Annotated in this window: 53 protein-coding genes, 5 pseudogenes and 1 riboswitch (1 of these 59 running past the window's edge); of the genes and pseudogenes, 39 read left to right on the top strand and 19 right to left on the bottom strand. The window is 35.2% G+C overall.

The window, feature by feature from the left end; translation table 11 throughout:
- Positions 1 to 1,682 carry the 5' portion of a TetM/TetW/TetO/TetS family tetracycline resistance ribosomal protection protein gene (locus tag AN161_RS02320; protein WP_053592771.1) on the bottom strand. Its footprint begins 259 nt before the window's first position, so only the first 1,682 of its 1,941 coding nucleotides appear in the window; the start codon lies at positions 1,680 to 1,682; its stop codon lies off the left edge, out of view.
- Between the two features lie 181 nt (positions 1,683 to 1,863).
- Positions 1,864 to 2,051, top strand: a riboswitch (cobalamin riboswitch).
- 176 nt (positions 2,052 to 2,227) lie between these two features.
- Between AN161_RS02320 and AN161_RS02315 the strand changes: the two genes are divergently transcribed.
- The 3 genes from AN161_RS02315 to AN161_RS02305 all read left to right on the top strand — a co-directional run bounded on the left by AN161_RS02315 (position 2,228) and on the right by AN161_RS02305 (position 6,474).
- Complete coding sequence (locus AN161_RS02315; RefSeq protein WP_053592770.1) at positions 2,228 to 3,229, top strand: ABC transporter substrate-binding protein; 1,002 nt, start codon at positions 2,228 to 2,230, stop codon at positions 3,227 to 3,229.
- A 52-nt stretch (positions 3,230 to 3,281) separates the two neighbouring features.
- The gene (locus AN161_RS02310) at positions 3,282 to 3,947 is read left to right on the top strand and encodes a precorrin-3B methylase (protein ID WP_053592769.1); all 666 of its coding nucleotides are present in this window, start codon (positions 3,282 to 3,284) and stop codon (positions 3,945 to 3,947) included.
- Between the two features lie 538 nt (positions 3,948 to 4,485).
- Positions 4,486 to 6,474 (top strand): S9 family peptidase, encoded by a 1,989-nt coding sequence (locus AN161_RS02305; RefSeq protein WP_053592768.1) that lies wholly within the window; start codon positions 4,486 to 4,488, stop codon positions 6,472 to 6,474.
- Positions 6,475 to 6,648: 174 nt separating this feature from the next.
- Here the strand turns inward: AN161_RS02305 and AN161_RS02300 are convergent, their stop codons facing one another.
- From AN161_RS02300 to AN161_RS02290, 3 genes are all read right to left on the bottom strand, one after another.
- On the bottom strand, positions 6,649 to 7,191 hold the full coding sequence (locus tag AN161_RS02300; RefSeq protein ID WP_053592767.1) for a GNAT family N-acetyltransferase: 543 nt from the start codon (positions 7,189 to 7,191) through the stop codon (positions 6,649 to 6,651).
- Positions 7,192 to 7,512: 321 nt separating this feature from the next.
- The gene (locus tag AN161_RS02295; protein WP_053592766.1) at positions 7,513 to 8,709 is read right to left on the bottom strand and encodes a class I SAM-dependent rRNA methyltransferase; all 1,197 of its coding nucleotides are present in this window, start codon (positions 8,707 to 8,709) and stop codon (positions 7,513 to 7,515) included.
- 63 nt (positions 8,710 to 8,772) lie between these two features.
- Positions 8,773 to 9,690, bottom strand: a complete 918-nt coding sequence (locus tag AN161_RS02290; RefSeq protein WP_053592765.1) for an alpha/beta hydrolase — start codon at positions 9,688 to 9,690, stop codon at positions 8,773 to 8,775.
- Between the two features lie 172 nt (positions 9,691 to 9,862).
- On the opposite strand from AN161_RS02290, the gene AN161_RS02285 reads away from it, so the two are divergent.
- Positions 9,863 to 10,342, top strand: a complete 480-nt coding sequence (locus AN161_RS02285; RefSeq protein WP_053592764.1) for a dihydrofolate reductase — start codon at positions 9,863 to 9,865, stop codon at positions 10,340 to 10,342.
- 176 nt (positions 10,343 to 10,518) lie between these two features.
- Positions 10,519 to 10,771, top strand: a pseudogene (locus AN161_RS30435) (hypothetical protein); the annotation flags it as partial.
- 34 nt (positions 10,772 to 10,805) lie between these two features.
- Here AN161_RS30435 and AN161_RS02280 read toward each other — a convergent pair.
- Entirely contained in the window at positions 10,806 to 11,441 is a 636-nt protein-coding gene (locus AN161_RS02280) for a hemolysin III family protein (RefSeq protein ID WP_053592763.1), read from the bottom strand.
- Positions 11,442 to 11,714: 273 nt separating this feature from the next.
- Between AN161_RS02280 and AN161_RS02275 the strand changes: the two genes are divergently transcribed.
- The 5 genes from AN161_RS02275 (at position 11,715) to msrB (ending at position 15,233) form a co-directional block, all read left to right on the top strand.
- Positions 11,715 to 12,557 (top strand): DegV family protein, encoded by an 843-nt coding sequence (locus AN161_RS02275; RefSeq protein WP_053592762.1) that lies wholly within the window; start codon positions 11,715 to 11,717, stop codon positions 12,555 to 12,557.
- 190 nt (positions 12,558 to 12,747) lie between these two features.
- Positions 12,748 to 13,680, top strand: coding sequence for a GDSL-type esterase/lipase family protein (locus tag AN161_RS02270; RefSeq protein WP_241774473.1), 933 nt, complete (start codon positions 12,748 to 12,750; stop codon positions 13,678 to 13,680).
- Positions 13,681 to 13,684: 4 nt separating this feature from the next.
- Complete coding sequence (locus tag AN161_RS02265; protein ID WP_053592760.1) at positions 13,685 to 14,266, top strand: YpmS family protein; 582 nt, start codon at positions 13,685 to 13,687, stop codon at positions 14,264 to 14,266.
- Between the two features lie 12 nt (positions 14,267 to 14,278).
- Positions 14,279 to 14,812, top strand: coding sequence for a peptide-methionine (S)-S-oxide reductase MsrA (gene msrA, locus AN161_RS02260; RefSeq protein WP_053592759.1), 534 nt, complete (start codon positions 14,279 to 14,281; stop codon positions 14,810 to 14,812).
- Positions 14,805 to 15,233, top strand: coding sequence for a peptide-methionine (R)-S-oxide reductase MsrB (gene msrB / locus AN161_RS02255; RefSeq protein WP_053592758.1), 429 nt, complete (start codon positions 14,805 to 14,807; stop codon positions 15,231 to 15,233). Before msrA ends, msrB begins: the two co-directional genes overlap by 8 nt.
- Positions 15,234 to 15,954: 721 nt before the next feature.
- On the opposite strand, the gene AN161_RS02250 is transcribed toward msrB, so the two are convergent.
- Positions 15,955 to 17,793, bottom strand: a complete 1,839-nt coding sequence (locus AN161_RS02250; RefSeq protein WP_053592757.1) for a methyl-accepting chemotaxis protein — start codon at positions 17,791 to 17,793, stop codon at positions 15,955 to 15,957.
- A gap of 258 nt (positions 17,794 to 18,051) precedes the next feature.
- On the opposite strand from AN161_RS02250, the gene AN161_RS02245 reads away from it, so the two are divergent.
- On the top strand, positions 18,052 to 18,270 hold the full coding sequence (locus AN161_RS02245) for a YozE family protein (protein ID WP_053592756.1): 219 nt from the start codon (positions 18,052 to 18,054) through the stop codon (positions 18,268 to 18,270).
- Between the two features lie 114 nt (positions 18,271 to 18,384).
- Complete coding sequence (gene deoD / locus AN161_RS02240; RefSeq protein ID WP_053592755.1) at positions 18,385 to 19,092, top strand: purine-nucleoside phosphorylase; 708 nt, start codon at positions 18,385 to 18,387, stop codon at positions 19,090 to 19,092.
- 186 nt (positions 19,093 to 19,278) lie between these two features.
- Here the strand turns inward: deoD and AN161_RS02235 are convergent, their stop codons facing one another.
- The 3 genes from AN161_RS02235 to AN161_RS02225 are packed head-to-tail and all read right to left on the bottom strand — an operon-like array spanning position 19,279 to position 21,232.
- A complete protein-coding gene (locus tag AN161_RS02235; RefSeq protein WP_053592754.1) occupies positions 19,279 to 20,001 on the bottom strand; it encodes a hypothetical protein in 723 nt (240 codons plus the stop codon).
- A 2-nt stretch (positions 20,002 to 20,003) separates the two neighbouring features.
- A complete protein-coding gene (locus AN161_RS02230; protein WP_053592753.1) occupies positions 20,004 to 20,867 on the bottom strand; it encodes an ABC transporter ATP-binding protein in 864 nt (287 codons plus the stop codon).
- Positions 20,864 to 21,232 carry a GntR family transcriptional regulator gene (locus AN161_RS02225; RefSeq protein ID WP_053592752.1) on the bottom strand — a complete coding sequence of 123 codons (369 nt, stop codon included), beginning with the start codon at positions 21,230 to 21,232 and terminating at the stop codon, positions 20,864 to 20,866. The genes AN161_RS02230 and AN161_RS02225 overlap by 4 nt, the downstream gene beginning before the upstream one ends.
- Before the next feature lie 348 nt (positions 21,233 to 21,580).
- Here AN161_RS02225 and AN161_RS02220 point away from each other — a divergent pair.
- Positions 21,581 to 21,811, top strand: a pseudogene (locus AN161_RS02220) (purine-nucleoside phosphorylase); the annotation flags it as partial.
- Positions 21,812 to 22,010: 199 nt separating this feature from the next.
- On the opposite strand, the gene AN161_RS02215 reads toward AN161_RS02220, so the two are convergent.
- The gene (locus tag AN161_RS02215) at positions 22,011 to 22,544 is read right to left on the bottom strand and encodes a hypothetical protein (protein WP_053592751.1); all 534 of its coding nucleotides are present in this window, start codon (positions 22,542 to 22,544) and stop codon (positions 22,011 to 22,013) included.
- A 192-nt stretch (positions 22,545 to 22,736) separates the two neighbouring features.
- Here AN161_RS02215 and AN161_RS30430 point away from each other — a divergent pair.
- From AN161_RS30430 to lpdA, 5 genes and pseudogenes are all read left to right on the top strand, one after another.
- Positions 22,737 to 22,943 (top strand): annotated as a pseudogene (locus tag AN161_RS30430) (EamA family transporter); the annotation flags it as partial.
- A gap of 371 nt (positions 22,944 to 23,314) precedes the next feature.
- Entirely contained in the window at positions 23,315 to 23,620 is a 306-nt protein-coding gene (locus tag AN161_RS02210) for a hypothetical protein (RefSeq protein WP_053592750.1), read from the top strand.
- A gap of 141 nt (positions 23,621 to 23,761) precedes the next feature.
- The gene (locus tag AN161_RS02205) at positions 23,762 to 24,364 is read left to right on the top strand and encodes a TetR/AcrR family transcriptional regulator (protein WP_053592749.1); all 603 of its coding nucleotides are present in this window, start codon (positions 23,762 to 23,764) and stop codon (positions 24,362 to 24,364) included.
- Between the two features lie 59 nt (positions 24,365 to 24,423).
- A complete protein-coding gene (locus AN161_RS02200) occupies positions 24,424 to 25,296 on the top strand; it encodes an alpha/beta fold hydrolase (protein ID WP_053592748.1) in 873 nt (290 codons plus the stop codon).
- Complete coding sequence (gene lpdA / locus AN161_RS02195) at positions 25,283 to 26,677, top strand: dihydrolipoyl dehydrogenase (protein WP_053592747.1); 1,395 nt, start codon at positions 25,283 to 25,285, stop codon at positions 26,675 to 26,677. The genes AN161_RS02200 and lpdA overlap by 14 nt, the downstream gene beginning before the upstream one ends.
- Positions 26,678 to 27,077: 400 nt before the next feature.
- Here lpdA and AN161_RS02190 read toward each other — a convergent pair whose 3' ends face one another.
- A complete protein-coding gene (locus AN161_RS02190; RefSeq protein ID WP_053592746.1) occupies positions 27,078 to 27,488 on the bottom strand; it encodes a GNAT family N-acetyltransferase in 411 nt (136 codons plus the stop codon).
- Between the two features lie 477 nt (positions 27,489 to 27,965).
- Between AN161_RS02190 and AN161_RS02185 the strand changes: the two are divergent.
- A pseudogene (locus AN161_RS02185) lies at positions 27,966 to 28,619 on the top strand (DUF2306 domain-containing protein).
- Positions 28,620 to 29,743: 1,124 nt separating this feature from the next.
- Here AN161_RS02185 and AN161_RS27250 read toward each other — a convergent pair.
- Positions 29,744 to 29,887: a YjcZ family sporulation protein gene (locus AN161_RS27250; protein ID WP_075807153.1), complete on the bottom strand. Its 144-nt coding sequence runs from the start codon at positions 29,885 to 29,887 to the stop codon at positions 29,744 to 29,746.
- A 481-nt stretch (positions 29,888 to 30,368) separates the two neighbouring features.
- Here AN161_RS27250 and AN161_RS02175 point away from each other — a divergent pair, with 481 nt between their 5' ends.
- The 3 genes from AN161_RS02175 to AN161_RS02165 all read left to right on the top strand — a co-directional run bounded on the left by AN161_RS02175 (position 30,369) and on the right by AN161_RS02165 (position 33,261).
- On the top strand, positions 30,369 to 31,226 hold the full coding sequence (locus tag AN161_RS02175; RefSeq protein WP_053592744.1) for a RhaT/GlcU family sugar-proton symporter: 858 nt from the start codon (positions 30,369 to 30,371) through the stop codon (positions 31,224 to 31,226).
- 15 nt (positions 31,227 to 31,241) lie between these two features.
- Positions 31,242 to 32,027, top strand: a complete 786-nt coding sequence (gene gdh, locus AN161_RS02170; protein ID WP_053592743.1) for a glucose 1-dehydrogenase — start codon at positions 31,242 to 31,244, stop codon at positions 32,025 to 32,027.
- A gap of 757 nt (positions 32,028 to 32,784) precedes the next feature.
- Positions 32,785 to 33,261, top strand: coding sequence for a GNAT family N-acetyltransferase (locus tag AN161_RS02165; RefSeq protein ID WP_241774472.1), 477 nt, complete (start codon positions 32,785 to 32,787; stop codon positions 33,259 to 33,261).
- 241 nt (positions 33,262 to 33,502) lie between these two features.
- Here AN161_RS02165 and yjcZ read toward each other — a convergent pair whose 3' ends face one another.
- Positions 33,503 to 33,637, bottom strand: a complete 135-nt coding sequence (gene yjcZ / locus AN161_RS28455; protein WP_143114566.1) for a sporulation protein YjcZ — start codon at positions 33,635 to 33,637, stop codon at positions 33,503 to 33,505.
- Positions 33,638 to 34,446: 809 nt separating this feature from the next.
- Between yjcZ and AN161_RS02160 the strand changes: the two genes are divergently transcribed.
- Positions 34,447 to 34,983, top strand: a complete 537-nt coding sequence (locus AN161_RS02160; protein WP_053592741.1) for a GNAT family protein — start codon at positions 34,447 to 34,449, stop codon at positions 34,981 to 34,983.
- A gap of 345 nt (positions 34,984 to 35,328) precedes the next feature.
- Positions 35,329 to 35,628, top strand: a complete 300-nt coding sequence (locus AN161_RS02155; protein WP_053592740.1) for a hypothetical protein — start codon at positions 35,329 to 35,331, stop codon at positions 35,626 to 35,628.
- A gap of 164 nt (positions 35,629 to 35,792) precedes the next feature.
- Here the strand turns inward: AN161_RS02155 and AN161_RS27245 are convergent, their stop codons facing one another.
- The gene (locus AN161_RS27245; RefSeq protein ID WP_075807152.1) at positions 35,793 to 35,897 is read right to left on the bottom strand and encodes a YjcZ family sporulation protein; all 105 of its coding nucleotides are present in this window, start codon (positions 35,895 to 35,897) and stop codon (positions 35,793 to 35,795) included.
- Positions 35,898 to 36,135: 238 nt separating this feature from the next.
- On the opposite strand from AN161_RS27245, the gene AN161_RS02150 reads away from it, so the two are divergent.
- On the top strand, positions 36,136 to 36,546 hold the full coding sequence (locus AN161_RS02150; RefSeq protein ID WP_053592739.1) for an NUDIX domain-containing protein: 411 nt from the start codon (positions 36,136 to 36,138) through the stop codon (positions 36,544 to 36,546).
- A 36-nt stretch (positions 36,547 to 36,582) separates the two neighbouring features.
- Positions 36,583 to 36,840 (top strand): hypothetical protein, encoded by a 258-nt coding sequence (locus AN161_RS02145; protein ID WP_143114564.1) that lies wholly within the window; start codon positions 36,583 to 36,585, stop codon positions 36,838 to 36,840.
- Between the two features lie 66 nt (positions 36,841 to 36,906).
- On the opposite strand, the gene AN161_RS02140 is transcribed toward AN161_RS02145, so the two are convergent.
- Together AN161_RS02140 and AN161_RS02135 are read right to left on the bottom strand one after the other, a co-directional pair.
- The gene (locus AN161_RS02140) at positions 36,907 to 37,815 is read right to left on the bottom strand and encodes a DMT family transporter (protein ID WP_053592737.1); all 909 of its coding nucleotides are present in this window, start codon (positions 37,813 to 37,815) and stop codon (positions 36,907 to 36,909) included.
- A 3-nt stretch (positions 37,816 to 37,818) separates the two neighbouring features.
- Positions 37,819 to 38,661, bottom strand: a complete 843-nt coding sequence (locus tag AN161_RS02135) for an AraC family transcriptional regulator (RefSeq protein ID WP_053592736.1) — start codon at positions 38,659 to 38,661, stop codon at positions 37,819 to 37,821.
- Positions 38,662 to 38,953: 292 nt separating this feature from the next.
- Between AN161_RS02135 and AN161_RS02130 the strand changes: the two genes are divergently transcribed.
- Positions 38,954 to 42,070 carry an ATP-binding protein gene (locus AN161_RS02130; protein WP_053592735.1) on the top strand — a complete coding sequence of 1,039 codons (3,117 nt, stop codon included), beginning with the start codon at positions 38,954 to 38,956 and terminating at the stop codon, positions 42,068 to 42,070.
- Between the two features lie 533 nt (positions 42,071 to 42,603).
- Here AN161_RS02130 and AN161_RS02125 read toward each other — a convergent pair.
- On the bottom strand, positions 42,604 to 42,783 hold the full coding sequence (locus tag AN161_RS02125) for a hypothetical protein (protein WP_053592734.1): 180 nt from the start codon (positions 42,781 to 42,783) through the stop codon (positions 42,604 to 42,606).
- A gap of 144 nt (positions 42,784 to 42,927) precedes the next feature.
- Here AN161_RS02125 and AN161_RS02120 point away from each other — a divergent pair, with 144 nt between their 5' ends.
- A complete protein-coding gene (locus AN161_RS02120) occupies positions 42,928 to 43,416 on the top strand; it encodes a hypothetical protein (protein ID WP_053592733.1) in 489 nt (162 codons plus the stop codon).
- A gap of 177 nt (positions 43,417 to 43,593) precedes the next feature.
- On the opposite strand, the gene AN161_RS02115 is transcribed toward AN161_RS02120, so the two are convergent.
- On the bottom strand, positions 43,594 to 44,004 hold the full coding sequence (locus AN161_RS02115) for an Lrp/AsnC family transcriptional regulator (protein WP_053592732.1): 411 nt from the start codon (positions 44,002 to 44,004) through the stop codon (positions 43,594 to 43,596).
- A 227-nt stretch (positions 44,005 to 44,231) separates the two neighbouring features.
- Here AN161_RS02115 and AN161_RS02110 point away from each other — a divergent pair, with 227 nt between their 5' ends.
- The 5 genes and pseudogenes from AN161_RS02110 (at position 44,232) to AN161_RS02100 (ending at position 48,635) form a co-directional block, all read left to right on the top strand.
- Entirely contained in the window at positions 44,232 to 44,990 is a 759-nt protein-coding gene (locus AN161_RS02110; RefSeq protein ID WP_053592731.1) for an MBL fold metallo-hydrolase, read from the top strand.
- Between the two features lie 55 nt (positions 44,991 to 45,045).
- Positions 45,046 to 45,921 (top strand): alpha/beta hydrolase, encoded by an 876-nt coding sequence (locus AN161_RS02105; protein ID WP_053592730.1) that lies wholly within the window; start codon positions 45,046 to 45,048, stop codon positions 45,919 to 45,921.
- Between the two features lie 125 nt (positions 45,922 to 46,046).
- A pseudogene (locus tag AN161_RS28450) lies at positions 46,047 to 46,483 on the top strand (IS1595 family transposase); the annotation flags it as partial.
- 458 nt (positions 46,484 to 46,941) lie between these two features.
- On the top strand, positions 46,942 to 47,118 hold the full coding sequence (locus AN161_RS30085; RefSeq protein WP_198926828.1) for a hypothetical protein: 177 nt from the start codon (positions 46,942 to 46,944) through the stop codon (positions 47,116 to 47,118).
- Between the two features lie 638 nt (positions 47,119 to 47,756).
- Positions 47,757 to 48,635: a GNAT family N-acetyltransferase gene (locus AN161_RS02100; protein ID WP_053592729.1), complete on the top strand. Its 879-nt coding sequence runs from the start codon at positions 47,757 to 47,759 to the stop codon at positions 48,633 to 48,635.
- Between the two features lie 252 nt (positions 48,636 to 48,887).
- On the opposite strand, the gene AN161_RS02095 is transcribed toward AN161_RS02100, so the two are convergent.
- Positions 48,888 to 49,508, bottom strand: coding sequence for a LysE family translocator (locus AN161_RS02095; RefSeq protein ID WP_053592728.1), 621 nt, complete (start codon positions 49,506 to 49,508; stop codon positions 48,888 to 48,890).
- 585 nt (positions 49,509 to 50,093) lie between these two features.
- On the opposite strand from AN161_RS02095, the gene fabZ reads away from it, so the two are divergent.
- The 6 genes from fabZ to AN161_RS02065 all read left to right on the top strand — a co-directional run bounded on the left by fabZ (position 50,094) and on the right by AN161_RS02065 (position 56,969).
- Positions 50,094 to 50,519 (top strand): 3-hydroxyacyl-ACP dehydratase FabZ, encoded by a 426-nt coding sequence (gene fabZ / locus AN161_RS02090; RefSeq protein ID WP_053592727.1) that lies wholly within the window; start codon positions 50,094 to 50,096, stop codon positions 50,517 to 50,519.
- Positions 50,520 to 51,652: 1,133 nt separating this feature from the next.
- Entirely contained in the window at positions 51,653 to 52,297 is a 645-nt protein-coding gene (locus AN161_RS02085; protein WP_053592726.1) for a hypothetical protein, read from the top strand.
- Positions 52,298 to 52,625: 328 nt separating this feature from the next.
- On the top strand, positions 52,626 to 53,486 hold the full coding sequence (locus tag AN161_RS02080; RefSeq protein WP_053592725.1) for a hypothetical protein: 861 nt from the start codon (positions 52,626 to 52,628) through the stop codon (positions 53,484 to 53,486).
- A gap of 438 nt (positions 53,487 to 53,924) precedes the next feature.
- Positions 53,925 to 54,767, top strand: a complete 843-nt coding sequence (gene xerA, locus AN161_RS02075; protein ID WP_053592724.1) for a site-specific tyrosine recombinase/integron integrase — start codon at positions 53,925 to 53,927, stop codon at positions 54,765 to 54,767.
- A 599-nt stretch (positions 54,768 to 55,366) separates the two neighbouring features.
- Positions 55,367 to 55,864 (top strand): sigma-70 family RNA polymerase sigma factor, encoded by a 498-nt coding sequence (locus tag AN161_RS02070; RefSeq protein WP_053592723.1) that lies wholly within the window; start codon positions 55,367 to 55,369, stop codon positions 55,862 to 55,864.
- Positions 55,851 to 56,969: a hypothetical protein gene (locus AN161_RS02065; protein WP_053592722.1), complete on the top strand. Its 1,119-nt coding sequence runs from the start codon at positions 55,851 to 55,853 to the stop codon at positions 56,967 to 56,969. Before AN161_RS02070 ends, AN161_RS02065 begins: the two co-directional genes overlap by 14 nt.
- Positions 56,970 to 57,671 lie beyond the last annotated feature (702 nt).

Below are 57,671 nucleotides of genomic sequence, written 5' to 3'. Positions count from 1 at the left end.
ATCGCATTATTTTCAGTTAAGATTGGCGCGTCAAATGTTCCAGAAGCTTGCTGAATATCGGTCATCATGCGGCCGATAAAATCACTAGGGGCTTTAAGCTTAAAGCGGTAATACGGCTCTAGTAATACATTTTCTGCTTGCTCTAGCCCTTGACGTAATGCACGGAATGTTGCCTCTCGGAAATCGCCACCTTCAGTATGTTTAATATGTGCACGCCCCGTTAAGAGAGTGAAGCGTATATCTGTCACGGGAAAACCTGTTAACAGCCCATGATGATCGCGCTCGAATAAATGCTTTTCAATGAGTCGTTGATGCCCAACCGATAAATCATCCGCATGACATGCATTGACAAATGTATTGCCAGTACCACGTGTATTTGGCTCCATTAATAAATGGACTTCTGCATAATGCTTTAATGGCTCAAAATGACCGTAGCCTGTCACAGTTGTTGAGATTGTTTCCATGTATAAAATCTGTGGTTCGCCAAATGAAATGTCTAGAGAGAAGCGTTTGTTGAGCACTTCGATAAGAACCTCGAGTTGGATGACACCCATAATATGTACATGAATTTCTTGAAACTTTTCATGCCAAATAACACGTAATGATGGTTCTTCTGCTTCAAGCATGCGAAAAGTTTTTAAAACTTCCTTTATATGCTGATCGCCTTCATATTGTACTTTTGCCTGCAACGTTGGCACTAATTCATAGGGCTGCGAGTTGCTTGCACGACCAATGATATCGCCGATGTTTGCCTGACTAATCCCTTTGACTACGAAAATCTCTCCGGCTTTAACCTCTTGTACGGTTTCATAACGGCTGCCATTATATAGCCGAATCTCAGTCACTTTTTCTGTCACATCACCAAACGAAAATTCATCCCGCACATGCAATGTACCTTGTAATCCCTTTAAAAAAGTTAAGCGTTGGTGTCCATCATGACGAATTTTAAAGACTTCGCCTTGAAACGCTACATTATTGTTAAAATGTGTCTCTGTAAGTAGGGGAAGCTGTGCTAGGAATTCCTTTATCCCAATATCTTTTAAGGCAGAGCCAGTAAAACACAAAAAGGCATTTTCTTGATTAATCATCGCTTGTAAATGAGTAAGGCAGTTGGAACTATCCAATGTTTCATTTAGAAAAGCATCGAGAAGCTGCTCATCACGTTCAGCAAGCCACTCCATCATGTGAGTTGAAACATAGTCAGAACGGAGCGGTTCATCTACGAATAGTACATCCTCAGAGCAATCCTTTTGAAGCTGTGCCATAACGGCTTCAACATCTGCCCCTTCACGATCAATTTTGTTGATAAAAAAGAAGGTAGGGACGTGATATTGGCGTAAAAGTTGCCACACTGTTTCCGTATGACCTTGTATTCCTTCAACTGCACTAACAATAATAATGGCATAATCCATAACCCGAATGGCACGCTCCATCTCTGGAGAGAAATCGACGTGCCCAGGTGTATCGATTAACGTATATGTATCATCTCCAAGCGACATGCGACCTTGCTCCGCAAAAATTGTAATGCCTCGCTGACGCTCCAGCTCATGATTATCTAGAAATGTATCCTGGTGATCCACTCGTCCGCGGGCTTGAATACTGTTTGTATGAAATAGTAACTGCTCAGAAAATGTTGTTTTTCCTGCATCAACGTGAGCGAGTACACCAATTGTTACATGCATAAAAAATCCTCGTTTCTATTAGTTCGTTTATCAACATTGTAACAGAATGGGTTAAAAAATATTTCGTATAAAAATAGTTAGTGTTTATGTCGCAATAGTGTTAATATATTTATGATTATGATTTATTGGTATTTTTGTGAGATTGTGAATTTGCTAGTTTATCAATATCATTTACAACAATAAAATATAACGACGTATTGGTGCAAATGACCTTTGTCATTTGCTTAAAAGGGAAATCGGTGCAAATCCGATGCTGTCCCGCAACTGTAAATGGGGAGTCTATACGAGATGCCACTGTAGCTAAGCTATGGGAAGGCGTATAGATGATGAACCTAAGCCAGGATACCTGCCAATATGTATTCTTTTACTTAAACCACGAGGATGGGGATAGTGAATAGGTTGAAAAACCCTTCTTTCACTATGCTAACCTCTTGGAAACAAGGGGATTTTTTTATGCCCTTTTTTAACTTCTAGTCAAAGTAACTTGATAGCAAAGAAGTCTAATGATTTCTTTCTATATATTTAACATCAAAGGAGAAGAGGACATGAAGAAATGGAAAAGTTTGTGGCTAGTCTTTGCGATCGCATTGATGGCAATATTGGGTGCATGTAGTGAAAAGGACAAACCAGAATCTGCTACACAAGGTGAGAAGGTAGAGCCTTCACAAGCTGAAAAGACAGAAATAACGATTGAAAATAATGGAACAACACAAGTATATAAGGAAGCACCAAAAAAAGCGATTAGCTTAAATCAGCACGTGACAGAAATTATGTTGGCTTTAGGCTTAGAAGATTCAATGGTAGGGACGGCTTACTTAGATGACGAAATTTATGAGCCATTACAAGCTGCATACGATAAAGTACCTATGTTAGCTGAACAGTATCCTACAAAGGAACAGATTATTGATGCTGAAGCAGACTTTTTATATGGGGGCTGGAAAAGCGCCTTTGGAGAGAAAGGTGTTGGTACACAGGAAGAGCTTGAAACTTTAGGGATTCACTCTTATTTACATACAGCCTCAAGTATGACGAAACCAACTTTAGAAGATATTTTCGCAGATATTCGAAATATCGCAAAAATTTTCCGTGTTGAGGATCGTGGAGAAGCATTAATTGCACAAATGACAAAGGATGTGGAGGCTGTACGTGCAAAATTACCACAAGATGGGGAAAACTTACGCGTTTTAGTGTTTGATAGTGGTGATAAAGATGTCTTTACAGCTGGACAAAACTTTATGAATGAGCTTGTGACAATTGCTGGTGGTAAAAATATTTTTGGTGATGTGGAATCAGGTTGGACTACTGTGTCAAAAGAAGATGCAGTAGAACGTGATCCAGAAGTTGTTGTTGTCGTTGATTACGGAGAAACAACGGCGGAAGAAAAAATAAATTTCTTAAAAAATGATCCAGCCTTGAAAGAAATGGAAGCAGTCAAAAATGAACGCTTTGTGATCTTACCACTTTCTGCTGCGTCTGAAGGGGTTCGTGCTGCAGAAGCCATTCAAGTATTAGCAAAAGGCTTCTATCCTGACAGCTTTAAAAACTAAAAAAATCTGGGCTAGCGTTTTGCTAGCTCCTTTTTCATAAGGAGAAGTATTTATGAACGAATTTCATACGAATATACCAGACAAAACCTTCGAAAAGCTAAACAGTAATGGGGATTTTACCCGTCTTGCCGTAAGCCCAGGCATTATTAATAAACATTATACCCCTGCACAATTCCAAACAATAGCAAAAGTTGTAGGAGAAACAGGTGCAATCAAATACTCTGCCTCTTACAGTATATTATTATCTATACCATCAGTAGTTGTAGCAAATACGATTGAGGAGCTAGAAGAGGCTGGCCTGTATGTGGCAAAGCAAGGACCAATTGTGGCGATGAAAGCCTGTGATTTCTGTGATGGGGATAAAATGGAGGCAGCACCGATTACTGAACAGCTATATCAATCATTAGAAGGAATATCTGTCCCTACAAGATTACGTTTAAACGTAAATGGCTGCGCTTCTGCTTGTTATAATCCGGTATATGATGATATTGGACTTGTCTATCAAAAGGATAGCTTTGATGTCTATTTAGGGGCAGTACCTATGGGTGCAAATGCACAAGCTGGGACACTGTTTGCTAAAAGGGTAGGTGTTGAGCATATTGAAGACTTATTAAAGCAAATCATTAGTCTCTATAAGGAACATGCTCGCCCGAATGAACCCTTTTATAAATTTTATCGTAGAACAAAATGCGCTGATTACTGGAAAGACTTAATCTGACTCATTATCATCACGTGGGCTTGATTTCTGTACCGACTGGGTGCTTTCCTAGGTACGTCCGATAAACCGCTTCATGTGATGATAAAAAGAGAGAAGTGTTTTATCATCAGTATGTCGATTTGGCTTAATAAAGAGGCTGGGACATAAGAAAAGCAAAATTAAAAATTTTACATCATAAAAGCGCAAGAAATCAACATTTCTAAAATTGATTTCTTGCGCGTTTTAAGTTTTTGGCCAGTGTTAAGTTGTTTGGTTTTCATATAGCTAGTGTTAGATGAAAAGCCTTTAGTCTCGTTCTACATAAGGTTGGATAACTTGACTATTTTCAACACTATATACTTAAAGCACTGTTGGTTTGTCATCAAATTTTACTTTATTTCGTATCCTTGTGATGTAGTTGACAATTGTTAAATAATATAATATCTCTCCAAAAAAGTTTCTGAGTAAAAACAATTCCTCCTTAAAAGAAGGAATAATACTTAGAGTATCGAAATATTATACTAGGTAATGAAATTTTCACACAAAGGGGATTTAAAATATGACTTTAAAACAAGGGGTTCAACCAGAAGATCTATACCAATTAAAATCAGTGGCGGATCCACAAGTATCACCTGACGGAACAGAAGTTGTGTATGTAGAGACTCATATTGATGAGAAGAAAAAGGACTATGTGTCTAATTTGTTTTACATAAACTTGAATGAAAAAAATCCTCAACAATGGACATTTGGCGAAGATAAAACGAATTCACCTGTTTGGTCTCCAGATGGCAGTAGAATCGCGTTTGTGTCAACGAGAAATGGCAAGCCACAAATTTTTGTTCTTTCTAAAGCAGGCGGAGAAGCGAAACAAGTTACAAATTGTAAAAACGGTGCGACATCACCAACTTGGTCTCCGTGTGGAGAGAAAATTGCCTTCTCAGTAAAGCTTGGTAAAGATGAAAGCATTTATGATAAAGCTGAAAAGGATCAGAAAGAAGACAAAGAACTTAAACCACTTGAAATAGAAAAGATGAAATATAAATCAGATGCAGCTGGGTTTATTGATATGGAGCAATTTTCTCAAATTGCAATCGTCCATCTTGAATCTGGAGAATTAGAGCTAGTTACGGAAGGGAAACATAATTTACAGCTCGGTAAATGGTCCCCGAACGGTAAATATCTTTCTTACATTGCAGACTTAACAGAGGATCTAGATTTTTCATTCATAAGTGATATTTACTTATTGGATTTAGAGACGAAACATGGTCGCAAGCTTACGGAAGGAACGGGGATGTTCTACCAAACTTCATGGTCTCCAAACAGCCGCTTCATAGCGTATGTTGGAAGTGAACGTGAATTTGAAAATGCGACACATGCAAAGCTATGGATTTATGATTTAGAAAATAACAATCAGACATGTGTAACGAGTGATTTTGACGCGCCTGTCGGTGATTTTGTCGTAGGTGATTTCCTTCAAGGTGTTGTTGCTCCGCATGTTCAATGGTTGGAGGATAGTAAAAGCTTTTACTTCCAAGTGACAGATCGCGGAAATACAGCTATTTATTTTGGCAATCTTTCTGGAGAATTATATCCAACTATGAATGATGAGCAGTATGTCTATGGTTTTTCACTTGATCATAAAAATGATAAAGCTGTAGCTGCAATCAGCACTACGACAAATCCTGGTGATCTTTTTTACGTTAATTTAAATACTGGTGAAAAGGAACAGCTCACTAAAGTTAATGAAGAATTTTTAAAGACGAGAGAATTATCTGTTCCAGAAGCAATTGAATATGAAGGGGCAGATGGTTGGAAAGTAAGCGGTTGGATGATGAAGCCACTTGGCTATGAAGAAGGGGAAAAATATCCACTTATTCTTGAAATCCATGGTGGACCGCACGCTATGTATGCCAACTCCTATTTTAACGAATTCCAAATCCTTGCTGCACAAGGTTATGCGGTTCTCTTTACGAATCCTCGCGGAAGCCATGGATACGGTCAAAAGTTTGTTGATGCGGTTCGTGGTGATTATGGCGGCAATGATTATAATGATCTAATGGCCGCTGTTGATTATGCATTGAAGCATTATGATTTCATTGACAAAAACCGTCTCGGCGTTACAGGTGGGAGCTATGGGGGGTTCATGACAAACTGGATTGTCGGTCATACAAATCGCTTTAAAGCTGCTGTTACTCAACGTTGCATTTCTAACTGGATAAGCTTTTATGGCGTAAGTGATATCGGATATTACTTCAATGACTGGCAAATCCAAGCGGGACTAGACAATATAGAGAAGCTATGGAATCATTCGCCACTGAAATATGTGGACAATATGCAGACGCCGTTGTTAATTTTACACAGTGAAAAAGACTATCGTTGTCCAATTGAACAGGCAGAGCAATTATTTATCGCCTTGAAACATCGTAAAAAAGAAACTAAATTTGTTCGCTTCCCAGAATCCAATCACGAACTTTCAAGGAGCGGAAAACCAACGTTAAGAATCAATAGACTAGAATATATTAGAGATTGGTTTGTGGAATATCTTTAAGAGAAATATTGATGGCATAAGAAGTGAAAATACTTCATATGCCACTTTTTTATATTATAGCTACAATTAGAGGGAGAATTCAATTTTCGTAGTTGTTACCATTTTCGTGTACAAGTTTGGAATCAACATTGGGAAGGAACTACATGGTCGGAAACACTTTTCTGAGATGTTGGGCTATTCATTAATTATTCCGTAATACACCAAATCCTCATATTTACCGTCTTTAATGATATGATCCTTTAAAATTCCTTCTTGTTTCATACCAATTTTCTCCATTATTTTTCCTGACGCAGGGTTCGTTGAAAAATATCGGGCAAACACTTTGTGCAGTTTTTTTTCTTCAAAAGCAAATTGTACAATTGACTGCGCTGCCTCCGTGGCAAAGCCTTTTCCCCAATATTCCTCGCCAATCCAATAGGCTATTTCACCATGATTAAAATGTTTATTATTCGATAATGCAATTGCTCCATATAATTCACCAGTTTCCTTATCTGTGATTGCAAACTCGTACGAAAAATCCTGCATAAAATTATCGTAATGATGTTCCATCCATGATAATGCATCATTTAAACTATATGGATAAGGTAGGTACATGGTGCTTTTATAAATATTATAGTTATTGCAAAGCTTTACAACTGTTTCTGCATCGGATGTCTGAAATAATCTAAGTACGAGCCTTTCTGTTGTAATCATTAAATTTTCACGAACATATCCCATTCAATCATCTCCATTTATCAATATTTTGTAAAATGACACTCACTATAGTGTAGGGTTGATTTTCGTTCCGACTGGGCGCTTTGTCGCTGACGCTTCGCTTTCGCACAGAATAAAGCTTCTTAGGGACGACAGACGAGCCGCTGCGCTCCAATCAACTCATTTACATGGCATAAAAATTTAAAATATCTTCCCGAATTTTAGGAATGAGATGAATCTATTATATAGTAAACGGAAAATTCTAACAATATAAATAAGGGGATCAAAATATTTCTCCCAAACAAAAAGACAGAATCACCAGGAAGTGATTCTGTCTAGTTTTATTTAGTTAAGTTTTTCAATAAAAACAACCTTTAAGTAATTAAATTCAGGATATTCACGTGGGGCACGGAAATCCTTTGGTAAGTTGTGTTCTTCAACAATTTTATAGCGAGTTTTTGTTTCTTTAAAAGCTTGGTCAATAAAGCTCTTGAACTTTTTCATACCAAAGCTTGCATTGTTCGTTGATGCCACAATGATACCGTTTTTCTCCGTAATGGCGATTGTATCTACGAGTAATTTAGGGTAGTCTTTCGCAGTTGAGAACGTTCTTTCCTTCGTACGTGCAAAGCTTGGTGGATCTAAAACTACAAGGTCAAATTTTAAATTGTGGCGCTGAGCATATTTAAAATAGTTAAAGACATCCATGACTTTAATATCCTGTGCTTCGTAGTCAATGCTGTTGACGCTAAATTGCTCAATTGTTTTGGCTAAACTACGCTTTGCCACATCTACACTTGTTGTTTTTTCTGCTCCTCCAAGTGCCGCTGCGACAGAAAATGCCCCCGTATAGGAGAATGTATTAAGCATATTTTTACCTTCTGCATAACGTTCACGAATGGCAAGTCTCACTTCTCGTTGATCGAGGAAAATACCTGTCATGGCTCCATCGTTTAAATTGACAGCGTATTTCATATTATTTTCCAATACGATAATTGGGAATTCGCCAGGCGTTCCCATTACAAAATCGTCCTGTTCCATATATTGACCTTTCGTATCGAAACGTTTTTTCTCATAAACGGCTTTGTAGTTTACTGTCTCTGCGAGTGCTTCATATACCGTTTCTTTAAATGAATAAATGCCAGCGCTATACCAGCCCACCATATAGTAAGAATCGAAAAAGTCAATAGTTAAACCGCCAATGCCATCACCCTCGCCATTAAAGATTCGGAAGGCTGTTGTGTGAGGATTGTTGAAAAATGCTTCTCGATTTTGTATAGCTTTTTTAAATTTTTTCATAAAAAAGGCTTTGTCTATTTTTTCATTAGCATCAGTCGTTAGTACCCAGCCAATACCTTTGTTTTGTAAGCCATAGTATCCTGTACCAAGAAAACGGTTATGACTATCCATAAGTCTCAGTAGTGCACCTTCCTCTTTTGGAAGATGACGTGCATCAACTGCATCTTTCGAAATGAGAGGATAGCCTCTTTTTATTTGATCAGAAAAGGGATTTTTAATTTGAAAAGCAATAGTTTGTGTCATGTTGTCATCCTTTAAAAAAACATTTTGCTCTATTATCGCACTTTTTTATAGTGATAGACAAACTTATTTCACGAAATTAGCAATTTTTTCAGCTGTTTCAATCGTCGCTTCTTCGAAAAAATTCATTTTACTAAAGTAACTATGGATTAATCCAGTCATATTTACATGCTCAACCGTCACTCCGGCATCCGTAAGCTTTTGTGCGTAGGCAAGGCCTTCATCGTAGAGGACGTCTGCCTCTGCAGCAATAATTATTGTTTTCGGTAAAACACTTAAATCCTCAATCTGAAGTGGGGATACGAGTGGATCCTTATAGTTTTGTCTATCTGTATAGTGACCCGCAAACCATTGCATTCCTTCTTTGTCTAAGCCGTAGTGTTTCCCGTACGTAGTGTAAGAATCCGTTGTAAAATCAACATTGACTACAGGATAAATAAGTGCCTGAGCTTTAATCGCCGGTCCATTTAATGTTGCGGTTAAGTAGGCGACAACTGTTGCCAAGTTTCCGCCTGCGCTATCACCAGCTACTGTTAGATTCGCTGCATCTCCGCCAATATGTTGGATGTTTTCGTAAACCCATTCTAAAGCGTCGTAGGCATCGTAGAGCGGTGTAGGGAATGGGTATTCTGGTGCTAGACGATAATCAACTGAGACAACGATTGCTTGCGCTTTTTCTGCTAAAAGCTGGCAGCCAGCATCCGTAGATTCTATATTTCCAAACACCCAACCGCCTCCATGATAATAAACAATGACAGGAAGTGTTTTCTCATAATTAGGTCTATAAATGCGCACATTAATTAGTGCTCCATCTCGTACCGTTATTTTTCTATCCTCTATTGCCGCAAGCTGTGGGCTGTGTGATGACGTCCATTTTGGTACTATGCGTATAGTTCTCGCTTCTTGAGGTGTTAAATCATAGTATTGCATAGGAGAATCGCAAGCTTTAATATAACGGACCGCTTCATCTCTTAACTTTGTCATCTTCATCAATCCTTTTTATTTTGTTTGTAAACTTTATTATAAACTATTCATATAATTTTACTAGGATTTAATATCGAAAAAGAAAATAATTTAATTTCTGAGCAGAAATAATCTGATTGTAAAGTAAAATTATGTTTATAATATAGTGAACGATAGTATTTGGAGGGACAATATGATTTCTTTAATTGTGGCACATGATAATAATTATGTGATTGGATATGAAAATGGCATGCCGTGGCATTTGCCTGGGGATTTACAATATTTTAAAAACAAAACGATGGGTAAACCAATGATCATGGGGCGTAAAACATTCGAGTCCATCGGTAGACCGCTTCCTGGTCGTCGCAATATTGTGATTACTCGTGACGAAAGCTATCACGCGGATGGGATTGAAGTGGTGACAAGCTTAGAGGGTGCCCTCGCCCTTGCTGGAGATGTTCCAGAAATTATGATTATTGGTGGCGAGCAAATTTTTCAATTATCGATGGATATCGCAGATCGCTTGTACATTACGAAAATTAATCATTCGTTTAATGGGGATACATACTTCCCAAAATATGAACAGGAATTTGTGAAAGTATCCTCAGAGGAGTCAGAAACAGCACCAGAAGGTTACACATTCCAATATCAGATTTTTGAACGTAAGAACTAAATAAATAGGAACTAATAAGCACGGTGATTTAATGACCGTGCTTATTTGACGTTACTAAAAACAATTGATAAAGGTATTTGAATGTTTATAGAATTAATGATTATAAGACTCATTATAACGTGGGGTTGTTTCCGTTCCGACTGTGCGCTTTCCTGGGGGCGTCTTCAAAGGGAAGTATCGAGTATGTTTATTATTTTTATAATGAAGATACGACACATCGTTTCCATACTTGGATGGTGCCTCGCTATGAATGATGTATGAATTTGGACGTTTCGTAGAATCGGTTAGACCTGTTTTACTTCATGCTAGAAATAAAATGAATAAAATATACAAGATGTCATGCGTGCTATAAAGGCATTAACGAAGGAATTAAAAAGTAATTACTCATTCACTAATATGAAAAATCGCTCCTTTTGTATGCATACGTAACCTTTTCCAAAAGAGAGCGATTTTTCGTTATTATTTATAAGTAAAAATAAACACAAGCATACATAGCGCCACAACCAGCTAACACAAATAGATGCCAAATTGTATGATTATAGGGAAGGGATCGCCATGCGTAAAAAATGGCTCCAATCGTATAGAAAAGCCCACCTGCAAATAGTAAAGCAAAACCATTAAAACCTAAGTAAAGATAAACAGGCTTTATGGCAAAAATAATTAACCAGCCCATACCGATGTAAAAAATTAAAGAAAGCTTCTCAAATCGATTAATAAAGAAGCATTTAAAAATAACGCCTACTAGTGCAAGTGACCAAATAATACATAATAAAGTAATACCTAATGTGCCACCAATCGCAATTAAAAGAAAAGGTGTATACGTTCCAGCAATTAAAATATAAATGGAAGAATGGTCAAGAATGGCGAAAAAGTGCTTGTATTTTTCAGGCATGCTATGTAGCAGCGTCGACATTAAAAATAAAATGATCACAGAGGCACCAAAAATACTAAATGATGTAATTTGGAGCGCACTTCCGGTTTGTACGGCTGCTAAAATAAGAACAACTAGCGCTGGAATACTTGCGATGAATCCAATGCCGTGTGTAATGGCATTCCACAATTCTTCCTTCCAAGTTTTATAGTCAAATGAATCGATCATATCGAACACTCCTTTCGTACATACATTTACTATACCCCAATAATTTTCATCCTGCTATTTACATTTGTCATGTTTTCAATATCAAAAGTGTCATATAAATGCTTAAATACTTGAAGGTCTTTGTTAGACAAGTACTCGACAAAACGTTATAGTATCCAAGGTAGCGGTTACAAACAGACTAAATAATTCGAAGTCTAATGACAAATGTCATGTTTACATAATGATTCGTTAGTCTATATAATAAATTTTAATGAAGTAAAAGGATGTGTCGAAGTGGGACGAATTCATATAGTAACGGACTCAACTTGTGATTTAACAAAAAAAGAAGTAGCGCAGCATGGTATACATATTGTGCCTTTAACGATTCAAATTGATGGAAAAACATATATAGATGGTGTTGATTTAGAGCCACAACCTTTTTTAGGCTTAATGAAGAATGCCGAAAATTTACCAAAAAGCTCGCAGCCTGCTCCAGGGAAATTTAAAGAATTATACGATGAGCTAGGTAAAAACGGAGATCAAATTATTTCAATTCATATGACTGGTGGTATGAGTGGAACAGTGGACTCGGCTCGTCAGGCAGCGCAAATGACAGATTCGGATGTAACTGTGATTGATTCACGTTTTATCGCCATAGGTCTAGCTATTCAATTACGAGAGGCTATTAAAATGCGCGATGCAGGTGCTACTGTCGAGGAAATCATTGCACGTCTTGACAAGGTGCGCGAAAATACTTATTTATATGTTATTGTTGACACACTTGAAAATTTAATTAAAGGCGGACGAATTGGTAAAGGTACAGGTTTTATCGGTTCATTGCTGAACATCAAAGTAATTGCGAACTTAGAAGGTGGCGCATACAATCCCGTATCCAAAGTACGTAGCCATAAACAGGTAGTGAACTACTTATTTAAGCAATTCCAAGCAGATACTGCCGGAAAAACAGTAAAGGCAGTTGGAATTTCTCACGCCGAGGGGCTGACAACGATGGGTGGACCATTAAAAGAATTAATCGAGGGAACAGGTTTTAATGAAGTAGAAATCGCCTTTACTTCACCAATCATCTCGACACATACTGGCCCAGGTGCAATTGGTTTTATTTATTTTGCAGAATAATATACAAGAGCTACTACATAAATAATTGTAGTGGCTTTTTATTTTCATAAAGCTATGGAAAAAGGTTTTACAATTTGAAAAAAATATTGTAAACTTACAATTTTTACGGAATACCTAGGTATAGTCACTTTTCATTGCGGCATGAACTATTCTATAATAGAAGTATCAGAAACTGATGGAAGGTGGTCAAATGAACATTTGGCGAATAATAGTTTTGTCATGTTTGACCGTCTTAGTACTAAGTGGTTGTTTAATATCAATAGATGAACCGAATCCGCAAGCTGAACCAGAAGGAGAGCAAGCAGGGACGGAGCAAGATATGAGACAGGATGAGCAACAAACAGAAAATGAGGAAAAAACCTCAAGAAATGTATTGACGCAAATTTTTGAACATTTTTTTGAGCCATCACCAGAGGATTTACGGAAAATTGATGAAGAAAACGCAAAGCAACTACATTACTTAGCACTCGGAGATTCTTTAACAGCGGGTGTTGGTGATGAATATAGTCAAGACGGTTTTGTTGGAAGATTAGCAGATTCATTTGTAGCTTGGCCCTCCATTTCCGACGTTGAGGTCGATAATCGAGGAAAAAGAGGAAGGCGTAGTGATCAGCTATTAAAATTAGTGAAAAAAGGGCATTATGATGAAGAGTTGCAAGACGCACAGCTTATTTCAGTTACAATGGGTGGAAATGATGTCATGAAGGTGGTCAAACAGGATCTGTTTAATTTGAAACGAGATGCCTTTGATAAAGAATTGCGGGCGTATAAGAAACGCTATAGTAAAATCGTTGACGGCATACGAGAAAAAAATCAAACAGTGCCTTTATTACTTATCGGTTTTTATAACCCATTCTCAATCGTGACAAATGAAGCTAATGAATTTGATACAATTATTACGGAGTGGAATAAAGTCATTGAAGATATAGCGAAGAAAGATGCTAATGCGTGCTATATATCAGTAGAGGACTTGTTTGATTCAAATAAAGAGCTCGTTTATCATACGGATTTCTTCCACCCAAATGCAAAAGGCTATGATAAAATGACAGAGCGAATTTTAAAGGCAATGGAGAAATGTGACATGGAACAAAAGATTAACAAGGAAATAGGCTTCGAGGAGTGACAAAATGAATAAATGGAAATTCGCTTTTTTTGCCTTAGCGGGCACAGTGCTTTTTACAATCCTCCTCGTCGTTTATTTAGTAACTAGACCAGTAGATGGAGTAAATTTAGCGGAGAGTTCAGAAGGTGAAAGTGAAGTAAAAGGAAATGTTCTCGTTGTCCAAACAACAACGAAAGAATTGGAATCCATATCGAAGAAGTATTTAAAGGATGCTTCTAAGGGTTCACCATTACCGTTGGATTTTACCATTGGTGATGATATTCAATTAAGAAGTAAATTAACTGTGTTCTATACAGAAATTCCAATTTCTATGAACTTCGATCCGATTGTCGATGAGAAAGGTAATATCATTTTAAAGCAGACAGGTATGAATGTAGGGCTCTTAAATATTCCGCCGGAGACCGCCATGAAAATTATGCGAGACACGGTGGAATTCCCTTCGTGGATTACAGTCAATCCGAATCAGGCGGAAATCTATATTGACTTATCGCGCATAAACATTGCTTCAGGATCTCGTGTTCGGGCAAAAGAATTAGATTTACCAAATGATAAAATTTTACTGGAAATTATCGTTCCTGGAGAATAAGGAGTGAAATGAATGGCAAAGCAATATGCAACATTTGCAGGTGGATGTTTTTGGTGTATGGTCAAGCCCTTCGACGAAACACCTGGCATTGAATCAGTGATTTCGGGCTATACGGGTGGACATGTTGTCAACCCAACTTATGAACAGGTATGCTCTGAAACGACAGGGCATGTTGAAGCGGTTCAAATAGCGTTTGATGATGAGTTATATTCTTATGAGCAATTACTTGCGACATTTTGGACATTAATTGATCCAACAGATGCTGGCGGACAATTTTATGATCGTGGGGAATCCTATACAACCGCGATTTTTTATCACAATGAGGAGCAACGTGATATAGCTGAACGTTCTAAGGCAGATTTACAGGCATCTGGTAAATTTGATAAGCCCGTTGCGGTGAAAATTTTACCAGCAAGCACGTTTTACCCGGCTGAAGACTATCATCAATATTATTATAAGAAAAATCCAATGCACTACGAGCGCTATGCTGTCGGATCTGGTCGCAAAGCGTTTCAGGAACAACACTGGGGGTTAAAAAATGAATAAAGAACAGCGATTAAAAGAATTATCGGACATGCAGTATTATGTGACACAGGAAAGTGGAACAGAGCCACCGTTCAGCAATGAATTTGATAAGCACTTTGAAGAGGGTATTTATGTAGATATCGTTTCAGGAAAGCCATTATTTAGCTCTCTTGATAAATACGATTCGGGCTGTGGTTGGCCAGCATTTGCAAAGCCAATTGAAAAGGAAGAAGTAACAGAGCATTTCGATACATCTCATGGGATGCGCCGTGTAGAAGTTCGAAGCAAAGAAGCTGATTCCCATTTAGGACATGTCTTCCCAGATGGACCAAGTGAACTTGGAGGCTTACGCTATTGTATTAACTCCGCTTCACTCCGCTTTGTTCCAAAAGGTGATTTAGAAAAAGAAGGCTATGCAGAATATCTTTCATTATTTAAATAACAAAAACTCCTAGCACAGGATACATCGTGCTAGGAGTTTTTTTAGCTTTTTTATGGTTGAGATAGTCAACCGATCTATAGAAACTTTTTGTAATCTTGAAGCAAGGCTCTGGGTAAAGTACCGCCATCGAAGTGACGGATAGAACCCTCAAAGCGATGGATAGACTCGACAAAGCGACGGATAAAACCGGCGAAGTGACGGAAAGACCTCGAGGCGACGGATAGAATTCTCGAAGTGATGGATAGAACCGGCGAAGTGACGGATAGCCAACGAAGCGAAGGATAGACTCGACAAAGCGACGGATAAAACCGCGAAACGACGGATAGCCAACGAAGCGACGGATAGACTCGACAAAGCGACGGATAAAACCGGCGAAGTGACGGAAAGACCTCGAGGCGACGGATAGAATTCGCGAAGCGACGGATAGACTCGACAAATCGACGGATAAAACCGCGAAACGACGGATAGCCATCGAAGCGACGGATAGAACCGGCGAAGCGACGGATAAAACCGGCGAAACGACGGATAGCCATCGAAGCGAAGGATAGACTCGACAAAGCGACGGATAAAACCGACGAAGTGACGGATAGAACCCTTCAAAGCAAAGGATAGACCAATCAAAATAGCGGATCAAACATCATAAAGATAGGTTCCGAAACGTTTGGAGAAGCTACACATTGTGCTTCACCCAAACTTTTGATGTAGAACCTTTAAAGACACTTCATACTTTAAATTCACTAACAAGATTACGCAGGCTATCTGCTTGTTGTGCAAGTTCTGTGGCAGCGGCATTAATTTCCTGCATAGATGCAGATCCTTGAGTTGCCGCAGCGGCAGAAGTGACTGTGTTGGCAGCTGATTGTTCAGCATAGGCATTCACATGGACGAAATCGTTCGCTACAGCATTGCTATAATCAAGTGTTAATGCAATTTTCTCTACCATAGCTGCGATAATTGTCGTCGTTTCTTTAGTATGTGTTAAAATGTTGGCTAAAGATTGATTTGTTTCATTGGTAACTTCGACGCCGCGAATAACGGATGTGACACCCTCATGGTTTTGAGAGATGATGGACGTCACTTCATCTTGAATGGACGTTACAATGGATGTGACTTCTTTTGCAGCACTCTGAGATTGTTCTGCTAGCTTTCGAACTTCATCAGCTACAACGGCAAAGCCTTTTCCATGCTCACCAGCGCGTGCTGCCTCAATCGCAGCATTTAAGGCAAGTAGATTTGTTTGCTCAGAAATAGCTGTAATCGTGCTGATAATAGATGTTATGTCGGCAGATTTTCGCCCAAGTGCTTCGACAGTAGTAGTTGTGGAGGCCATCGTTTCTTCAATAGATTGCATCACTAACGAAGATTGTTCAACAGAGCGACTACCATCATCGGCCGCTTGCTGCATTGCCAAAGATGCACGCTGTACAGCATTAGCTTGCTCGTTTAAATGGCGCATAGAATGCTCAAGATCACTCATTTTTTGTTGAGCGCTAGTCATGCTAGAAATCGTATTCTCGCTATCACTCGCAATATCAGCTGTGGCATCTGCAATATTCTGTATAGTACGGGCATTCTCATCTGCTAATGACATCAGTTCCTGGCCACTACTTGAAACGTGGTCCGCAAGCTCGCTGACACGTTTAATCAAATTAGATATAGATTCAATAAGTGTATTGGTTGAAGCAGCAATAGTTGAGAATTCATCATGATTCCGAACTTTAACGCGTCGTGTCAGGTCTCCTCCAGCCTGAGCAATATCGAGAATGGAATGGTTAATAGCTTGTGTATTGTTTTTTAATGATTTAAATAACATATAACCGAAAGTAATGATTGCAATAAATCCAATAAGTGAAATGAAGAAGAAAGAAGTAATAGATAGAGTAACTTGCTTATTAAGTTTATCTAATTTTGCTTTATTTGCAGCATCCATAACCGAATTAATGGACTCGATATTTTTATCAATATACTGCTTCATCGTTTCCCCTGTACCGCCCATCATGAGTTTGCGAGCTTGCTCAAGACCGAGTTCATCACGCATTGTCATAACCTTATTAGAATATTCAAGGTAATTTTTATAATATTGATCGATAGCCTGTATATAACCTAACTCTAGTTCTCTCTCTGTAAACTTTTTGTCTAAGGCACTAATTTTTTTATCTATGGAATCAATTTTCATATTGTAAGAAGTAGCAAAATTCCCATTCCCAGTAATTAAATAGGCCTGTTCTAAATTGGTGAGCCCCGCAATTTCATACCCAAGTTGGTTGACAGTTAATTGTTCCTGAACGTTTTTCTCAGTAAAATCCTTCATTTGTCCTTGCAGATTCTGAATATTGATAAACGATAATAAACCCATTACGCCATTAATTACAATAATAAGAGAAAATATAATAAGCACTTTGCCTCGAATTAAATGGTAAAAACGTTGTCGTTTTTCTTTAGTAGGAGGGAGATTATGCCTACTATCCTCTAAATCATGTGCTTTCTTTTTTGAAAGGCTAGTTTTAAAGAGAGACGGGCGTTTCTGTACGGAGTTACTGGATTTATGAGAGTTTTTCATCGCCATCACCTTCCTATTTTTGAATAGTTGATTTAAATTTTACCTTATTTTTCTAGGTATTTCTATTGTTTTTTTATAAAATTTTCATTTTTCAGATTAATGGGTGTATTATTTTTCTATGACAAAAGTCCAAAGGTGAGAAGAAAATAGTTCTATTAGTGATGGTAGGAGAAAATACTTAATAGTTATTTTTATGACTAAGAAGGTATTTTTTGATAAACTAGCGGAAAGCAGATGAGTGAAGAGGGGATTTCTAGTATGAAAAAGAGTTTTTATTTATATGTACTAACATTCAGAGGTGGGGATTGGTCAGATTCGAAGGTACGATTTGCGGAGGAAATGTTCCATGAGCATAATTTTCCAAAGCAAAGCACAGACTTTGATGAGCTTTCTACTTATATTGAGTCGTTCGCCACAGACAACTTAACAACAGGAGTGTTTGATGAGTTATGGGCATTATACGTAGATCATGCATGATAATACGTTGAAACAATATAATTTATTTCAAGTTGCTAGACGTCTAGCATTGCGAAAATATGAGAAACACAGTATTATTTAAAGTGATAACTGACAGAAAAGAGGGATTGCAGTATGAGTGTTCATATTAATGCAAAAAAAGGCGAAATCGCTGACACAATTTTACTTCCAGGAGATCCATTACGTGCAAAATACATTGCTGAAACGTTTTTAGAAGATGTAACTTGCTATAACGAGGTTCGTAATATGTTTGGTTATACAGGTACGTACAAAGGTAAACGTATTTCTGTACAAGGTACTGGTATGGGTGTGCCTTCAATCTCGATTTACGCTTCAGAATTAATGCAAGAATATGATGTTCAAAAATTAATCCGCGTAGGTACTTGTGGTGCAATTCAAAAAGATGTAAAAGTTCGTGACGTAATTTTAGCGCAAGCAGCAACATCTGATACACGTATGAACCAAATCATTTGGGGCGGCGCTATCGACTTCGCACCGATCTCAGACTTTGATTTACTATTAAAAGCATACAATGCAGGTAAAGAAGCTGGTTTAAACCTACAAGTAGGTAATATCTTTACAGCAGATATGTTCTATTCTGATGAGAATCAAAACGAAAAATTAGCTCAATACGGCGTACTTGCTGTAGAAATGGAATCAGCAGCACTTTACACATTAGCTGCAAAACACGGCCGTAAAGCACTTTCTATCCTAACAGTAAGTGACCACATTCTAACTGGTGAAGTAACAACATCAGAAGAACGTCAAACTACATTCAATGATATGATCGTTGTAGCGTTAGAAGCAGCAATTCAAGAATAAGGGTATCAAGGCTTTGTCAAAATAAGGCGAGAGACCAAAAGAGACCAAAGTGATTTTCACAGGTCATCGAAAAGGTCACTCGCCTTATCTTTTTGCAGTCTATCAATAGTGTGCATCTATCATGTGATTTGCAAGCTGTTTTTATCATTTCTTAAGTGAGCAAATATTGAAATTAACATTTCCGGTTTAATCCTTTCTAGACTTTGGTTTTAACTGAGCATTTCGCATAATAGGATATGATAATAATAATGCTCCAACACTACATAAGCCTAATAAAGTCATCAGTGTCATTCCCGAAGCATCTAAATCTAATCCTGAAAACCATTCCATACTAACGCTTAAATAGTTACCATAATATAAAACCATGAAAATAACTGACAACAACATGAGAATAATGATACTTTTCTGCATTCCTAAACGAAAGTTAATACTATATAGTAGAAAAGACACCCCGAACAAAAAGAGTCCGAACATAAGATCAATCCATAAATAAGCAAAGAAATGATATCCATCTATTAAAAATAATCCAGGATGTAAAATGTTCGCTCCGATTTCCCAGTGAAGATATAAAGTTTTTAAAATATATTGCAATACATTTAGCAATATAATGCTTATAACAACTGCTATAATACCCACACCATAATAGACTTTGAGCAATTGTACTCTCGTACTTCCCATCCCAATCGCAACTGGATACATTGATCTATATCCATTTATTCCAAATAATGCAATGAAGAAATAAGCGGGACCTGAAATTGAGGCAACAACATCATCTCCAAGTCCAAATATATAGCCAATAAGGACCCACAACACCGTCAACGGAATAGTAATGTAGAGAAACATTAATTTACCTAAATAAAATATGGCCTCCTCTGAGACTAAACGAAATGTTCCATATAAAGAATTCATCCTTATTCGGCCTCCTCAGTCTTATTTAACAAATAATCTTGTAATTTTACTTTTTCGATTGATAGTCCATGTAAAGATGCAATTTCTTTCCATTTTTCGTTAAAAGGTACATCAACCATCACTTTTAACCTAGATCCTAATTCACTTGCTTCTAAAACATATTGTCCATCCGTCACTTTTTCGATCGTATTTTTGTCTCCTACCAACCAGATTCCACACTCTCTAATTTCATCTATTGGTTCATGTATGAATACTTCTTTATCATGAATAACAAGAATTGAATCACATATCTGTTGGATTTCTTCAATATGATGGGTAGACACTAAAAACAATCTTGGATGCTGTTCCTGACTTTCTCGTATAATTTTATACATTTTCTTCCGCATATTTGCGTCTAATCCATTACTAGGTTCATCCAGAATCGTGATTTTCGCATTGCTAGAAATTCCAATGATAAACTGCAAAGCAGATTTCATCCCTTTTGATAACTTTGATATTTTCTTATTTTCATCTAGCCTAAAGATCTTTAAGAGTCGATTAGCCATATCCATATCCCAATTGGAATAATAATACTGTCCAAATCGCAAAGAATCCTTTACATTCCAGATGGAACTAAATGGATGATCCTCTTGCATATAACATACAGATTGAACAACTTCTGCGCGATTATAGGGGGCCGTTCCCATGATCTCAACAATTCCTTTGTTTGGCTTGTCATGCCCAGCAAGAAGTTTCATTAGCGTCGTTTTTCCAGCTCCATTTCGCCCCCATACTGCGGTAATACCATTTTCCTTTTCTTTGAAAGAAATATCCTTAAGTATTGATTCTTCACCGTATCCATAGGTAACATTCTCAACTCGAATCAATTTTTCTCCTCCTCTTTTATTAATTTCACCACTGTCTCAACACTCATTCCCAATCGCTTTGCTTCTTCTAGGAGTGGCAATATATATTCATTTCGATACTGTTTTTTCCTTTCGTCTAACAATTTTGTTTTAGCTCCTTCCATAACAAACATCCCAATTCCACGTTTTTTAAATATGATTTCTTCATCGACCAAAGTCTGTAGTCCTTTTCTTACAGTTGCCCTGTTGATGTTATAAAAATTTGATAGTTCATTTTCAGATGGAACTTGTTCTCCTTCTTTTAAGTGTCCTTCAACAATGTCGTTTATTACGATTTGTGCAATTTGCTGAAAGATGGGTAGTGATTCATCTAATATTGGCTTCAACAAGAACACTCCTTTCTTTGCCTCAGTTTTGCTCATGTTGATTGTATGGTTGTATACTCGTGTAACCAACTATACAATGACTACTTAATTTTGTAAATAGGTTTTTGTTCAATACATGATTTCTTTAAGATTTTCTTCAAAAAAATGATGTGTCGATTACGCAAAAAACACTGATCCATTCAATAATTTGAACGAAGTCAGTGTTTTTCTTTCTGGTGCCTTATTTGAACAGGTTAATGGTATTGCAATCGACAAAGTAGGGAACAAGGTTTGTAGTAATGAAGAGATTTTAAATGAGTTTCGAAAATGAATAAGAAAATAAAAAATAGTAGCATTTGCTACTATTTTAATATCTTTACAGCAGATATGTTCTATTCTGATGAAAATCAAAACGATAAATTAGCTCAATAGGGCGTACTTGCTGTAGAAATGGAATCAGCAGCACTTTACACATTAGCAGCAAAACACAGCCGTAAAGCACTTTCTATCTTAACTGGTGAAGTAACAACATTAGAAAAACGTCAAACTACATTCAACGATATGATCGTTTTTGCATTAGAGGCAGCAGTTCAAGAATAGTTGTTTAATCAACGTTTGTAGTAAGTCTAAAACATTAAGAATAAGAGCAACCGACCAAAAACCGACCATTTTATAAAATGGTCGGTTGCTTTTTCTTTATCTTACATGATTAAGTATTAGAGGTATTAATTGTTTCTTGAATCTTTACTAGGATCCTTTACATATTGTTTTATTTCTTTCAGAAAACCTGTAGGCTTGCTTAAAAAAAGCTGACATCGGGATCAGCGGTATTATATTGTTTTGGGAATAGAAATCCTGTGGTGTATGGTGAAAATTGACCATTTAATCGGAAAGCTTTTTCAATTTCAACTGCAGCGCGACGTGCGTCTTCAACGGACCGCTTTCCGGTAACGATGTCGTTCATTAAGTTTAAAGCCATAAAATTCGCTGCTTCTTGATCGCATTTCGCCGTAGCTTCACCAGCCGTTCGGTCCGGATATAAGCTGCCATCAAACTTTGCTAAATCATCAAAAAATTGAACAGGTACTTTATAATCTATGGTTTGTTCCAAATAATCAAGATGGGGAGTAGGGGTGTTATGAGGTACTGTATCAAGATGAACAATCGTACGCTTCCAAGGACCGTTGTTATACCAGATGATTCTTCTAGAACATGCTTCATTTGGTAAACCATATTTATTTATTAACAAATAAGCAGTATTTTTTGGTTCTCCAGTCCAGCTCTCCAAAATTTGATATAAATTTGGAGGATAACCGCTTAATCCATAATACATTTAAATACCTCCAGATAGTTTTTCTATTATATGTTGAGTATTTGTACATAGTTACAGTGTAAGTTGGAGAGTCACAAATAAAAATATTATGTTTATTGTGACCTTGGAGCATGTACAATACGATTTTCGCCTGTCTTTGTACAGTCTAAGAAAAAACGCTTCTCTATTTTGTCATATTGCAGTGTACAGTCGATAAAGTTCGTATTTTATTTAAAGCTTGTTGAAAGAATAGGTGCTGCCAAAAGCGGGTACATGGTAGCTTTATTTCCGGTAATTGAAGGTATAGCTTCTGTTCTAATTGGTGAATTAGCGCTTTCAATGTATTTGATAATAGGATGTCTTTCTAGCTGTATAGGTGCAGCTATAGTTTTAGGATTTAGAATTCCCCGAAAAATTTAAACAAACGTGAATCAAGTCATTGGAGACAATGTAAATGATATAAAGAATTGTGATTACAGTAGACCGCTCAGAAATGAACTGCGCCCCAATTGTTAGACACGCCATCTAACAATTGGAGGTGCAGTTTTTTTGTATTTATTATTTCATAATCTGTGGAAAACAAATCTAATGGTGAACGTCCAGTTCCTTTCCGTTGGCTCCATATGCCATGCGTAAATAGTTTAAATGCGACAATCGAAAATAAACACAACACAGACAATTTTTATTTAAATCAGGAGAAAATATGGAATTCGAAAAAAAATAGAAATACTTGACTGTAATGAGATATTATGAATCTAAAGGACAAACGAAAGATTTAGGGGGATTATATTTTGAAAAAGGCATTTAGTTTGCTATTTACAGTTCTTATATGCTGTAGTTTATTGTTTATGTGTAAAAGTGAAGTTAAAGCAACTTTTGTAGGTGTGATTGAAGAGGTGATAAACGATCGGGCAGCTTTTGTTTATGTAACTGAAGCTGAAAATGATGCGGTTTACGGAATTATTTATGTAAATCTAGCGAAGAATCCTGACGAAACATTTAAGGTTGGTGATAAAGTAAAAGTCGGTTATGGTGGAACAGTCCAATATACAGCACCAATGGTAATTACTACACTTACTGTTGAATTAGTTGAGTAATATAATAGTACTATGTAACGTTACTGATTCCGGATGCAATTATGTCGAGGCATAATTGATTTGCTGTTAAATAGTTCTTGAATTTGTATTCAAATTCCTTTATATTAAAAGAGACTGAAAGGTATCTTTTTGGAGGTTTAAATGAAAAAAGGTGAATTAACAAGGCGCAATATTATTCGAAAATCTGCTACAATTTTTAACAAAAAAGGTTATATGACAACAACAATGAGTGACATTATTCAGGAAACAAATATTCAAAAAGGGGGGATATATCGACACTTTAAGGATAAAGAGCAGCTGATGGTCGAGTCTTTTCATTTTTCTACCGAAATCATGCAACATCATTTAAAGACGAGTGTTTCACAACACAAAAATGCAACGGACAAATTAATCGCATTTGTGGAGGCCTTTTTACAATTAAGTGAAGGAAAACCGATCGTAGGTGGGTGTCCTATTTTTAACGCAGCTATAGAAATGGATGATCTAGAAGGAAGTGCGTTACTGCCATCGATTAATGAAGCAATGGATATGATGATAATGTGGATAATGAAAATTATAGAGGATGGAATTAAGCATCAGGAGTTGAAGCAGTCAGTACAGCCATACGACACTGCGATATATATTGTGTCAACACTTGAAGGTGGACTCGTATTAGATCGATTAAAGAATGATGGGCAATTATCAAAGATCATTATAAATAATTTGAGGCAATATATTTCAATGATTGCTACCGAGCGGCCATAAAGCCGTCTTTTTTACAATCAAAAAGAGACTAAATGGTATCTTTTTTGGAGGGGATTATTATGAAATATTTATTATTCGTTGCTTTCATCGTAATTATTTTATTGCTAAGGAGATATATCATTCTTCATATTTTTACACCGAAAATGAAAGAGGATAAAAAATACCCGAATGCGACTTATGAAAACATTGAAATAGAACTGGGTCCTGGGACAATTCGAGGGTGGCTTATGAAAAGCGAGAGGGCAAGAGGTTGCTTTCTGCTGATTCACGGATGGGGCTCTAATAAATCAGACATGTTACGATATGTTGATCCCTTATTAGCTAGCGATTATGACGTAATAATTGTGGATGTTCTTGGTCATGGACAAAGTGAATCATTACAAAAACAAGTGAGTATTGCATCGTTTGTCCAAAGTATAACATCAACGATTGATTATGTGTGCGAGAGGCCAGATATTAATAGTAATGCACTCTATGTTTTAGGGCATTCGATGGGGGGAATCGCTGCAAGTATTGTGAATTCCACAGATTTGAGGTTACAAGCACTTATTACTGATTCAATGCCTACATCATTAAAAAGTATTAGCAAATCAATGGCTGAAAAAGTAACAATTCCTTATATTCCTTTTGGCTGGCTTTTTGTCAGTTGGTTTTTATTACGAGGAGGTGTTTTTATAAAAGCTAGGAGAGAATGGTGTCTAGAAAAAATAGTGAAAAACCAACAGTCCCCAGCACTTGCCATACACTCTATTGAGGATAAAAAAGTGCCGATTTCAAATGTGGATGTACTAATAAATAATAGCAACTTTAAACAGGTAATTAAAGTTGTAACAAAAGGTCACCATAATTGTGTAAAAGATAAATATTTTTGGGATAACATTTTTCATTTTATAGCAAGTAATGAGGAGGAAGTAATAGATGAAGTATATTGATACACTTGTGATTGGTGCAGGTCCAGGAGGATATGTGGCGGCTATTCGCGCTACTCAAATGAAGCAAAACGTAACAATTGTAGAGAGAGAGTATTTAGGAGGCGTTTGCTCAAATGTCGGTTGTATCCCATCAAAAGTGCTGATTTCAGTAGGTCACCGTTTTGAACAAGCAAAGCATTCAGATGATATGGGTGTTGTTGCACAAGAAGTAAAACTTGACTGGACAAAAGTGCAAGAATTCAAAAAAGGCGTAGTTTCTAAATTAGTAGGCGGTGTTGAAAGTCTATTAAAAGGCAACAAGATCGACATTGTGAAAGGTGAAGCATATTTCATAGATGCAAACACTGTACGTGTAATTGATGGCGACAACGCACAAACTTACTCATTCAAAAATGCTATCCTTGCAACAGGTTCTCGATCGGTTGAAATTCCAACATTCAAATTCACTGAACGCGTCATCAACTCAACTGATGCACTTTCTTTACCAGAAGTACCGGAGAAATTAGTTGTCATTGGTGGTGGTTACATCGGTACTGAACTAGGTTCTGCTTACGCTAACTTAGGTTCTCAAGTAACAATCATTGAAGGCAGCAAAGACATTTTAGCTGGATTTGAAAAGCAAATGACACAAGTTGTGAAAAAAGGCTTAAAGAAAAAAGGCGTAGAAGTTGTTGTTGGCGCATCAGCTACAGGTGTGGAAGAAAATGAAAACGGCGTAGTTGTAACGTATGAAGCTGGCGGAGAAGAAAAAACAGTTGAAGCTAATTATGTATTAGTAACTGTAGGTCGTCTTCCAAATACAGATGAAATGGGTCTTGAAGCAGTAGGCATCGAATTCGCAGAACGAGGTTTACTAAAAGTTGACAAACAATGCCGTACTTCAGTACCAAACATTTATGCAATTGGTGATATCGTATCTGGTCCACAGCTTGCTCATAAAGCATCTTATGAAGGTAAAGTAGCTGCAGAAGCAATCGCTGGCGAAAAATCAATCGTAGATTACTTAGCAATCCCAGCTGTATGTTTCACAGATCCAGAACTTGCAACTGTTGGTTACAATGAAGAGCAAGCAAAAGCAGAAGGTATTGAGGTGAAAGTAGCGAAATTCCCATTCGCAACAAATGGTCGTGCATTAGCTTTAAATGCAACAGAAGGTTTTGTGAAACTTGTTGTACGTAAAAATGATGGCATATTAATCGGTGCTCAAATTGTTGGTGCTGGTGCATCTGATATGATTGCTGAATTAAGTCTTGCGATCGAAGCGGGTATGACTGCAGAAGATATAGCATTAACAATCCATGCTCATCCAACTTTAGGTGAGATTACAATGGAAGCTGCTGAGGTAATTATGGGGAGGCCAATTCATATTGTGAAAGCATAGTGGATATACTTCGAATACCGATATGATGAAACTATCTAATAGGTTTTTTATTTACGATAAATCATCGCTTAAAGCACCTGCCTAAGCCTTTTGTTTGTGGGTAGGTGTTTCCTATAGACAGCAAGTAAGAAGCAAATATGTGATAGAAGCCATGACAGGTGATAACAGGTAAGCGATGTTGATAAGCAAAATCATTCTAGTGTTTGCTCTTTCGGTCTTTCAAGTATTGACCTTTCAGAGGGATACAAAGCTATGTACAGATGTATATGAGCGTCCCTATGAACATGTGGTAGATAACAAAAGGACTTGTGTGTATTCATACACACAAGTCCTAGAATATTGGATATATCAAAATTCATTTATTGTTTCGTCGGATTAAATGTGTATCATTCCCACACCATTAATTCATTTTTGCAAAAGCTACAAGTGTTCCTTTGTCAGAAGATTGGAAACCATTCTTTTCATAAAAATGACGGACATCAGGTGCTTCTTCTGTTAAAAGAACTTTTTGACGAACATCTTTATATTTTTCCAAAATATGATGCATCATATCAGTCGCAATGCCTTGATTTTGATGGCTATTCAATACTAAAATATCCTGTATATAAATAATTGTAAGACCATCACCTACAACTCTTGTTAAACCAATTAATTGATCATTTTCCCATGCAGATAATACATAGATAGAGTTTAACAATGCTTGCTGTAATTGGTCTAAATCTTTTGTATAGGCATACCATTCTACATCTTCATAAAGTGCTTTTAAACCATTCTTATCAATATGCTTTTCTTCTTTAAATACAATTGTCATTTTATTTCCTCCTCAAAATTTTATTTTGAAGAGTGTAAACGTAATTTATCCACTGTCTTATACCTCCTTTCAAACTACTTCCACGTTCTTAATTGAGTTGTTTGAATTATATCAAAATTATAAAAATACAGTAACTCTACAACTCTTTTATCCTACTTATGATAATTCTTTCAATGAACGTTAGAATACTAAATCGACCCAATTTATGTGTCATATTGTAGGGGAGAGAAGGCATGGCAATCTAAGAAATATCAAAAGATTCTATATGGTTCAAATTTTCATTTAAAATATTTTTTGCCACTTATTAGGTGGAAAGGGGATGTCGTGAAATTAAATGTTACAGTATGAACAGGAAAGAAATCATAAAAAAAACAAAATAAGCACAAATCAAACAGCATATAGGTTTAGAAATAGTGAGGGGATTCTTTTATGTAAGAAGAAAGTAAAATCCAACAATATAAAATAGGAGGTAGAAAGATGCACAAAAAAACTTGGCTTATATTGATTTGTTTAGCTATTTTAATATCTGGTTATTCCGTGGTTCAATATTTTTTCATGGATGCGCATCAAGCAGGGTTTGTTAAATTGAAGCTTATGTTAAATTCAACATTGAGTTCGTATTGGTACATAATGCTTTATTTGCATATCGTATTTGGTATAGTGGCTTTAGTCATTGGTCCCTTTACATTATTTTCGAGGTTTAGAGAAAAAAATATTAAACGTCATCGTATGATGGGGAAAATTTATATGTTAGGTATTTTATTAGGTAGTGTTTCGGGGCTTTATTTAGCCTTTTATGCTACTGGAGGATTGGTGTCTCAGTTGGGGTTTGGTTTCTTATCTATATTTTGGCTGATAACAGCACTTCAAGCTCTTGCTAAAATTAAATATAAAAAAGTTCTTGATCATCAAAAGTAGATGATAAGAAATTATTCTTTAACCTTTGCAGCTGTCGCATTAAGAATTTGGCTAGCCTTGTTTACTGTACTATTTGGATTTGAACATTTTAATCTTAGTTACTCTATAATCGCTTGGTTATGTTGGGTACTCAATTTAATCGTAGTAGAATGGTTTATACAACGAAAATTAAATATGATGAAGCATCAGGAAAATGAGAATTTACAATTTTAACTTCTTTCAGCAAATGATTTTGTAGCGAAAGCAAAGCGTGGAGGGAGTGGCTAGACGCTTGCCGGAAGTGGAAGTCAATAAAATTTGTCGGATGCTCCAACTTCAAGAACACAAGAAAACATCCATTGTGTTTTATAACAAAATTAAAAAATAAAATAAACCTGCTCAATTTATACGTATTAGATTGAACATAGGAAAAATAGTTGGAATAGCGATTGTTCTTTTGTTTGTAGGTGTGAAGAGGAGGCAATTGACTAGCTTATAGGCATTTGTGTAGACTGTTAATGCTTTTATAGCATAACCTATATCGAAATCGAAAGGAGGAAAAATTATGCGATACGATTACGGGCATGGTGGTCATGGAGGACAACAAGGTGGGAGACATCCATATTACCCGGTTACTTCTCCAACCCATTTTTATCCGACTCAACATCATCCAGCCCATCATTATCCAACCCACCATTACCACCCAATGCATTACTACCCAACACATACAACATATCCAACCCATCATCGCCATCCGCACCATCACCACCACCAGCACATGAACCCACGCTATTACTAATATACCTATTAAAAAAGAAACGACAATATCTTTATAAAAAGTCGGTCGTTCCAGTTCATATAAATAATTATTTTAGCTGGGACCAAATGGCGTGCTTTACCAATAAAAATGTAAAAAGATGACTAAATAAACTTACAATATCCAGAAGCGACTATTGTTCATAAAGGCTTATATAGAAAGGGGCATCGGAAGAAAGTGATTCTTAACTTATAAATTTGGAGGTAGGGATAACTTAGTTTTCCCTATAAATGAGCATCAAAGTGTAGTATTGGTATTATTTATTAATAACAAGAAGCTAGTGCCGACAACACTTATGGATAAAAACTATAAGATAAAAAAAGAATTATTGTTGGTACTAGTTTATAATAAGATTTCATTTGATGTTTTGTTGGGAAATTTTAAAGAGGCTGGGCAAAGTCATATTCTAAAGGGCGGCGTATTATCTCGTTACTTAAAAAAGGTCACTCTGTGGAAGTGACCTTGAATGAACTGGTGTAAGACAAAAAATTTCACCTAGTTAATATTTTCTAATAGCTACAAAGAGTTTTTCTTATAAAGATTAATTTATGAAAGTAGCGCCGACAATTATTAAAAGAATGAACAGAACAACAATTAGAACAAATGTTGAACCGTTATTGCCACCTCCATAGCTATAACCTCCATAGCAACAATTGTTGTTGTAATTGCCACTGAACCATCCCATGATGCATTCCTCCTTTCTACTTCTATAATATGTAGCGTTACAAAAAGTGGAGAGGTATTTATCCAACAAGCACCTTAGAAGTATAAATTTTTGAAAATAATACTTTGAGAAAAAAAGGGCCACTGTTTGGAAGTGACCCTCAGTAACAATTCAAGGCGGTGTAGGCTAAAAAATTAGCTTATTATATTATTATGATGAGATAACTACTTTTGTATAGTGAATTGCCTTAGGAATTAATTTATAAATTTAAATGTAAAAAATCCACATGCAAACAGGGATTTCTATAAGACCAAGATAGCTTAATTGCCGTCTTGGTCTATTTTGTATGACGAAAATGGAAGATTCACATAACAAATTAAACCAACTTAATAGGTGATTCTAATTAACAGTATAAAAAATTTCCATTGACACATCATAGAAGAGTATTATAGATGTTTTGTTAAATCAAATAAAGCATTTAGAGAGGTGAAAGGTTTAAAAAATGGATATCATCCTAGCGTTATTACCAGCTCTCTTTTGGGGAAGTATTGTATTATTTAACGTCAAGCTCGGTGGTGGACCCTATAGTCAAGTACTTGGCACAACATTTGGTGCCCTTATTTTCTCTATAGGTATTTACTTTTTTGTAAAGCCTGAGTTATCTCCTATAGTGTTTGGAGTCGGAATTGTATCAGGTCTTTTTTGGGCATTAGGTCAGGTAAACCAATTGAAAAGTATTGATTTAATAGGGGTTTCCAAAACAATGCCCATTTCGACAGGGCTACAATTAGTATCAACGACTTTATTTGGCGTGATCGTGTTTCATGAATGGTCGACAACAATGTCGGTTATATTAGGTGTTCTTGCACTTATTAGTATCATCATTGGTATTGTTCTCACATCACTACCTAATCCAGAAGAGAAACAAGAAGAACACGGAAGCAATTTGAAAAAAGGAATTTTAATTTTACTTGTTTCCACTTTTGGTTATTTAGTATATGTAGTGGTAATACGCTTATTTAATGTAAGTGGATGGTCTGCCTTATTTCCACAAGCAATCGGAATGGTAATAGGTGGGGTTTTATTAACATTTAAGCATAAGCCATTTAATAAGTATGCCATTCGTAATATTATCCCAGGTTTAATATGGGCTGCCGGAAATATGTTTTTATTTATATCACAGCCTCGTGTAGGAGTTGCAACAAGTTTTTCTCTTTCTCAAATGGGGATTGTCATCGCTACTTTAGGTGGAATTTTTATATTAGGTGAGAAAAAAACAAAAAAGCAATTCATCGCAATTATCATTGGGATTGTTTTTATAGTCGCTGCTGGGATTATGTTAGGGATTGCGAAAAGATAAAAAGGAGGGCCTTGTATGTATCCGGATTTAGAAGGAAAAGTTGTTGTGATTACAGGTGCTGCAACGGGACTAGGTAAAGCAATGGGCATGCGCTTCGTAGCAGAAAAAGCGAAAGTAGTTATAAATTATCGTTCAAATGAAGCGGATGTAAATGCTGTAGTGGAAGAGGTTAAAAAAGCCGGTGGGGAGGCCATTGCTGTACAAGGTGATGTTACAGTTGAAGCGGATGTCATCAATCTCGTTCAAACAGCTATAAAAGAGTTTGGGACCCTCGATGTAATGATTAATAATGCGGGTATAGAAAATCCAGTAGCTTCTCATGAAATGCCGTTAAGCGATTGGAATAGAGTCATCAATACAAATTTAACAGGTGCGTTTTTAGGAAGTCGAGAAGCAATTAAATACTTCGTGGAGAACGATATTAAAGGTACTGTTATCAATATGTCCAGTGTTCATGAGAAAATTCCTTGGCCTTTATTCGTGCATTATGCCGCTAGTAAAGGGGGCATTAAGTTAATGACAGAAACATTAGCGTTAGAATATGCTCCAAAGGGAATTCGTGTCAATAACATCGGACCTGGAGCGATCAATACACCCATAAATGCTGAAAAATTTGCAGATCCAGCAAAACGTGCAGATGTGGAAAGTATGGTACCAATGGGGTATATCGGAAAACCAGAGGAAATTGCCGCAGTCGCAGTATGGCTTGCTTCATCACAAGCTAGTTATGTAACAGGGACTACTCTATTTGCGGATGGTGGAATGACTTTATATCCTGAATTCCAAGCTGGTCGTGGATAAGTAATATGATGTAACTTCTTTCAGCAAATGTCTTTTGTAACGTAAGTGAAACGGCAGTTACAAATGAATGCGGGTTTAAGTTCTTTTCAGCTGGTGTACAAACATCCGCTGAATTAAGTTAAAGCCTCCAGCAGGTGATTAATAATGGGTACTAAGTCTTTTTTATGTTTATTGATACCGTCCCCCATAATAGAAAACTGAAGATGTAGTAAATGGGAAAGTTTATGCAAAATAATTAAGAGGGGATTAATGTTAAAAATAGGAAACAATAATATGATCGATTGTATCTAATCTCTGTTCAACATTATCGAATCTACGGTCGATTGCATCAAATTTCTGAATTCAATATCATCGAATCTATTGTATATTTGTAGTTCTTGAAAATGGGCTATAGAAATGAAATTATTGGATGTTGGTAATTTGTGGTGGCCGACTAAACCTTACTGATTAGGCAGATTTTAGTATTTTTAGGGTTTGTTCAGAAATTGTTTAGAATGATGTTGTAATCTATCAATGTAATCTTGTCAAACAAATACAAAGGGCCAGACACTCATTCATAAAGTGAGTCCTGGTCTTTTTGTATTTATCCACTCTGTAAGTCATGTGCCTCAATCGAAAAGCGGATATGAGGAAATGAAAAAGATGGTGTGAAATTGGAATATCAAACCACATGATCTCATTTCTCTGTATAATAAAAGGAATATTATTTCGATGCTCGTACAGTTTGAAAATGGGCGGTTGATATGAGGGGGCTTATATGATGACAATTGAGGTTTTTATCGCAATAGAGGGAGATTATTTTGCTGTGAATGAAATTGTAAAAGAAGGGCATGAGGAGCATGTGATGGAGGAACCAACGATTTTTAAAAGTGTGGAGTCTGTAATGCCCGAATCTTATTATAAAGAACTAATTGACAACGAAGAGAGTGATATTCTAATTGCAAAGGAAGATGAAGTTGTAGTGGGTTTCGCAATTATAAGTGTTGAAGCTTCTCCACCTTTTGAGTCTCTCGTTCAACGGAAATATGCTTACATACATGATTTTGGTGTAAAAGAAGACCTACAAAGAAAAGGAATCGGAAAATTGTTATTCAAGGCTTGTATAACTTGGGCTAAAATAAGGGATGTTGACTCAATCGAGTTAAATGTTTGGGAATTCAATAAGAAAGCAATTGATTTTTATAAACATTTTGATATGAAGAGCGTTAGTAGAAAAATGAAATTAACTTTATAACGAAGTTTCTTGAAATGAAGAACCAGGAGATCGACGATATTTGTCTCAAAACGTTTAGAACATTTCTGCCACTATCCTAAGAGTATGAGAAACATGAAAAAGGACTTCCGTAGAAACACGCAAGCCCTAAAATCGCACCAAACATAGTTTCTATTATCCGTTAACCCATTCTTTAATTTAACTTTATGATAATTAAAAAACCAACAGACTATAACTTAAGTATTTTGGATATAAGGCAATACTACACACCGCTCCATACTAAAGTTCTTAATAAATAAAACAAGCCAAGACCGGCAATAATCAAAAGAACGAATAACACAATAACAAAGGCAAAATTTGTACCTGGTGTATTTACTCCATAAGATGGATAACTCAAAACAATCCCCTCCTTATAAAAATTTATAGCAGGATTATTTGAAGAAAGGAACAGTAATATATTTTATAAAAGGCTGTAACAATACGTCATAGCCTTTATAATACATTTCCTTTTTATTAATAAAATACAGCTATGGGCACTGTGGAGAAGGGATTAATGTTGATTTTCTACTGTTATTTTAAAGTGTGGTTCACATTTACCGGCATCCATTTCTACAGAGTTTTCTTTTCGAACATTTGAAATTAATTTCTAAACATTGGAATGCGGTATTTTCCACTTCGACTAGGCCCATATAAGCAAGCGCCACAAGTAATGACTGATAGCTACAATTTTAAGACCTGCCTTCAGGTGCGCACGAGATCATTGATGAAATAGAGAATAAGGTGCTATTGGAACAATGGTTGAGGCAAATTAATATGACAACCACAAACATACGAAACTTCTTTTTCCTTTATAGTATGTTGTACTAAATAAAGAACTCAGGGCCAATTACCTTATGTAAGGAAGGGTTTTAATCATGAATTATTGATAAAATTAGTTCAGGACGGCAAGTTGGGGATGAGTTTGCTAAGTTTATTGGCATGAGAGACCATTTCATTATCCATCTATAAAGAGCTATTTTTAGAATTTTTATGTCTTTCTTTGTATGGATTTGCATGCATTGATTGGAATGGACCTTGTTGGATATTGTCATTTATAAAGGTTTTATTCTATAGGATTTCTTGAACATTTAAAAAATCAGTAGTGCAACTCACACTCATTTAATATAGAATCTAACTTATAACTTATTTGGAAATGGAGTGTAGAAGATGTTTCCTATTTTAGATACTGAACGATTAGTGTTAAGAGAACTTACCGAACATGACGCCCAAGAAGTTTTAAATTGTTTTTCAAATCCTGATGTATTACGCCACTATGGGCAGAATCCTTTATCGAGTTTAGAGCAGGTTAAACAAATAATTAAAAATTTTTCAAAAAATTATGATGAAAAACGTGGAATTAAATGGGGAATTGCCTTAAAAGGGCAAGAAGGTATTATTGGTACTATTGGTTTTCAAGAGTGGTCCACTGAGCATAAAAGGGCTGACATTAGCTATGCACTTTTTCCTGAGAGTTGGGGAAAAGGGTATGCGCAGGAAGCTGTTAATAGAGTCCTATCATTTGGCTTTCAAGAGATGGATTTAATGCGTATTGGAGCTATTGTTTTCACTGAAAATGAAGCTTCAAATAAACTATTAATCAAATTAAGCTTTGAAAAAGAAGGGATATTAAAAAATTATATGCACCAAAACGGTGTTCCGTATGACACTAATATTTTTTCTCTAATAAAGGTTAAAACATCATAATAATGGCATGGACCAAGATAGATTAATTACTGTCTTGGTCTTTATCATTAAAACGATTAAATAAAATGATTTTTACTTAAATAAATACATAAATTCCTTTCATATTCCAAAAATTGATACAAATATTTATTTTTTTCAGCAAATGTTTTTTGTAGCGAAAGCAAAGCGTCAGCTACATTGTTCAGCTAGAGGTAAAGGTGTATATTTCCAAACCAAGCGACTTGTTTTGACCGTGGGAAAAAGTAATCGAATATTTAGTGATAAAGGATGAAGTCAAATCATTTCAAGACCGTGATAAACATTCACACATACTATATTTTTGAAGGAGTGGGGGAATAGGAGAAAATGGATGAAAAAATTATGAAGAATATAAAAAAGTATGGATTTGGATTGTTTACATTTGTCCTAATCGCGATTGGATTTTTAATTGTAATAAACGGTGTTGAAAATGGTGTAAATTCAGCAAATGAGTATTTAAGTACTTCAATGGGTGGAAGCATGGATACAGATAGTTTCCTCGTAATAAAGCAAGGGTATATTTTATCGAATTTTATATTTGGGGGAATTCTGCTATTGGTTGGACTTTCATTTTTTTGTATGTATCTATATAAATTTTTGAAGGAAATGGATGTATGGGACGAATGAAAAGAATTTGATTTCAAAATAATAGTGAATGTTTCGTCATTAAGTTAGAAGTATATGAAAGAAAAAAGGGGTCACTGGAGGAAGGTGACCCTTGAAGATGTAGGGGTAAATTAGTATTTCTCTCATAAAAATATGAGCAATAGAGGTGTTGGCGTAATCGTTTTTTAGTATTTAATAAAAGTAGCGCCAACGATAATTAAAAGAATGAATAATACTACAATTAGGGCAAAAGCGGACCCTGTGCCGTAACCATTACCTGAACAGCCCATAACTACTCCCTGCTTTCTACAATCTATAATACGCAAAGCTGTAAAAAGGAAAGATGGTAATCATCTAACTAAAAAAATAAATAATGGAATATAGTTAGTAATAAATTTTCCTACACTTTTCCAAGTAATATTACAAGTTTTATCGTTATGAAGGGGCATCTACTATTCGCAACATATTTTAGCTTTATGGAAATTAAACATTCGATAGAGGTTAGTCATTATAGAGGAGGACATAAAAATGGAAAAAGAGAAATCAACAAAAGTTGGCGTGGGGGCGGTTATCCTAGATAAGGCTAATAAAATTTTACTCGTTTTACGTAAAAAAGCACCTGAAGCAGGCTGTTGGAGCTTACCTGGTGGCAAGGTTGACTACATGGAAACAATAGAAAATGCGATCATACGTGAGATAAAGGAAGAGCTTGGAGTGGACATCGAAATTACACAATTGGTATGTGTGACCAACCATATTATTCAATCAGAGAATGTTCATTATGTTGCGCCTACTTTCGCTGCTCGTATTACGAATGGAGAAGTACAAAATAGAGAGCCTCATGCTTTAGAGGAAGTGCAGTGGTTTTCAATAAATGAAATCCCAGAAAACATAACAATGACAACCGATTATGCGCTGAAACAGTTAAAGTTTTTTTGACACTCCCACCCCTAAAGGGCAAGCTGACTAACGTCAGTGGGATTCTTGCTACCAAAGGCGAAGTCCATTTCTGGTATCGCTGACGAGCAAGATTTCGTGTGCCAAGTACCTTTAATAAAAGTCGTAATTGGTCAGCCAACAGATATTTTAGCTGCTAATGCGGCTGGTATAATGAGTTTTGGCGCATTATGGGGAGAAGGCAATAAAGATAAATTAGTAGGTGCATTCCCTACTGATATATTACATAACCCTGAAGATATTTTAGCTATTAATCGACTTTATATTACTCGATAAACATGAAAATCACCAGCTACTCCAATTTCAGTTTTCTGGTGATTTTTATTGATTAATTAAATTTTGTTAGACTCGTGTTTTTTTTCTGTTTTTTTGAACTAAGTTTTTCTCAGAAATAAAAAGACCAGATAATGTTAGAACTATACCGAATGCCGCCAAATAAGTTATTTGTTCATGTAATACAATTATAGATGTTAGTACTGTAATGACAGGAACCGCGTAAATATAAATACTACTTTTAATGGTGCCTAGCGTTTTAACAGCATAGCCCCATGTAATAAAACAAAGAGCAGAAGCACCAAGACCTAAGAATATTATATTGAATAAAGAAACTGGATTTGTAAAACGTTTCAGTTCCCATTCAAAATCAAACAGGAAAAGGGCAGGCATCATAAATAGAATCCCGTAAAAAAACACCCTTCTTGTCGTTTGAATTGTATGATATCCGTAACCACTTATTTTTTTAGTCAATACAGAATAAGTAGCCCAAACGAGCGTAGCAATTACAGCTAATAAATCTCCTAAGGGGTTTAGCTGGAACTTTGAAGTACTGTTAAAGCTGATGAGGTAGATTCCAGTAATTGCAACAATAAATCCAATGAAAAAGTTGATCCGTAATGGTTCCTCCTTCAAAAATAGGTAGGTGAGAATGGCTGTGAAAAAGGGAACGACGGAACTGATAACGCCAACATTAGAAGCCATTGTAAAGGTTAAGGCAATATTCTCTAAAAGGTAATAAAACGTAACACCACATAAACCAGCACTAGCAAAAATAAATTCATGTTTTTTATTCGTTAATTTTAGTCGGTACGGGTAGATCATCATTAACGCAACGAAACCTATGACAAAACGAAAAAATAGGATTTCAATAGGGGTAAAATCATTCAATAATATTTTAGTAGAGATAAAAGTTGTTCCCCAAATCAAAATGGTAATAAGTGCTGCTGTATGACCAACAGTATTTTTTTTCTCCATATACTAGTCCTTTCTAATAGTCGATTGTTCATCAAGTTTAGTAAAAATATTTTGATATTGTTTAGGTGTTAAACCGATAAATTCCATAAAAAAATGGCTAAAGTGACTTTGATCGCCGAAGCCACTATACAGGGCCGCATCTAATGGCGGCACTCCCTGTTCCAAAAGCTTCTTTGCCTCATTGATACGTATTGTTTGTAGATAGCGATACGGCGTAATGCCGCGAACACGGGTAAATGCTCGAACTAAAGAATATTTATTCATATTTGCCATTCTCGCTAAATCATCTAAAGTAATTCGCTCTTGATAATGTGCTTCTATATATTGACAAAGATTTTTAATCATTTCTGTTTTTGCACCAGAATCAGCTTCATTAGGAGGCTCTGTATATTCGTCAATTAACTGCTTGATAAAAATATAAAATGTTTCTTGCTTTTCATCATTTGGTAATTCGTTCATGATCATCTGATGAAGATTATGTAATATGCTTGTTTGTTCACTTAAATAAGCAACTGGAGTTTTAAACTGGGGCAGATAGTCTTTTCCAGTAATCTCTTTGGTTACTTTTCGCATGATTTCAGGCTTAATATTTAAACATCGATAATCTAATGTTTTGTTGTCAATCTGTTCACAAGCATGATTATCCAGAGGATTAAAACATATTAAATCACCGGTATTGATGATATATTCTTTGTTCTTGCAAGTTAATCGTCTTTGGCCACTCTCTATGAACCCAATCACATAGTATTCATGGAAGTGGTTTGGGAATTTTTGCATGATTCCACAGAAACGATAGGCTTCAATCTGAAGATCATTATCAAAGTGAACGGTTCTTTCTTCTAACATCTCATGAACACCTTCTTTTCGGTAATATGGAAGTAAGTGTAGCACAAATCTTTCAGCTTTTATTGTACGATATTGACTACCTAAAATTTGACTCTTGCATTAAACCACCTGTTAAACAATCATCGACATTATAAATATTGCAGAATTGTAAAATTTGGATTTAAGACAAAAAATTAGATTTAAAAATAATAGTAACTCTGATAGGATAATATATCGTAGGAGGTGTAGTTTGGCCTAAGGAACTTGTGTTAATAATAGAAAAACACAAACTACCTTTTGACAATTATTTTTAATGAAAAAGAGAAAAATTGTTCTCATCATTAGCTTGTTTTTTATATTTCTAACAGGCTCACGAATTTTATGGCTGGAGTTATTTAAAAATTCAGATCAACCATATGCTGTAAAAGGGCAAATCGATTTAAGAAATTGGAATTTTTTTGACGGCCATTCCATTACCCTTGATGGAGAGTGGGAGTTTTATCCTTATTATTGGTTGATTAGTGAAGAGAAGAATTTACAATCAACGGAGGATCATGCTAAATACATACAGGTTCCAAAGGGATGGGGTACTTCTTTACAAGAGGGAGAGATGACCCCTTATGGTTACGGTTCATATCGCTTAAAATTACTCGTCAATCCAGAAGACAATATAACTTACAGTATTCGAGTTCCGAGTGTTCGGAGTTCCTCAGAAATTTATGTAAATGGACGACGGTTGGAAAAATCAGGAGAAATAGGGGAGAATGCAGAAAATACAGTTGCCAAAAATGTTCCATATACGGCTTCCTTTGAAGCAAACGGTCATAAAGAAATCGAAATTATTGTTCAGGCTTCTAACTTTAAGGATCCTCGTGGCGGTGGAATTGTTCGCTCCATTAAATTAGGAAAAGAAGATATATTAGCTTGGGAAACTCAATTGTCAGTAACAATGCAGCAACTGGTGGCTGTAGTTTTTCTAATACACGCTATCTATTCCATCATTTTATATTTGGTAGGAAACAAGGATAAAAGATTTCTTTACTTTTCTCTGTTATCGATATGCACTATGTTTTATTACCTATTAGCAAGCGATGACAAATTATTATCTTATTGGTTTCCGATTAATTACGACTGGGGTTTTAAATTAGTTCATCTTGCTATGGTAGGGATAGGCTTTTCACTACTCCAATGCATAAAACATTGGTTGCCTCACCATGTGAGAAAATATATAAGTTGGTTTAGTATTTTTTGTGGTATAGCTACATTTATGGCAATCGTGCTGCCTACTCGCTATATAGTAACTAATCAAGAAATATATATAATAATTTTAGGTATTGCGTTGGTAATAACGATCCTAACAGTAATGCGAAAATCTATTAAAGAGATCAGAAGTAATATATTTTTACTTCTTGCCATATTAGCATTTGGCAATAATATGATTTGGGATGGCCTACTTCTCATCTTTGGGATAAAAGTGATCATGTATCCATTTGATCTTATTATCACAATGGCTTGTTTGGCTACTTTATGGTTTAAAGGATATTCTAAAGTTTATTCGGATACAAAAGACCTTGCTAGTAAGCTACAAAAAACAGATAAGTTAAAGGATGAATTCCTCGCCAATACGTCTCATGAGTTACGAAATCCACTCCATGGGATACTTAACATTTCTAAAGCTGTTTTGGAAAGAGAAGAACATGTACTCAGTGACAAAAGTGTCAAGGATTTAGAAACAGTGCTGTCAGTAGGGCGTCGTATGTCACTTATGTTAAATGATTTACTGGACGTTATGAGCTTAAAAGACAATACACCCAAGCTACAACTTAGAACTTTTTCGATTCACACAATTGTATCGGGTGTATTAGATATGCTCTATGTAATGAGAGAAGGAAAGCAGATTCAGTTAATTAATAAAATCCCTGAAAATTTTCCAAAAGTAGTTGCTGATGAAAATAGGGTTATTCAAATTGTTTTCAATTTACTTCATAATGCAGTGAAATACACGAACGAGGGTGAAGTAACCATATCAGGTCATGTGAAAAATGGTATGGCGGAAATTGTGATTTCGGATACTGGTATTGGTATTGATAAGGAAGCCCTTCAGCGTATATTTGAACCTTATGAGCAGGGTACCCTTAGTAAGGCAATGATTGAAGGCGGATTTGGGCTAGGACTTAGTATTAGTAAACGTTTGGTTGAACTACATGGGGGAACATTACAAGCAAATTCAGTTGTAGGTAAAGGGTCAGAATTTACTTTTACCCTACCAATATCAAATCTAAGAGATGAGCAAAATACAGAAAATGTGGCTCTGCGATCAAATGCGAAGGATGCTTTAACAGGAGTGACTTTTACAAATCCAATTAATTATCACGCTGAAAACCATTCAATCTTTGAAGCAAATCGACCTAGAGTATTGGTCGTGGATGATGATCCAGTTAACTTAAGAGTTATCGAAACAATTCTTTCAATAGAAAAATATGACTTAGTAACAGTCACAAGTGGTAGTAAAGCTCTCGAAATATTAATGTCTCAAGAGTGGGATTTGGTCATATCAGACGTGATGATGCCAAATATGTCTGGATACGAATTAGTACGTACGATTCGTCAGCAATTTTCAATAACAGAACTCCCTGTTTTGCTTCTTACAGCAAGAAGTCAGCCTCAAGACATTGAAAATGGATTTTTAGCTGGTGCTAATGATTACGTCACAAAGCCTGTTGATGCTCTGGAGTTAAGTTCAAGAGTAAAAGCACTTACTGACGTTAAACAATCTGCACAAGAAAGACTTCGAATGGAGGCAGCTTGGCTTCAGGCACAAATACAGCCTCATTTTTTATTCAATACATTAAATTCCATTATCACATTAAGTGAAATTGATCTTGAGCGTACAAGTAAGCTGCTCGAAGCACTCAGTGATTTTTTAAGGGAATCATTTAAGTTCCAAAATATTGATGAACTTGTTCCAATTGAGGATGAGTTAAATCTTGTACGATCCTATCTATATATTCATAAGGAACGTTTTGGGGAGCGGATAAATATAACGTGGGATGTGGACGTTTCTACAGACGTCATGATCCCATCACTGACCATTCAACCATTGATTGAAAATGCTTTGAAACATGGTATTTTGCCCCGTGAAAATGGCGGGAATATTCATCTTCGCATTGTAGATTATGACACATACATTGAGATCACTGTGTCGGATGATGGTATTGGCATGGATGAAGCGACGATGGAACGTTTACTTGTAAGAAAATCGGAGATATCAACTGGAATTGGATTGCTGAATACAGACCTCCGTTTAAAACAACATTACGGTGAGGGACTTCAAATTAACAGTAAACTAAATCAAGGTACATCCATATCGTTCGTTGTTCTGAAAAAGAAAGAAAAATCAAAGCAATGGAGTAAGGCACTGTCTAATTAAAACAATAAAAACATTTCAATATGAGCTGCACCTCCAATTGTTAGTTAAATGTCTAATAATGGAGGTGCAGTTTTCAATATTAAGAGCTTGGACTATAGAATTTTGGAGTTATTTTGTAAATAGGTCCATAATTTGTTTGGAAAGAAAAAATATCACCTATTTTTAAAAATATTTATAGCATCAGCTTTTGTAAATAACGTTTCACTACTTTCAGCAGAAGTCTCCCACCTCTATAGATGGTGAGATGAATGCGGATTTAAGTTACTTTTCAGCGAGTGTCCAAACACCTGTACCTTGTCGCTACGCTTTCGGCATAAAAGACATATTAAAGCCTCCGGACGCAATTATACCGAGGCATAATTGATTTGCGCACCCTATTTACAATTCCTGTTGCTCTCTATCCCGTTTTGTACGATAGGTGATAACAACCATTTGTGAATAAAGACAGACAAACTTATTAGTAAAGAAAATACAATAAAGAACAGATAACCTTCATTAGTTATCTGTCTTCAACGGTTATAATATTTCTTCAATCATTTTTCAGATGGATCTACCATTTCATCTAGAAAAAAATTTTCAAGATTTTCTTTTGTTTCAGCATTGACGGTTTTTTCTTTTGCCTCTGCGTGTTCACTAGCTGGAGCTTCATCTTTAGAAGAACATGCAGTTAGTAGTAATGCTGCTAACGCTCCCATATACAATAATTTTTTCATTGTTAAATCCTCCGATAATGTTTATTGGTTACGTTTTAGATTGCGCAATTACACGTAGAATATAACGGAAATGGCAATGATAAAATTTGGATTTGTAACAAATAATGAATAATAGTCGTTAAACAATAAAAAGGGGAAATATGTATGAAAAAATTTTTAGGCTTCATAATTTGTGGGTTGTTATTAGTAGGTTGCTCACCTAAAGAATCAAACGATATTATTCAACAGGATAAAAGCTCGAAACTTGTTGGAGAAGCTTTGGCAAAAGAAATTGAATGGAAAGAAAGTGAGTATTTCACATCCAAAAACTTAAGCATGATTGGTGAACCGCAATTATTAGGATTTTCGCATAGTAAAGACGAAAAAATATTTGCTCGCAAAACAGGAAAGTATGGCTGGCACTTTTGGGGAAATCGCGTCAAAACAGGAGAGATACTTAGCATCAAGAGAACTCACCAATTGACAAATAAAGAAATTGAATTAGTTACAGATGCTAAGTTACTTGGACCGAACAGTGGGGCAGATAACCATGCTCCGACCAATATGACTTTCCCAGAAGGCGGCATGTGGAAGCTAGATGCTTATACTGATGGAAGGTTAATTGGTAGTGTTTATGTTAAAGTGGAGAATTAAAATAAATAAGTGAAAAATACCAGGCAATCCAAAGGGCACTGAAAAACTAAAGGAATTCATTTTTTATATTATAAATCTGTCTTTTGTTGGATTTAGAAACTCGAAAAAGTCGATTTGCATCACATTTTTTGTGGCAAATCGACTTTTTCAGTGCCCTAGGAAATCTCTGGTATTTCACTATTTACTAATGACAATAGACAATTTATAGTTTGCATGCTTATTTAAATCGACTAAAAACTGATCTAGTACCTCATTTGACGGGAATCTGCATTCAAGAAGATAGCAACTATCTCCGCTAATTTTAAAGTTATTAATAATATAATGCTGCTGCGTTTTTATAAATGAAAGAAAAGGTTCATGGTACGGACTTTTTGTATAAATATTAAGAAATGCATGGACAATGCTCCCTAATTTTACTTGATTAACGTTAATTGTATAGCCCTCAATGACTCCATTATCTTCTAGTTTTGCAACCCTCGATGACGCTGCTTGCCCAGTCAAATGAACTTTCTCACCCAATTCTTTCATCGTAATACGGCTGTTCTTGGAAAGCTCATCTATAATACGCATATCCGTACTATCTAACATGTAGTAACTCCTTTCATTATTCAAGTCAAATCACTGAAAGACTTGATTTTATCTATGTAATTACTATTTGGACATAGTATAAACTAAATGTAATTTAACTTCTACTGAAAGAAGTTAAAGCCTCCGGCGGATGTCACGGAATCGGAAAAGAGTTCTTTGTGCTTGCACAAAGCCGATTCCGGACGCAATTATGCCGAGGCATAATTGATAGAAAAGGAGTTATTAATATGAACATTCAACAAATTCGCAATGCCACTTTAGTACTCGAATATGCAGGGAAAAAGTTTTTAGTTGACCCATTTTTAGCAAATAAAGGTGCTTATACACCTTATCCAAATTCTTTAAGACAGGATCAAAATAACCCATTAGTTCCATTACCAACATCAATTGACAATCTCATTAATGTCGATGCTGTAATCGTTACTCATTTGCATTTAGATCATTTTGATGAAGTCGCTAAAGAAGTACTACCAAAAGATCTTAAAATGTTTGTACAAAATGAAGAAGATGCTAAAGAGGTTAAAAATGCTGGCTTTTCCAATGTGGAAGTTTTACAAGAAGATACAGTTTTTGAAGGTATTCAATTAATTAAAACAGAAGGTGAACATGGCAGGGGAGAAATTTTAAAATTTACTGGTCAAGTGTGTGGCGTTGTCTTTAACCACCCAAATGAAAAAAGATTATATATCGCTGGTGATACTGTATGGTATGACGGAGTACAAGAAGTTTTAGAAAAAAATCAACCAGAAATTATAATTGTTAATGGGGGAGACAATCAATTTTTAGAGGGAGGCTCTCTCATAATGGGAAAAGATGATATTTATGAAGTATATAAAGCTGCTCCAAACGCAAAAATTATCGTAAGTCATATGGAAGCTGTCAATCATTGGACATTATCAAGAGAGGATTTAAGAAGCTTTATAAATGAAAAAGGAATCACTGCTCATGTGTTCGTGCCGGAAGACGGTGAAGAATATATATTTTAAATAAAGCGATTTTAATTGTAGCTAATTCCTGTAAAATTGATACAGGAGGGGTTTTATGAAGCATACAATTTATAACAGTGATAACGGTAGATTGAAAATTTTAACGCACTATGAACAGTATTTAAATTCATTTGATTTTGAAGTTGAAAGGGCTTTTGTGGATACATCCTTTGGAAAAACACATGTGCTTATGGCTGGTCCAAAAGAAGGAAAGCCATTGTTTATTTTTCAAGGTGGGAATTGCGTTAATCCGATGACACTCTCCTGGTTAAAGCCCTTAATACAAAAATATAGAATTTATGCGCCTGATACGATTGGTCATCCAGGATATAGTGAGCAAAAGAGAATTTCAGCTAAGGATGATAGCTTTGCGCAATGGATAGCTGAATTGATGGATTATTTTAACATTAAAAAATGTGCTTTTTTAGGGCCATCGTACGGAGCGGGTATCGTTTTAAGGTTAGCTACTTATATGCCAGATAGGATAGATTGTGCTGTGCTTGTTTCTCCTGCTGGATTAAAACTTGGCTCCAAAATGGAGATGATTCAACATATCTTAATCCCTTTGCTCTTGTTTAAAAATACTTCGTCAGCAAAGTATCTTGAAAAAATTACCGATAGAATGTCTGCTGATTGTATGAAGGAGATGGACCGGCAGATTATTGGAGATATTTTTCGTTACGTAAAATTAGAGCAAGAGATGCCAAAATTAACAGTTAGAAAAGAATTAGAAAATTACTTTTCACCTACATTAATTATCGCTGGAGAGAAGGACATTTTCTTTCCGAAAAAGAAGATTAAAAGAAGAGCTGAACAAGTCATACCGAATTTGACTATTTTTCAATCATTTAACATGGGGCATTTCCCTTCGGATGATTACTTAGAAAAAATAAATAACGTTATTATTAATTTTTTAAATAATTATTATTGAATGATTTTTAAGAGGGCGTCCAAAGGGGATGCTCTTTTTGATTGGCTGTTTTCGTAATAGATTGTTGCTCTCTTGAAAATACTGAATATGGTTGAATATAATGCATTTTTAGGAGGTGTTCAATAATGTGGAGATATGTGTATGAAGCAGTCGAAGAATTAGGAAGAGCAGATCAACTAGCCTTATTTAAGGCAATGAAACAAGATCTATATCCAAAAGAAGAAATAAAATGGAAAAATTACTTCCTAAGATCAAGGAGTCTCGCTTTTCGTCTAGTTTAGGTTGTCTTCATTGCGGAAATACTGCCGTAAAACGCAATGGTAAATATCGTTCTAGACAAAGATATTTATGTAAGGATTGTGGAAAAACATTTAATGATATGACTAATATGCCTTTTACAGATTCGCGTTATCCGGAAAATTGGATTAAATACATTAAAATGATGATAAACGGTGTTACATTACCAAAGATTTCAGACTCTTTAAAAATTCATATATCTACCGCATTTTATTGGAGACACAAGATTTTAAATGCTTTAGGAAGTCACGGTTTCAACCAATTATCTGTAATCCACTACTTATTAAGAATATCCAAGAATTTATGAGAAATCATATTTAAACTAACTGAGTGCTTTAGTTAAAAATTCGGTTTGCGAAATATCAAAACAAAAAGACAGAGTTCATTCTCTACATATTTTGTAGATTTAATCTGTCTTTATGTTTTTAGCAACAATTTTTTAGAAAACAGCCTTCTGATTTTATGAAATACTATTGTTAGACAATAATTTTCGATGTACCACTGATCTCTAAGGAGTCGCCAAGCCTCCACCTCTCCATTCCAATCAACCTATATCCATTGCTAATTTTTAAAAATGTCATCTCCAACTTTTGTGATGGGCCAATAATTAGTAAATTAAACAAGATTTAAAAGCTCTTATAGCTTATACAGTATAAACCGTATCTGATTTCCAATACTAAAGTTGTTTTAAAATATTTAATATGAGAAAGGAGGCTTTCATTAGTGAGATTTTTAACATGGGGAATTATAGGGGCTGCTATTTTTGGTGCGCTGAAAGGCTTAGGGAAATTAAATTTCAACAATGCACAACAAATGACACAGTCTACTCAGCAAGCTACGACACCAGTACAATTAGTAGCAAACAGTAATCCACTTACCGCAAATACACCAAAACAGTAAATAGAATAAGACAACATCAAGCTTATAGACTTTTGATTTGCTATAGGTCTATAAGCTTGTACATAAAAACCGCACATATAGGGCTATAAGCAATAACTTTTATTTAGTCTTTACAAAAGTATCCATAAAAATGTATAGTTGGGATAAATACATGTTGAAATGAGGTTTTGATTGTTTATGATGAAACTTATTAATGGCTAATGGAATTCAACAGAATTTTATAGTGCAATAGGCAAAAATTAAGGTTTATTCCTTAGTTCTTTTTAGTTCGCCCATTTGCTCATTAGCGATTAGAAGACATCATATCTATTCAAATCACATATTCAATATTTCCTATATGCCTCTAGCCGGTGTCAAGGCAAAACCTGGTCGCAAAGTTTTTGTGCGGAAGCCAAGGCGCCAACGGCAATTTTTTTCTGTGCGAAAGCGAAGCGACAGCAACAATCTTTATCTGTGCGAAAGCGAAGCGACAGCAACAACAATTACTCTGAGGCGTAATGATTTTATATTGAATTTAAATTTGACTATGAGAAGAATTTCTTCTTATAGTCTTTTTTATGTTTTTTAGGAGGTGAGGACGATGGTAATGTTTTAATTATTTACTTCGAAGTAACCAAATCAAGAAAAGGGGCGTAATTATGACAAATTATCAATTAGTATATGATTACAAGGACAATCAAAAATATAGAGAAAGTTTCAATGACTTAGCAAAGTTAGTTTTTGATTTAGATTTTAACCAATGGTATGAAAAAGGATGCTGGAACGATCAATATATCTGTTATTCATATTTGGATGGAGATAAAGTTATTGCCAACGCATCAATAAGTAAAATGACTGTAGTTGTAAACGGTAAGGAATATAAAGCCATACAAATTGGTTCAGTAATGACACATCCAGATTATCGTCATAAAGGTTTAGCAAGAAAATTAATGGATGACATCATTGACAAATATGAGGAGCAATGTGAATTTATCTATTTATTTGCGAATGAAACAGTCCTTGATTTTTATCCGAAGTTTGGGTTTTCGAGAGTACAAGAAAGTAGGTATTTTTTAAATGCTGATAATTTAAAGAAAAAATCAAATACAGCAATCCGAAAATTAGATATTGAAAATAGCAACGATTTATCTTTATTGAAATTGTATGCGAAGGAGAGAATTCCAGCGTCGTCGATCTTAAGTGTGAAAGATAATGAAAGTTTACTTATGTTCTATTTTCTTATTGCATTTCCTAATTCAATTTATTTTGTCGAAGAAGAAGGCATTATTGTATTATTCGAAAAAGAGGATGAGGAATTACATCTTTTTGATGTTATTAGTCGAAGAAAAATTGATGTAGAAGAGGTTTTAAGCTATATTACATCATCGGATATAAAAAGAATTATCTTTCATTTTATCTCTGATTGTAATGATGTGGAATCTGAAGTAATAGAAGCGGAGGACGATGTGTTGTTTATTCGACCGATGATAAAATTTGGGATAGAACGACCTTTATTTCCATTAACATCACATTCGTAAGATGAAAGATCTATGGTTGATTTTCAGCTAGAAGACTTCACATATTAATATTAATGAATGTACTCCAAAACTAACAATTGGGGTTCTATTATGGGTGGTTACTTTAAAGCTGAGTAAAAGCCTATTTGACGGTAGAATGCTTGTTTACAGTTATACCCATGTACAATATGATTGTCTTAAGATAGAAGATAACATTTGATATAGAAAAGGGATAGCACGTTTTAAATCGTGTTCTCCCTAAGAAACTAAATCTTATCTACTTTGAGTTTGAAGTGCTAATTTAACGCCTAGTCCTATATAAACGAACCCAACAGCCTTTTCAATCCAACGTGAACCATTGTTTGTTGTCTTCGTAAAGATTTTCTCGCCGATGAAGCTAGTAATAATTGCTAATAAAATAGTATACAAAGCGCTCATCACAACAAATGTAATGCCCAAAATCAATAATTGTACAGTGACTGATTGGCCATTATGCTGAATAAATTGTGGTAAAAATGCTAAGAAAAACAATGCCGTTTTTGGATTTAAAATTTCCGCTAAAAACCCTTGTCGGAATGAAGTACTTGCAGGGCTTTGCTCAACAGTTGGTTTTTCTATTTTTTGTGGTTTTGTTAATAGCATTTGAATACCTAAATAAACAAGGTATGCAACACCTATAAATTTCACCACTTCAAAGGCAGTGGCAGAGTTCATTAAAATTGCTGATAACCCTAATACAGCTGCTAACGTATGAACTAAATCACCTAGTCCAATGCCTAATGCAGTGGAAATACCGTTCTTTTTTCCACCTTTCAGTGTTTGCGTAATGGTAATGATAACTGCAGGACCAGGAATTAAAAATAAGAGAAGAACTATTGCAATAAAAGATAACATGTTTACCCATCCTATTCTAATAAAACTAACATTCAGTTAAGACAATAATAAGATTGATCTAATGAATGCAAAAAATATTATAATCTATCTCCTGTATAACTGTCGATATGAAATACGGAAAAGTCGTGATTATAATTATTGTCAGAAAATACAAACGAATAAATAATATTCATATAATATTATTTGTTATTGAATTATAGAGAAATGGTTGAGTTGATAAATTGAAAACAATGAGATGGGATTTAACTTTCGTCGCACAAATTATTTGATATGTTTTCATTATGATCATAAGTTGTTTATTATTTTTGTAGTGCTTACCTTCATCATTATAGGACTTCGAGAGTGGAACAGTGCAAAATAATGAAGCTTACTCTATTTAGGTGTAGCGATTTTTATATTACTTGTTGTTGGACAAATACTTTTATTTTAAGGATTAATTCATTTATGAAAGAGCTTTCTTAAAGAATATCAAGTCACATCTAAGGAGGTGTGACTTTTATTATGCAATCAAAAACGTCTAAAAATAGTACCAACTACTAATATTTAATGATAGAATTAGGTAATAAATTATTTGGAGGTTTTTTAATGCTAGATATTCAACAAATACAAGAAGTCATTAGACATCGTTACCCATTTCTTTTAGTGGATAGAGTATTGGAGTTAGAGGAAGGCAAGAGAGCGGTAGCCATTAAAAATGTAACAATAAACGAAGAATTTTTTAATGGGCATTTTCCTAATTATCCAGTAATGCCGGGTGTGCTAATTGTGGAAGCATTAGCACAAGTAAGTGCGATTATTATGCTCACAAAAGAAGGAAATCAAGGGAGACTTGGATTACTAGCAGGTATTGATAATTGTCGCTTTAAAAAACAAGTTAAACCTGGTGATCAACTGCGACTTGAAGTGGAAATTACACGCTTAAAGGGTGCCATTGGTAAGGGACGTGGAATAGCAACGGTTGATGGAAAAATAGCTTGTGAGGCAGAACTTATTTTTGCATTTGGAAGCTAAATCAATAGATTTAAGAGTACTGCAAAAAATCATTGCAGTACTTTTGTTCTGTATATAAAGGATTTTTAAAATAGTAGTTGAATCATACAATAAATGGAATACTTCGAAATGGAGGTGGTTACAGATTTGCCAAACGAGAAAGCCCATGCAGGGTGTAGCACGTCTTTAGACATGGGATGAAAGTGAGGTCAGACAAGAGGTACCTTAATTGTCTGAAAGGGTGTTATACTTCATGTATAGACAAGTAAAGTCTATAAAATACGCTCGTTCATTGAAAATTGGATATTGTATAAAGGTTCGATAGCCTAATTCATGCTATCGGTAAAACAATATGTGTCGTCATGAAAAAGACGCTAAAACACATCGAACGAAACCAACTATACGCTATGGTAACAGTAGTGTAGCCCTATCTGCTATATGCACTGGATAGGGAGGGGTAATGGGATACCCCAATCTTGAGAGCTGTTCAAAACAGAAATGGACTGCGAACGCTTAGTTACTCAGGAATCCCACTGACATTAGTCAGCTTGTCCCTTTAGGGGTGGGAGTCTCAAATGAACTATCCCTTCGCTCTTTATATAGCTACTTGTTTCATGCAATTTATCATCCTCACGAACATCAGATTATTAAATGGTCAATGGAAGGGAATTACGATGTGGCTATGTACAGGTATCTTTATTTTCTCAAGTGCGATTTTCATCTCAAGCAGATTAAATAAAGTGAAACGTTAATCCTTTGGGGTCTTCACCAATCGGGCTTTTACGGGCAGTTAATCTCTCAATTCGCTGAATTTTGAGGGGGGGCCTTGTGTAGCTTTGTAATAAAGATTGATTATTTATAATAAAGATCGATAATTTGTAATAAAGTTTGATTAAAATCATCTCTCCTCTGTAGATTTCTTAGAGGTTAGATGATTTTTTGTTGGATATTTATGTTAATGTAACTATAAAGATTGTGAAGAAATGTACTTAAACTAACGGCGCAGTTTAATTGAAGAAGGACAATAATTGCTTTACATAGAAGTAAATAAAATGTCTTAAAAATAATGGGGTGTATAAACGGTGGTTATTAATAGAAATCTAAAAAAAAGTGAATTTGATTTTTTGATATAAAAGTAGCAAAGGGGATATTAAATGGGAAGTAAAATAGAATTATACGAAAAAGAGTCTCAGGAATTCAAACCTTTTAAACACTTTATTTCACGCATTCAAGTAATGCGGAAAGAATCCAGCTATGGGGTTGAAGTTGCCTCAAAATGGACTGATATTTTAAACCAAACTCTTGTAGATGAAACTTACCCAGTGATACATCCAATTGGTCAGGAGACATTCTCGTTATATGCAGAGTTCACGACTGGGGTATTTGAGTATACCTTAGACATAGACGGGGCTACTACATTTATAAAAGAAAAAAACATTAAACCCATAAAGACTTCTCCATCGAATATAATCGAAGCTGTTGACCAAGGTAACATAAATAAAGACCCAAACCGAATAAAACCCAATCATAAAAATCCTGTAATGGTACTTCAGAGTCGATATTTAACCAACAACAAACCTTATTGTATCAATGGAAACCATCGTATATTTGAAGCATATAGAAATAATGATGAACAAATAGAAGTTTATGTTTTTAAAGATTTGGAGTTTGTTCCTTTCTTTTATGACGTTCTAAGTAAAGCAACATATTTTTTAGAAATTGATTACCATAATGTAGTTAATGATAAAAGATATTTATTGCATAACGAAAATGGTGCATTTGCAAATGAATTTAAGTAGATACGTTTCTTCAACTCCCATGAAAGAACGTAATAATCTTTCATTTTCTGTGGTGAAGTGCTGATTTTTGCGCTACTTGGATGGCTAACGGGTTCTTTACTTGAAGATCATTGAGTTGCATATGCGGCTATTTTTTTCTTATTGAATTAACGGGGCGGTTAGTTGAAGAGTGTTGTTTAACTTGTGTTCAACAAACGGGCCAGATTATGGAGTGACTTTATTAATTGTTTCGTAAGATTGTGAAGAAGTGTACTTATGCCAACGTGGCAGTTTAGTTGAATGGAAAATGTTATAATATTATTAAAATTTAGGAAATGGAGTTTGGGAAATGAAGAGTATTAAAAGATTGATTCAAGTCATCTTAGCAAGTACATCAATCCTAATTCTTAGTGGATGTTTCTCTAAAGATGATCTGAATCAACCAATACAAGAATATTTAAAAACAAACTATGGAATACAAGATGAGTTTTCTATTATTAAGACAACTAATAATTGGTTTGAAGGTATTGACCATCAAACTTATATAGAAATGAAAAAGCCGTATCGTGCTTATCCGTCCCTAATGATTGAAAGAGATACTTTGAAAATTTTAAAAGAGAAAAGTAGTGATATCTATTTCGAACAATTCAAGGGTGCATATATTGAGCAACATCCAGAAGTAGTTCAAGTAATGAGACAGATCATAAAAAATTATGGGTTAGTAAAATATCCTAATAAAACTGTCCCAGAAGAAAATGGTCCTATTCGTATATTTCCTTACGATAACATGGAGTTTAATATAAATGATTCTCAAGAGCTACTTGATAATTTTAAAAAGACTCAAAAGATTGATACTATTGATCTTTTACCTACATTAATACCAAGTGACCCCCGACGTGAAAATTATAATAGCAGGTATGTAGGTGTGGTGAATTTTCTATTTGAATTTGATATAAATAAAAATAAACATCCTATTCCAAAGGCAAAGGATCTAATTGAGGACTTTCAAAAGAGTGGAGTATTAACAAAAGGTATATACAACATAGATATATTAGTAGATGATTCAAATGCGGGATCGGAATATAATAATGTAGCTTTGTTTGAAGTCGATGAAAATGGTAAATATACCATAATTGCTACTCCTAAATATGATGATTTAAGGGACACTTACTTTTATGGTGATTACGCAGCTGAAAAAAATATAAAATAGAACTTTAGGTGAATTACTTAATTGGAATTGACCCAAAATACACGTGGTACTACTCCTATTAGTAATAAACTTCCTCATATTACTCATATCGAGAAAAGCTCGAGACAGGAAAGGCGCATGATATTGAATTATCACAAAGTCCAATCATACATTTAATTATATGGATTAAATAATTATTTCCCCCAAAAAACTATTGGAGATTTAAGGGGATAGAATGAATCTTCTTCAACTAATGATAAGTTAGTTAAAGAAGACATGTGCTTATTATCTTCCACAATCGGGCGCTTTTCTGGAAACAAGGAAAGTGCCTTTTTAGATTAATTAGAGTTCGAAACTATCAATATTTTTAGGTTGTTGAATATCCTCGTATGAAAAAGTCTTTCATTGAACATAATAGAATTTAGAATTAATAGATTTAAGTGGGAGAGTGAAAGACACATGTTATTATCCGAAGCATGGAAAAAGTATCAACAGGATAAAAAAATCGAGGGATATTCATCACTTACATTAAAAACATATTGTTTTCAATATAATCTATTATTGCGATTTTTTGGTGATATTGATATGAACGAATTTAATACAGATAAATTAAAAGAATATTTAATACGATCAGGAGACCACTTAAAGCCTTCTAGTTTAGGACATAGAATTCGGTGTGTTAAATCACTATTTAGATGGTCACATGAAGAGGGTTATATTCCAAAAAATCCTGCAGCTAAATTAAAAGAGCCGAAATTAGGTAAAAGGATTCCTAAGTTTCTCTCAGAATTAGAGATAGAGCATTTAAGGGAAGCTTGTCAAACAACGATGGAGAAGGCACTATTTGAGTTTATGTATTCAACCGGCTGCCGTATTGGTGAAGTTGTAAAATTAAATCGCGAAGATATCGATTTTCAAACGAATTCAGTTATTGTACATGGGAAAGGTGATAAAGAAAGGGAAGTGTACTTTAATACCCGCTGTTCAATTTGGTTAAAAAGGTATTTAGATGAACGAGAGGATAAGGAACCTTGTTTGTTTATTACGGATAGAAGGCCGAAAAGGCGGATGAGCATTGATAATTTAAGATATATTATCAAGCGCATATCAAATCGAGCTGGTATAAAAAAGAGTATACATCCGCATCAATTACGACACAGCTATGCAACGCATATGATTAATAACGGTGCTCCAATTGATGTCATTCAAAGTTTACTAGGTCATGAAAAGAGTGAGACTACAAAGATATACGCTCAGCTAAGCGGAAAGCTAAGACAGGATTTTTACAGTAAATACTTTTGAAATTAAATAAATTAAACTTTAATTTCAATTAAGACACTCATGTAGAAATTGGGTGTCTTTTTGTTATAGGGCCATTTAATTGAGGAACATTATTTATAGGTAGCGTCAGAAAAGATGCAGATTTACAACGATAAGAAATATACTATACATGTTTTTATGCAAATTAAAGAACAACCCCAGCAAGTATAAATGCTGTTGCATCAACTGTTTGTGCTATATAAATAATAGTCCTCGCAAAAAGGCACGAACGTTGATTAAACAACCTTCATGCCTTTTTGGTGTATTCCCAAATTTTTATTTGGAAATGTTATTTAGGTTTACTTTAAATTAAGTTTACACTGTAACACTTAATTAAGTAATCCCTTCTATAACCAATTATCCCCTAAGTTAACATTCTGAAGTTGGAATAATACATAGGCAGCTGTTGCATCATCTAAATGACTATAAGTAGCATCAAATACTGCTAAAACAGCAATCTTTTAAGTAAGCACTTAAAATGTAAATATAAAAAGGCTATTCTAAAAATATTTTCAGGAGATTGAACAATTTTTTAGGAAACGAGCGTCTAAGTAGTAGGATTGAAACGAGGTGAGTTGTCGTTGGAACAAATCGTAGAACAATATGGTGAATATTTATATCATCTTAATTATTTGTATATGAAGGATTTTCAGCTTGCAGAGGAAGTTACACAGGACGTACTAATGAAGTATCTATTACATAAAGACGATTTTAGAAATGATGCTTCATTGAAAACCTATTTAACTCGTATCGCTATTAATTGTTGTCATGATGAACTACGAAAACAAAAGAGAAAATCATTTATTTCAAAACTTTTACCACTAGGCAGAACTGAACCATCAGTGGAGCAAACGTATATATCAACTGAAGATTATTCAACTTTAAAGCAAATTGTCTTCGCATTACCACTTCATTATAGGGAAGTCATTATACTGTTTTATTATGAAGAATTTGATGTTTCTGAAATTGCAAGTTTATTAAATGTATCACAAAACACCGTTCGTACAAGGATTCGTCGAGCGAGAGAATTGTTGAAAACAAATCAGGAACTGGAGGCAATATTTTATGAAGGAATTTAAAGCCAAGCTAAAAGAAGAATTGCGACAAGATGCCCCATTTACAAACGACATAAAGCAACGCATATTGCAACCTAAACCAATAAAAAGAAAGTGTAACTGGCAGGTCGTCTCAGTATCTATTGCAGCTTGTTTCATTATTGGGTTAATGCTATTCGTTGAATTTTCTCAAAAGAATAACCTACAAACAGCTAGTCAGCAAAATGAGCTACTACCGATTGTCGATGATGTTTCCTCTTTAGATGTAATTGAACCGAAATATGCCCATCTACTTGGGGAACAATGGATGCTGCATTTTTTGCCAATGATTATCGATAAGGAAGCCACGATTACGTATGGAGATTATATTGCCTTTTATGGAACTGATGGGCTTGTAGTTTCAACTGTATTAGGATTAGGTAATGATAATGTAACAATGAATCAAGGGCAAATTTTAGTAGATAATACCGCATTAAAAGTTCATGGATTAAATGAGCAAATAAAAAATGAGGATATCAATGACCCATTTAATAATTCTTACTTATTTCATAATTGGGGAACAAAGCCAGAGCCATTCATTGACAAATCGATTTCTACGAAAGAAAAAGAATTTGTTGTTTATGAAAATGACGAAGGCCACACGATTATGAAAATTAATGAAGGGCAATTAGTAGGTAAGGTCGTAGGATTCCAAAATTTTGAGCTAACATTTGAATTGACTGAACAGGAGCAGCAAGTTTTTGATGCCTTTAAAACGGATTATAATGTTGAAAAGTTAAAAAATATGACACCACAAGCGATTACTAAAATGTTTTTATTGAGCGATATTGAAAAAGATTATGAAACATATGAAGCATTGTTTACAACAAATATTAACGAAGAAACAGAAAGTGTTCGAAGATATTATGAGAAAACGAAAATCGTACGTCAGGAGTTGTTTACAGAGGAAATAAATCGCCTTATTATTGCAAACCTCTTTGCTGGGTTAGAGAATGCAGAGTTTGAGCAACAAACAGATACAATCGGGGTTGTAAAATTTATTTCTATTGAAGGAACACAAACAGAGCTAGGTATGGAGAAAAATGCACAAGGAATTTGGCAGCCAGCCTTTAGTAGAGGAATCTATTAGCTTTTAAGAAAGGACATCAATTCACTCTTAAATGCTTGCATTGATGTCCTTCTGATTCTGTTTGGGCGCATCAAAAATCCTTTATGAAGTAAAAACCTTTCCAAAGCGTCATTTGGCAATTTTCATTCCCACGCTATTATAATCCCACCCCTTTACCAAAATCGTATTTGGGAAGTCTTTTGTGCTTAATGTTGTAAAGCATCATATATATGAGGACACCTTATACAACAATCGGGCGCTATTATTGAGTAACACAGTTAGAAAATGATCAATCTTTTTTATAAAATCCAATCTTAAATATACTAGAAAAGAAGCCATTTTGATCAATCTTTTTTCAAAATGGCTTCTTTTAATTTATTGTAAAATGTAGGATTGAGTGGTATTTTTGATTAAACTTTATTTTAAAGTAACACCTTGTACCTGACGCTTCGCTTTCGGTATAGATAAATTACTACCCGTTAATGCGGGATAAAAGAAGTTCTAATGAATAAAAATCCTAAATAAAATAAAACAAAAGAGTTGATAATCACAAAATCTAATATGGTACCTGTAGTTAGGACACTTGAAAAAGAGTGTGCTAACTGCGGGTATTTTTTATATACTAGACTTTCAAGATTAAAGGACGGAACTAGGGGCTACTATGAGTAAAATTATATTTTCACCAAAACAGATACTACAACTTCAAAAAAATCCAAACGTACA

The sequence above is a fragment of the Lysinibacillus sp. FJAT-14222 genome (assembly GCF_001278875.1).
Classification (GTDB): Bacteria; Bacillota; Bacilli; order Bacillales_A; family Planococcaceae; genus Lysinibacillus; species Lysinibacillus agricola.
Note: the sequence above shows the minus strand (reverse complement) of the source record. Positions and strands in the feature narration are given on the sequence as shown.

What these genes read in the sequence shown, in the direction of transcription:
- AN161_RS02315 (WP_053592770.1), top strand. Translation starts at nt 2,228, where the DNA reads ATGAAGAAATGGAAAAGTTTGTGGCTAGTCTTTGCGATCGCATTGATG.
- AN161_RS02310 (WP_053592769.1), top strand. Translation starts at nt 3,282, where the DNA reads ATGAACGAATTTCATACGAATATACCAGACAAAACCTTCGAAAAGCTA.
- AN161_RS02305 (WP_053592768.1), top strand. Translation starts at nt 4,486, where the DNA reads ATGACTTTAAAACAAGGGGTTCAACCAGAAGATCTATACCAATTAAAA.
- AN161_RS02300 (WP_053592767.1), bottom strand. Translation starts at nt 7,191, where the DNA reads ATGGGATATGTTCGTGAAAATTTAATGATTACAACAGAAAGGCTCGTA.
- AN161_RS02295 (WP_053592766.1), bottom strand. Translation starts at nt 8,709, where the DNA reads ATGACACAAACTATTGCTTTTCAAATTAAAAATCCCTTTTCTGATCAA.
- AN161_RS02290 (WP_053592765.1), bottom strand. Translation starts at nt 9,690, where the DNA reads ATGACAAAGTTAAGAGATGAAGCGGTCCGTTATATTAAAGCTTGCGAT.
- AN161_RS02285 (WP_053592764.1), top strand. Translation starts at nt 9,863, where the DNA reads ATGATTTCTTTAATTGTGGCACATGATAATAATTATGTGATTGGATAT.
- AN161_RS02280 (WP_053592763.1), bottom strand. Translation starts at nt 11,441, where the DNA reads ATGATCGATTCATTTGACTATAAAACTTGGAAGGAAGAATTGTGGAAT.
- AN161_RS02270 (WP_241774473.1), top strand. Translation starts at nt 12,748, where the DNA reads ATGAACATTTGGCGAATAATAGTTTTGTCATGTTTGACCGTCTTAGTA.
- AN161_RS02265 (WP_053592760.1), top strand. Translation starts at nt 13,685, where the DNA reads ATGAATAAATGGAAATTCGCTTTTTTTGCCTTAGCGGGCACAGTGCTT.
- msrA (WP_053592759.1), top strand. Translation starts at nt 14,279, where the DNA reads ATGGCAAAGCAATATGCAACATTTGCAGGTGGATGTTTTTGGTGTATG.
- msrB (WP_053592758.1), top strand. Translation starts at nt 14,805, where the DNA reads ATGAATAAAGAACAGCGATTAAAAGAATTATCGGACATGCAGTATTAT.
- AN161_RS02250 (WP_053592757.1), bottom strand. Translation starts at nt 17,793, where the DNA reads ATGAAAAACTCTCATAAATCCAGTAACTCCGTACAGAAACGCCCGTCT.
- AN161_RS02245 (WP_053592756.1), top strand. Translation starts at nt 18,052, where the DNA reads ATGAAAAAGAGTTTTTATTTATATGTACTAACATTCAGAGGTGGGGAT.
- deoD (WP_053592755.1), top strand. Translation starts at nt 18,385, where the DNA reads ATGAGTGTTCATATTAATGCAAAAAAAGGCGAAATCGCTGACACAATT.
- AN161_RS02235 (WP_053592754.1), bottom strand. Translation starts at nt 20,001, where the DNA reads ATGAATTCTTTATATGGAACATTTCGTTTAGTCTCAGAGGAGGCCATA.
- AN161_RS02215 (WP_053592751.1), bottom strand. Translation starts at nt 22,544, where the DNA reads ATGTATTATGGATTAAGCGGTTATCCTCCAAATTTATATCAAATTTTG.
- AN161_RS02205 (WP_053592749.1), top strand. Translation starts at nt 23,762, where the DNA reads ATGAAAAAAGGTGAATTAACAAGGCGCAATATTATTCGAAAATCTGCT.
- AN161_RS02200 (WP_053592748.1), top strand. Translation starts at nt 24,424, where the DNA reads ATGAAATATTTATTATTCGTTGCTTTCATCGTAATTATTTTATTGCTA.
- lpdA (WP_053592747.1), top strand. Translation starts at nt 25,283, where the DNA reads ATGAAGTATATTGATACACTTGTGATTGGTGCAGGTCCAGGAGGATAT.
- AN161_RS02190 (WP_053592746.1), bottom strand. Translation starts at nt 27,488, where the DNA reads ATGACAATTGTATTTAAAGAAGAAAAGCATATTGATAAGAATGGTTTA.
- AN161_RS27250 (WP_075807153.1), bottom strand. Translation starts at nt 29,887, where the DNA reads ATGGGATGGTTCAGTGGCAATTACAACAACAATTGTTGCTATGGAGGT.
- AN161_RS02175 (WP_053592744.1), top strand. Translation starts at nt 30,369, where the DNA reads ATGGATATCATCCTAGCGTTATTACCAGCTCTCTTTTGGGGAAGTATT.
- gdh (WP_053592743.1), top strand. Translation starts at nt 31,242, where the DNA reads ATGTATCCGGATTTAGAAGGAAAAGTTGTTGTGATTACAGGTGCTGCA.
- AN161_RS02165 (WP_241774472.1), top strand. Translation starts at nt 32,785, where the DNA reads ATGATGACAATTGAGGTTTTTATCGCAATAGAGGGAGATTATTTTGCT.
- AN161_RS02160 (WP_053592741.1), top strand. Translation starts at nt 34,447, where the DNA reads ATGTTTCCTATTTTAGATACTGAACGATTAGTGTTAAGAGAACTTACC.
- AN161_RS02155 (WP_053592740.1), top strand. Translation starts at nt 35,329, where the DNA reads ATGGATGAAAAAATTATGAAGAATATAAAAAAGTATGGATTTGGATTG.
- AN161_RS27245 (WP_075807152.1), bottom strand. Translation starts at nt 35,897, where the DNA reads ATGGGCTGTTCAGGTAATGGTTACGGCACAGGGTCCGCTTTTGCCCTA.
- AN161_RS02150 (WP_053592739.1), top strand. Translation starts at nt 36,136, where the DNA reads ATGGAAAAAGAGAAATCAACAAAAGTTGGCGTGGGGGCGGTTATCCTA.
- AN161_RS02140 (WP_053592737.1), bottom strand. Translation starts at nt 37,815, where the DNA reads ATGGAGAAAAAAAATACTGTTGGTCATACAGCAGCACTTATTACCATT.
- AN161_RS02135 (WP_053592736.1), bottom strand. Translation starts at nt 38,661, where the DNA reads ATGTTAGAAGAAAGAACCGTTCACTTTGATAATGATCTTCAGATTGAA.
- AN161_RS02130 (WP_053592735.1), top strand. Translation starts at nt 38,954, where the DNA reads ATGAAAAAGAGAAAAATTGTTCTCATCATTAGCTTGTTTTTTATATTT.
- AN161_RS02125 (WP_053592734.1), bottom strand. Translation starts at nt 42,783, where the DNA reads ATGAAAAAATTATTGTATATGGGAGCGTTAGCAGCATTACTACTAACT.
- AN161_RS02120 (WP_053592733.1), top strand. Translation starts at nt 42,928, where the DNA reads ATGAAAAAATTTTTAGGCTTCATAATTTGTGGGTTGTTATTAGTAGGT.
- AN161_RS02115 (WP_053592732.1), bottom strand. Translation starts at nt 44,004, where the DNA reads ATGTTAGATAGTACGGATATGCGTATTATAGATGAGCTTTCCAAGAAC.
- AN161_RS02110 (WP_053592731.1), top strand. Translation starts at nt 44,232, where the DNA reads ATGAACATTCAACAAATTCGCAATGCCACTTTAGTACTCGAATATGCA.
- AN161_RS02105 (WP_053592730.1), top strand. Translation starts at nt 45,046, where the DNA reads ATGAAGCATACAATTTATAACAGTGATAACGGTAGATTGAAAATTTTA.
- AN161_RS02100 (WP_053592729.1), top strand. Translation starts at nt 47,757, where the DNA reads ATGACAAATTATCAATTAGTATATGATTACAAGGACAATCAAAAATAT.
- AN161_RS02095 (WP_053592728.1), bottom strand. Translation starts at nt 49,508, where the DNA reads ATGTTATCTTTTATTGCAATAGTTCTTCTCTTATTTTTAATTCCTGGT.
- fabZ (WP_053592727.1), top strand. Translation starts at nt 50,094, where the DNA reads ATGCTAGATATTCAACAAATACAAGAAGTCATTAGACATCGTTACCCA.
- AN161_RS02085 (WP_053592726.1), top strand. Translation starts at nt 51,653, where the DNA reads ATGGGAAGTAAAATAGAATTATACGAAAAAGAGTCTCAGGAATTCAAA.
- AN161_RS02080 (WP_053592725.1), top strand. Translation starts at nt 52,626, where the DNA reads ATGAAGAGTATTAAAAGATTGATTCAAGTCATCTTAGCAAGTACATCA.
- xerA (WP_053592724.1), top strand. Translation starts at nt 53,925, where the DNA reads ATGTTATTATCCGAAGCATGGAAAAAGTATCAACAGGATAAAAAAATC.
- AN161_RS02065 (WP_053592722.1), top strand. Translation starts at nt 55,851, where the DNA reads ATGAAGGAATTTAAAGCCAAGCTAAAAGAAGAATTGCGACAAGATGCC.